The organism is Pseudomonas sp. TE24901 (genome assembly GCF_054058375.1).
On record NZ_JBSSAF010000020.1, the window covers coordinates 55,762 to 104,560 of the forward strand.

The 48,799-nt window shown below is 63.3% G+C and carries 46 protein-coding genes and 1 pseudogene (1 of these 47 cut by a window edge); 18 read left to right on the forward strand and 29 right to left on the reverse strand.

Annotation, left to right across the window (positions count from 1 at the left end; all coding sequences use genetic code 11):
* Window positions 1-15: the beginning of a DUF2231 domain-containing protein gene (locus ACVWVP_RS28665; protein ID WP_218172601.1), read on the reverse strand. Its footprint begins 399 nt before the window's first position; the window shows 15 of its 414 coding nt (coding positions 1-15); it begins with the start codon at window positions 13-15; its stop codon lies beyond the left edge, outside the window.
* Window positions 16-188: 173 nt separating this feature from the next.
* On the opposite strand from ACVWVP_RS28665, the gene ACVWVP_RS28670 reads away from it, so the two are divergent.
* Complete coding sequence (locus tag ACVWVP_RS28670) at window positions 189-1,217, forward strand: UV damage endonuclease UvsE (protein ID WP_457409380.1); 1,029 nt, start codon at window positions 189-191, stop codon at window positions 1,215-1,217.
* Window positions 1,218-1,223: 6 nt separating this feature from the next.
* Here ACVWVP_RS28670 and ACVWVP_RS28675 read toward each other — a convergent pair whose 3' ends face one another.
* Window positions 1,224-2,174, reverse strand: a complete 951-nt coding sequence (locus ACVWVP_RS28675) for a SphA family protein (RefSeq protein ID WP_178924827.1) — start codon at window positions 2,172-2,174, stop codon at window positions 1,224-1,226.
* 145 nt (window positions 2,175-2,319) lie between these two features.
* Here ACVWVP_RS28675 and ACVWVP_RS28680 point away from each other — a divergent pair, with 145 nt between their 5' ends.
* The 3 genes from ACVWVP_RS28680 (at window position 2,320) to ACVWVP_RS28690 (ending at window position 4,934) form a co-directional block, all read left to right on the forward strand.
* Entirely contained in the window at window positions 2,320-3,096 is a 777-nt protein-coding gene (locus tag ACVWVP_RS28680) for a nucleotidyltransferase domain-containing protein (RefSeq protein ID WP_178924829.1), read from the forward strand.
* Between the two features lie 55 nt (window positions 3,097-3,151).
* Complete coding sequence (locus ACVWVP_RS28685; protein WP_457409382.1) at window positions 3,152-4,054, forward strand: LysR family transcriptional regulator; 903 nt, start codon at window positions 3,152-3,154, stop codon at window positions 4,052-4,054.
* 79 nt (window positions 4,055-4,133) lie between these two features.
* Complete coding sequence (locus ACVWVP_RS28690; RefSeq protein WP_457409384.1) at window positions 4,134-4,934, forward strand: alpha/beta fold hydrolase; 801 nt, start codon at window positions 4,134-4,136, stop codon at window positions 4,932-4,934.
* A 12-nt stretch (window positions 4,935-4,946) separates the two neighbouring features.
* On the opposite strand, the gene ACVWVP_RS28695 is transcribed toward ACVWVP_RS28690, so the two are convergent.
* From ACVWVP_RS28695 to ACVWVP_RS28710, 4 genes and pseudogenes are all read right to left on the reverse strand, one after another.
* Complete coding sequence (locus tag ACVWVP_RS28695) at window positions 4,947-5,714, reverse strand: methyl-accepting chemotaxis protein (protein WP_371319343.1); 768 nt, start codon at window positions 5,712-5,714, stop codon at window positions 4,947-4,949.
* An 87-nt stretch (window positions 5,715-5,801) separates the two neighbouring features.
* Window positions 5,802-6,899: pseudogene (locus tag ACVWVP_RS28700) on the reverse strand (cache domain-containing protein); the annotation flags it as partial.
* Between the two features lie 137 nt (window positions 6,900-7,036).
* Complete coding sequence (locus ACVWVP_RS28705; RefSeq protein WP_457409386.1) at window positions 7,037-7,969, reverse strand: DMT family transporter; 933 nt, start codon at window positions 7,967-7,969, stop codon at window positions 7,037-7,039.
* Window positions 7,970-8,105: 136 nt separating this feature from the next.
* Window positions 8,106-8,588 (reverse strand): MarR family winged helix-turn-helix transcriptional regulator, encoded by a 483-nt coding sequence (locus ACVWVP_RS28710; RefSeq protein WP_372339947.1) that lies wholly within the window; start codon window positions 8,586-8,588, stop codon window positions 8,106-8,108.
* 64 nt (window positions 8,589-8,652) lie between these two features.
* On the opposite strand from ACVWVP_RS28710, the gene ACVWVP_RS28715 reads away from it, so the two are divergent.
* Window positions 8,653-10,158 carry an FAD-dependent oxidoreductase gene (locus ACVWVP_RS28715; protein WP_457409388.1) on the forward strand — a complete coding sequence of 502 codons (1,506 nt, stop codon included), beginning with the start codon at window positions 8,653-8,655 and terminating at the stop codon, window positions 10,156-10,158.
* On the opposite strand, the gene ACVWVP_RS28720 is transcribed toward ACVWVP_RS28715, so the two are convergent.
* From ACVWVP_RS28720 to ACVWVP_RS28775, 12 genes are all read right to left on the reverse strand, one after another.
* Window positions 10,136-10,624 carry an Lrp/AsnC family transcriptional regulator gene (locus tag ACVWVP_RS28720; RefSeq protein WP_178924843.1) on the reverse strand — a complete coding sequence of 163 codons (489 nt, stop codon included), beginning with the start codon at window positions 10,622-10,624 and terminating at the stop codon, window positions 10,136-10,138. The genes ACVWVP_RS28715 and ACVWVP_RS28720 overlap by 23 nt on opposite strands.
* 155 nt (window positions 10,625-10,779) lie before the next feature.
* On the reverse strand, window positions 10,780-12,165 hold the full coding sequence (locus tag ACVWVP_RS28725; RefSeq protein ID WP_457409390.1) for an aminotransferase: 1,386 nt from the start codon (window positions 12,163-12,165) through the stop codon (window positions 10,780-10,782).
* On the reverse strand, window positions 12,162-13,649 hold the full coding sequence (locus tag ACVWVP_RS28730; RefSeq protein WP_457409392.1) for an NAD-dependent succinate-semialdehyde dehydrogenase: 1,488 nt from the start codon (window positions 13,647-13,649) through the stop codon (window positions 12,162-12,164). The genes ACVWVP_RS28725 and ACVWVP_RS28730 overlap by 4 nt, the downstream gene beginning before the upstream one ends.
* A 234-nt stretch (window positions 13,650-13,883) precedes the next feature.
* Window positions 13,884-14,909 (reverse strand): glycine betaine/L-proline ABC transporter substrate-binding protein ProX, encoded by a 1,026-nt coding sequence (proX, locus tag ACVWVP_RS28735; RefSeq protein ID WP_176995867.1) that lies wholly within the window; start codon window positions 14,907-14,909, stop codon window positions 13,884-13,886.
* Between the two features lie 69 nt (window positions 14,910-14,978).
* Entirely contained in the window at window positions 14,979-15,875 is an 897-nt protein-coding gene (locus ACVWVP_RS28740) for an ABC transporter permease (protein ID WP_176995868.1), read from the reverse strand.
* Window positions 15,868-17,064, reverse strand: coding sequence for a quaternary amine ABC transporter ATP-binding protein (locus ACVWVP_RS28745; protein ID WP_457409395.1), 1,197 nt, complete (start codon window positions 17,062-17,064; stop codon window positions 15,868-15,870). The genes ACVWVP_RS28740 and ACVWVP_RS28745 overlap by 8 nt, the downstream gene beginning before the upstream one ends.
* A 175-nt stretch (window positions 17,065-17,239) precedes the next feature.
* Entirely contained in the window at window positions 17,240-17,635 is a 396-nt protein-coding gene (locus ACVWVP_RS28750; RefSeq protein WP_457409398.1) for a carboxymuconolactone decarboxylase family protein, read from the reverse strand.
* On the reverse strand, window positions 17,628-18,440 hold the full coding sequence (locus tag ACVWVP_RS28755; RefSeq protein WP_457409400.1) for an alpha/beta fold hydrolase: 813 nt from the start codon (window positions 18,438-18,440) through the stop codon (window positions 17,628-17,630). The genes ACVWVP_RS28750 and ACVWVP_RS28755 overlap by 8 nt, the downstream gene beginning before the upstream one ends.
* Before the next feature lie 3 nt (window positions 18,441-18,443).
* A complete protein-coding gene (locus ACVWVP_RS28760; RefSeq protein ID WP_259171574.1) occupies window positions 18,444-19,520 on the reverse strand; it encodes an LLM class flavin-dependent oxidoreductase in 1,077 nt (358 codons plus the stop codon).
* An 18-nt stretch (window positions 19,521-19,538) separates the two neighbouring features.
* Complete coding sequence (locus ACVWVP_RS28765) at window positions 19,539-21,050, reverse strand: aldehyde dehydrogenase (RefSeq protein ID WP_457409402.1); 1,512 nt, start codon at window positions 21,048-21,050, stop codon at window positions 19,539-19,541.
* Between the two features lie 22 nt (window positions 21,051-21,072).
* Window positions 21,073-22,011 (reverse strand): flavin reductase family protein, encoded by a 939-nt coding sequence (locus ACVWVP_RS28770; protein ID WP_259171572.1) that lies wholly within the window; start codon window positions 22,009-22,011, stop codon window positions 21,073-21,075.
* A 113-nt stretch (window positions 22,012-22,124) separates the two neighbouring features.
* Window positions 22,125-22,724: an amino acid synthesis family protein gene (locus tag ACVWVP_RS28775; protein ID WP_457409405.1), complete on the reverse strand. Its 600-nt coding sequence runs from the start codon at window positions 22,722-22,724 to the stop codon at window positions 22,125-22,127.
* Window positions 22,725-22,891: 167 nt separating this feature from the next.
* Here ACVWVP_RS28775 and ACVWVP_RS28780 point away from each other — a divergent pair, with 167 nt between their 5' ends.
* Window positions 22,892-24,673, forward strand: a complete 1,782-nt coding sequence (locus ACVWVP_RS28780) for a helix-turn-helix domain-containing protein (RefSeq protein WP_259171570.1) — start codon at window positions 22,892-22,894, stop codon at window positions 24,671-24,673.
* Here the strand turns inward: ACVWVP_RS28780 and ggt are convergent.
* Window positions 24,670-26,331: a gamma-glutamyltransferase gene (ggt, locus tag ACVWVP_RS28785; protein ID WP_457409407.1), complete on the reverse strand. Its 1,662-nt coding sequence runs from the start codon at window positions 26,329-26,331 to the stop codon at window positions 24,670-24,672. The two genes, ACVWVP_RS28780 and ggt, sit on opposite strands and share 4 nt — an antisense overlap.
* A gap of 60 nt (window positions 26,332-26,391) precedes the next feature.
* Complete coding sequence (locus ACVWVP_RS28790) at window positions 26,392-27,294, reverse strand: NmrA family NAD(P)-binding protein (protein ID WP_259171568.1); 903 nt, start codon at window positions 27,292-27,294, stop codon at window positions 26,392-26,394.
* 109 nt (window positions 27,295-27,403) lie between these two features.
* On the opposite strand from ACVWVP_RS28790, the gene ACVWVP_RS28795 reads away from it, so the two are divergent.
* Together ACVWVP_RS28795 and ACVWVP_RS28800 are read left to right on the forward strand one after the other, a co-directional pair.
* Window positions 27,404-28,354 carry a LysR family transcriptional regulator gene (locus ACVWVP_RS28795; RefSeq protein WP_457409409.1) on the forward strand — a complete coding sequence of 317 codons (951 nt, stop codon included), beginning with the start codon at window positions 27,404-27,406 and terminating at the stop codon, window positions 28,352-28,354.
* Window positions 28,351-29,142, forward strand: coding sequence for a helix-turn-helix domain-containing protein (locus ACVWVP_RS28800; protein WP_457409412.1), 792 nt, complete (start codon window positions 28,351-28,353; stop codon window positions 29,140-29,142). The genes ACVWVP_RS28795 and ACVWVP_RS28800 overlap by 4 nt, the downstream gene beginning before the upstream one ends.
* 4 nt (window positions 29,143-29,146) lie before the next feature.
* On the opposite strand, the gene ACVWVP_RS28805 is transcribed toward ACVWVP_RS28800, so the two are convergent.
* Window positions 29,147-29,791 carry an aspartate/glutamate racemase family protein gene (locus ACVWVP_RS28805; RefSeq protein ID WP_457409414.1) on the reverse strand — a complete coding sequence of 215 codons (645 nt, stop codon included), beginning with the start codon at window positions 29,789-29,791 and terminating at the stop codon, window positions 29,147-29,149.
* A 60-nt stretch (window positions 29,792-29,851) separates the two neighbouring features.
* Here ACVWVP_RS28805 and ACVWVP_RS28810 point away from each other — a divergent pair, with 60 nt between their 5' ends.
* Window positions 29,852-30,307 carry an HIT family protein gene (locus ACVWVP_RS28810; protein WP_457409416.1) on the forward strand — a complete coding sequence of 152 codons (456 nt, stop codon included), beginning with the start codon at window positions 29,852-29,854 and terminating at the stop codon, window positions 30,305-30,307.
* Window positions 30,304-30,735 carry a bleomycin resistance protein gene (locus ACVWVP_RS28815; RefSeq protein ID WP_457409418.1) on the forward strand — a complete coding sequence of 144 codons (432 nt, stop codon included), beginning with the start codon at window positions 30,304-30,306 and terminating at the stop codon, window positions 30,733-30,735. Before ACVWVP_RS28810 ends, ACVWVP_RS28815 begins: the two co-directional genes overlap by 4 nt.
* A 22-nt stretch (window positions 30,736-30,757) precedes the next feature.
* Here ACVWVP_RS28815 and ACVWVP_RS28820 read toward each other — a convergent pair whose 3' ends face one another.
* Complete coding sequence (locus ACVWVP_RS28820) at window positions 30,758-31,312, reverse strand: cysteine hydrolase family protein (protein WP_178925725.1); 555 nt, start codon at window positions 31,310-31,312, stop codon at window positions 30,758-30,760.
* 135 nt (window positions 31,313-31,447) lie between these two features.
* Between ACVWVP_RS28820 and ACVWVP_RS28825 the strand changes: the two genes are divergently transcribed.
* Window positions 31,448-31,954: a GNAT family N-acetyltransferase gene (locus tag ACVWVP_RS28825; protein ID WP_457409420.1), complete on the forward strand. Its 507-nt coding sequence runs from the start codon at window positions 31,448-31,450 to the stop codon at window positions 31,952-31,954.
* A gap of 6 nt (window positions 31,955-31,960) precedes the next feature.
* Here the strand turns inward: ACVWVP_RS28825 and ACVWVP_RS28830 are convergent, their stop codons facing one another.
* The 3 genes from ACVWVP_RS28830 to ACVWVP_RS28840 form a co-directional block, all read right to left on the reverse strand.
* Complete coding sequence (locus ACVWVP_RS28830; protein WP_457409422.1) at window positions 31,961-33,262, reverse strand: NAD(P)/FAD-dependent oxidoreductase; 1,302 nt, start codon at window positions 33,260-33,262, stop codon at window positions 31,961-31,963.
* 292 nt (window positions 33,263-33,554) lie between these two features.
* Window positions 33,555-34,550 carry an aldo/keto reductase gene (locus tag ACVWVP_RS28835; protein WP_259171559.1) on the reverse strand — a complete coding sequence of 332 codons (996 nt, stop codon included), beginning with the start codon at window positions 34,548-34,550 and terminating at the stop codon, window positions 33,555-33,557.
* A 22-nt stretch (window positions 34,551-34,572) separates the two neighbouring features.
* Window positions 34,573-34,866, reverse strand: coding sequence for a muconolactone Delta-isomerase family protein (locus ACVWVP_RS28840; RefSeq protein WP_259171558.1), 294 nt, complete (start codon window positions 34,864-34,866; stop codon window positions 34,573-34,575).
* A gap of 104 nt (window positions 34,867-34,970) precedes the next feature.
* Between ACVWVP_RS28840 and ACVWVP_RS28845 the strand changes: the two genes are divergently transcribed.
* On the forward strand, window positions 34,971-35,864 hold the full coding sequence (locus ACVWVP_RS28845) for a LysR family transcriptional regulator (protein ID WP_259171557.1): 894 nt from the start codon (window positions 34,971-34,973) through the stop codon (window positions 35,862-35,864).
* Here the strand turns inward: ACVWVP_RS28845 and ACVWVP_RS28850 are convergent.
* On the reverse strand, window positions 35,851-36,483 hold the full coding sequence (locus ACVWVP_RS28850; protein WP_457409424.1) for a TetR family transcriptional regulator: 633 nt from the start codon (window positions 36,481-36,483) through the stop codon (window positions 35,851-35,853). The genes ACVWVP_RS28845 and ACVWVP_RS28850 overlap by 14 nt on opposite strands.
* Window positions 36,484-36,595: 112 nt before the next feature.
* Between ACVWVP_RS28850 and ACVWVP_RS28855 the strand changes: the two genes are divergently transcribed.
* From ACVWVP_RS28855 to ACVWVP_RS28865, 3 genes are read left to right on the forward strand one after another with little or no spacing between them, the layout of a single operon-like run.
* Window positions 36,596-37,252, forward strand: coding sequence for an O-methyltransferase (locus ACVWVP_RS28855; RefSeq protein WP_457409426.1), 657 nt, complete (start codon window positions 36,596-36,598; stop codon window positions 37,250-37,252).
* 15 nt (window positions 37,253-37,267) lie between these two features.
* Window positions 37,268-38,134, forward strand: a complete 867-nt coding sequence (locus ACVWVP_RS28860; protein ID WP_259171554.1) for an SDR family oxidoreductase — start codon at window positions 37,268-37,270, stop codon at window positions 38,132-38,134.
* Window positions 38,135-38,147: 13 nt separating this feature from the next.
* The gene (locus ACVWVP_RS28865) at window positions 38,148-39,332 is read left to right on the forward strand and encodes an arabinose transporter (RefSeq protein ID WP_457409428.1); all 1,185 of its coding nucleotides are present in this window, start codon (window positions 38,148-38,150) and stop codon (window positions 39,330-39,332) included.
* Here the strand turns inward: ACVWVP_RS28865 and ACVWVP_RS28870 are convergent.
* Entirely contained in the window at window positions 39,319-39,939 is a 621-nt protein-coding gene (locus ACVWVP_RS28870) for a LysE family translocator (protein ID WP_259171552.1), read from the reverse strand. The genes ACVWVP_RS28865 and ACVWVP_RS28870 overlap by 14 nt on opposite strands.
* Window positions 39,940-40,072: 133 nt before the next feature.
* Here ACVWVP_RS28870 and ACVWVP_RS28875 point away from each other — a divergent pair, with 133 nt between their 5' ends.
* Window positions 40,073-42,271, forward strand: a complete 2,199-nt coding sequence (locus ACVWVP_RS28875) for an OsmC domain/YcaO domain-containing protein (RefSeq protein WP_457409430.1) — start codon at window positions 40,073-40,075, stop codon at window positions 42,269-42,271.
* Window positions 42,272-43,112: 841 nt separating this feature from the next.
* Here the strand turns inward: ACVWVP_RS28875 and ACVWVP_RS28880 are convergent.
* Entirely contained in the window at window positions 43,113-44,279 is a 1,167-nt protein-coding gene (locus tag ACVWVP_RS28880; RefSeq protein ID WP_178926103.1) for a cystathionine gamma-synthase, read from the reverse strand.
* Window positions 44,276-45,652: a pyridoxal-phosphate dependent enzyme gene (locus ACVWVP_RS28885; protein WP_457409431.1), complete on the reverse strand. Its 1,377-nt coding sequence runs from the start codon at window positions 45,650-45,652 to the stop codon at window positions 44,276-44,278. Before ACVWVP_RS28885 ends, ACVWVP_RS28880 begins: the two co-directional genes overlap by 4 nt.
* Before the next feature lie 266 nt (window positions 45,653-45,918).
* Between ACVWVP_RS28885 and atzF the strand changes: the two genes are divergently transcribed.
* Both atzF and ACVWVP_RS28895 read left to right on the forward strand, forming a co-directional pair.
* Entirely contained in the window at window positions 45,919-47,715 is a 1,797-nt protein-coding gene (atzF, locus tag ACVWVP_RS28890; RefSeq protein ID WP_457409433.1) for an allophanate hydrolase, read from the forward strand.
* A 2-nt stretch (window positions 47,716-47,717) separates the two neighbouring features.
* Window positions 47,718-48,404, forward strand: a complete 687-nt coding sequence (locus ACVWVP_RS28895) for a GntR family transcriptional regulator (RefSeq protein ID WP_457409435.1) — start codon at window positions 47,718-47,720, stop codon at window positions 48,402-48,404.
* Window positions 48,405-48,799 lie beyond the last annotated feature (395 nt).

Below are 48,799 nucleotides of genomic sequence, written 5' to 3' on the forward strand. Positions count from 1 at the left end.
GGGGAGGGTAGTCATGGTGATGGCGGCTCCTTGTTGTACAACGCCCCTGGACGGGGCAGCGCATAGGAAGTGAGCGCGCCACAGGTGAGAAAGTTCAGCGTGAAACGTTTCGAAATAGTGTGAACCCCCTGCGTATGCGCGAGCCTAACCCCGTATCATCGCGTCCTTACCTCGTACCAGGCCTCCTCATGACTCATCCTCGCATCGGCTTCCCCTGCCAGTACAAGCACCCCGAACGCCTGCTGTCGGCCAGTGCCTTGAAGTTGATTGAAGGCCCGCTCAACCCGCGCACCACCACCTTGCGCTGGATGGACAGCGTCACGCCGCAAGTGGCCCGCGACAAACTGGTCGAGGTGGTCACGCACAACCTGCAAGCCCAATTGCACCTGCTGGCTTACGTGGCCGGGTTGCCGCCGATGTTGCGCATGCTGCGCCTGAGCAGTGATCTGCTGCCGTTCTACAGCCACCCGAAAGTGGCGGATGTGTATAAAGACCCGGCGATCGAGCGGCAACTGGTCGAAGGGTTCGCCGCCATCGGCGACCTGGCGCGCGCCTCGGATATCCGCCTATCGTTCCACCCCGGCCAATATTGCGTGCTGGGCTCGGAAAACCCCGGCGTGGTGGAAAACAGCCTGGCCGAATTCGAATACCACGCCGACATGATCCGCATGATGGGCTACGGCCGCCAGTTCCAGGACCTCAAGTGCAACGTGCACATCGCCGGCCGCCTGGGTGTGGAGGGCACCCGGGCGGTGTGGTCGTGTTTGTCCGAGGTGGCGCGCAATTGCATCACCTTCGAGAACGACGAGAAGACCTACGGCCTCGACCACTGCCTGCAAGTCGCCGACCTGGCGCCGGTGGTGCTGGACATCCACCATTGCTGGATCAACGAAAACGAGTACATCGACCCCCATTCGCCCCGGGTGGCCCAAGTGATCGACAGCTGGCGCGGCGTGCGTCCAACCATGCATTACTCGCAGCCCCAGGAGAGCCTGCAGGAACTGGGCTTTGATGCCGAGCACAAGCTGGAAATGGAGGCGCTGCTGAAGGTGGTTTCCAAGCGCGACCTGTACGGCCATAGCGACCAGATGTGGAACCGCTGGACCAACGATTACGCGCTGCAGTTTCTCGACCGCTTCGACATCATGCTGGAGGCCAAGGGCAAGAACGTGGCGGCGCTGGCGTTTTACGAACACTGGCAGCGCCGCACCGCGTAAAACCGCTTACTGCTTGCCGTTCAAGGGAATCACCAGCGACACCCACATGTTCCAGCCCTCGGGGCGGTTCTTGGCGTCGAACTCGTAGTAGCCCTTGATATTGGCGTACCACAGCCCTTCGCCCACCTTGAAGAAGTGCCCGGCCTGGGGGCCGATCCCGGCGACCCGCGACTTGAAGTCCCCCAGTACCGCGCCGCTGCCGCTGTCCCCGGTGACTTGTTCGAAGTAGTAGCCCACCAGCCCGACCAGGGATTGCGAGGTGAGGAAGTGCGAGGCGCTCAGGTCGATATGAGCGTCAATACCGTTCTGGTAGTCGGTGTCGTTGTTCTTCCAGTTGTAGGTCATGCCGGCGACCGCAGAAAACTCGTTGGTCTTGTCAAAGTAGGTGTAGCCACCCCCGGCATCCAGGGCCGCGTGGCCCAGGCCGATGTTCACCAGGCGGTTGGGGTCGTAGGCACCAATGGGGATGTTGCCCATGGAGTAAGCCATGAAGTTGTGCACGCCGTGGTTCCACTTCAGGGTGCCGAGCAGGTAGAGGTCGCTGCCGCCCTTGAGGCTGTCATTTGTGCCACTGGAGAAAGACCGCCCACGCGGGCCGGTGAGGGTTGCATCCACGCTGGCTTCGGAGCGCGCCACCGCCGCTATCGCAGAAATGGCGGCCTGGGCGCCGCCGAGCACCGGCGTCTCGAAGGTGTAGGTGGGGCTGGCGAACAGCAGGTCTGCCTTGGCATCCAGCCCGACCACCGTGCGCCCGCCACGCGGCACCACGGCATTTTTGTTGTCACTGGCGTTCACGTGGTAGTAGATCAGCGGCAGGCTCCAGCCCGGCGTGACGGGGGCGGCAGCCAGTGCGCCGAACTGCCCTGGTACCCAGAAACTCAGGCCACCATCGTCGGCCTGTGCCAGGGCGATGGGTAGCAGGGCGAGTACGCCCAATACGCTCGTCTTTGTGGTCATAGGACTTCCTATCCAAAAGGCCATTTTGTGCGTGCGGTTGGGGCTGTGCTCCCCACGGCTGCTTGAGCATAGTCCAAGGATTGAAGGGCGTTGCGCCCGTGCGCGATGGCGGGCATGCTCCCTGGCCTGAAATAAGGAGCTACCCATGAGTACCGCACAACCTGCAGGTGTCGACGCGGACGGCTTTGTCCTGACCGTTGGCGATCATCCGGTCCAGCCTGAATTCGAACCGTTGATGGCGGACGTCTGCCAGACCCTTTCCCAGCCTGAATCAGGGCTGCACAGCCTCTATCTTTACGGCAGCGTCGCACGGGGCGAGGCCACCCCTGGGGTGTCCGACCTGGACCTGACGCTGGTATTGAACGAGCCACCCGACGCCCACGCGTTGGAGCAACTGGAACGCATTCGACAGACGCTGGAGCAACGGCACCCGGAAGTCACCAAGATCGACTTCGATATTGGCCACCGCGCCGAGGTGCTGGCACCCGAGCAGAACAACCGGTGGGGCTTCTGGCTCAAGCACTGTTGCTGCTGTGTCTGGGGCGATGACCTTGCGCCGCACTTTGAACGGTTCCGACCGTCGCGGGACATTGCGCAGGCGCTCAACGGGGACTTCCAACAGAGCTTGGCGGCGTATCGCGAGCGCATTGATCTGGCCAGTGACGCATCGGAGCGTCTGCGCCTGCAGCGCGAAGCGTCGCGCAAGTTGATCCGGTCGACGCAAACACTGCGCGAACAAGACGCGCCAGGCTGGCCGCGCACCCTGGAAGAGCACGTCGGTGGGTTCGTCCAGCAGTACCCCACGATGCGCGTTCAGGTGGCGTACTTTTTGTTTGAAGCCAGAAACCCCAGCGCCGAGCGCGAGCCGTTCTTGAGTCGCCTGGATGCCTTTGTGGCCTGGATGGTTTCACAACAGGGATAGATAGGTATATTGGCGTTCAACTTAACGTTGCATACGCCAAGCCTATGGACCTTTGATGATCAACTTCCGCCTGATTCGCCACCTCTGGCTGTTCCTCGCCGTTGCCGAAGAACAGAACTTCGGCCGCGCCGCCAAGCGCCTGGGCATGTCCCAACCACCGTTGAGCGAGCAGATCCAGGTGCTGGAGCAGGCGCTCAAGGTCACGCTGTTCGAGCGTTCGCGGCGCGGCGCCAAACTCACGCCGGTGGGCGCGGCGATCCTGCCTGCCGTGCGCAAATTCGCCGAGCAACTGGAACGCCTGGAGCTGGCGGTGGAGGAGGCGGTGGCGGGGCAGTCGGGCATGCTGACCATCGGCGCGATCTCCACGGCGATGTTCGATGTGCTGCCGGGCCTGATCGACCGGCTCAAGCAGCAGTACCCGCACCTCACTGTCTCCGTGCGCGAGATCGACAGCGTCGAGGCGGTGCCGGCACTGGAAGCGGGGGATATCGACCTGGCGTTTGCCCGCCTGGACGGTGACCTGGGCCCGGCCGTGCAGTCATTGCCGTTGCTGGAGGACCGCTTGATGGTGGCGCTGCCCAGCGATCATCCGTTGGCCGCCCGCACGCGCATCAGCCTGTCGAGCCTGGCGTCCGAGCCACTGGTGATGTTCTCGCGCAAGGTCAGCCCGGTGTACTTCGACAACCTGATCGCCACCTGCCGCGCCAGCGGGTTTTCGCCACGGGTGCTGCATGAGGTGCGTTCGGTGGCGTCGCAGATCGCGTTTGTCAGTTGCGGGCAGGGCATTGCGCTGGTGCCGGCGTCGTTGAAGAAGCTCGCACCGGACAACGTGGTGCTGCGGGCGTTGACGCAAAAACTCCATGTGGTGACCACCGCTGTGGCCTGGAACAGCGAGCGGTCGAACCCGTTGGTGGCGGAAGTGGTTGCGCAGTTTCAGGCTCATACGATTGGCGTATGAATACGTTCCGCAATCCGTTATTTACACCTCGATCAATTCACCCGACAGTGGCGGCTTTTCTGTTCCGGGAGCCCCTGTCATGTCGTTCGTCCACACCCACCTGCCGCTGACGGTAGACGGCGTCTCGCTGAACATTGCCGCCTTGCATCGCACGGGCGAACGTGCGCCCATCCTGTTTTTGCACGGCTTCGGGTCCACCAAGGAAGACTACGCCGATATCGTCCTGCACCCAGCGTTTGACGGGCATCCCTTCGTCGCTTACGACGCGCCCGGCTGTGGCGAAAGCGAATGTGCCGACCTGTCGAAGATCGGCATTCCTTTCTTGTTGGAAACAGCAGTGCAGGTGCTGGAGCATTTCGCGATCGAGCGCTTCCACCTGGTGGGCCATTCCATGGGCGGCTTGACCGCGCTGATGTTGGCGCACCGCTTTTCCGACCGGGTGCTGAGCTTTACCGATATCGAAGGCAACATCGCTCCCGAAGACTGCTTTCTCAGCCGCCAGATCGTCGACTTTCCCGCAGACGATCCCGAGGTGTTTTTCACGGCCTTTATCGAACGCACCCGCCAGGCGCCGGCCTACGCCAGCGCCCTCTATTCTGCGAGCCTGCGTCACAAGGTGCGGGCGGGCGCGGTGCGCGGGATCTTCCAGTCGATGGTCGAGCTGTCTGACCATGGCGACTTGATGGGCAAGTTCCTCGGGCTGCCTTGCCCGAAGATGTTCATGTACGGCGAGCAGAACGCCTCGCTGTCCTACCTGCCGCACATCCAGGCCCACGGCGTGCGCCTGGCGCCGATTGCCCAGTGCGGGCATTTCCCGATGTATTCCAACCCGGTTGCCATGTGGCAGCAGATTGCGCAATTCCACCGCCACAGTGGCTGATGACGGCGGGCGCTACGACTTGAAACGCCCCACCAACCCATTCAGCTCCGCCGACAGGTCAGCCAGCCGCCCCGAATCGTCTTGGGCCGAGTTGGCCAGGCTTTCCACCAGGCGCGCTTCGTCGTAGATCTGCTGGATATGCCGGTTGATCTCTTCGGCGACGCTGTGCTGTTCCTCGGCGGCGGCAGAGATCTGCAGGTTCTGGTCGCGGATCTCGTTGACCGACAGCTGGATGCCTTCAAAGCTGTCCCGTGCGTTTTCGATGGACGACACACTGGCGCGGGACAGGTCCAGGCAACTGCTCATCTTCTGGGTGACTTCTTCGGTCTTGCTGCCCAGGGTGCCGAGCAACTGCTCGATCTCGCCGGTGGAGTCGGAGGTGCGCTTGGCCAACGCCCGCACCTCGTCGGCCACCACCGCAAAACCCCGGCCCTGGTCGCCGGCGCGCGCGGCTTCGATGGCGGCGTTGAGCGCCAGCAGGTTGGTCTGTTCGGCGATGGCGCGGATGGTGCCGAGGATCTGGTTGATGCTGCGGCTGCCGGCTTCCAGCTCGACCATGGCCTGGGACGATTCGGTCAGGCGCCGGCCCAGGCGGTTGACGTTGTCGGTGGTCACTTCAATCTGCTGTTTGCCCTCGGCCACGCGGCGATGGCCGTTCTCGGCCGACTCCGCCGCGCCACTGCACGAGCGCGCCACTTCGTTGGCGGTGGCCACCATTTCGTTGAATGCGGTGGACACCAGTTCCACTGCCTCGCGCTGGCGCCCGGCCGCTTCGTTCATGTTGTGCGCCACTTCGCTGTTGACCTTGGACGCGTCCTGCAAATTGGTCGACGCCGCGCCGATGTGCTGGATCAACTGGCGGATCGCCGCGAGGAACTTGTTGAACCAGCCCGCCAGCTCGGCGGTTTCGTCCTTGCCCTGTACGTGCAACTCGTGGCGTAAATCGCCCTCGCCCTGGGCGATCGATTGCAAGCCGGTGCTCACCTGGCCGATGGGCTTGACGATCACCTTGGAAAACGCCGCCGCAATCAGCCCGAAGATCAGCACCAGCACGGCGACGATGACCGTGGTGAGGTAGGTCATGCGCGTGGCGGCAGCCATCACTTCGTTGTATTCGATCAGGCCGACATAGCGCCAGCCCAGGCCCGGCGAGGTCCAGACGTTGGCCATGTAGCGCACCCCGTCGATCACCACTTCGGTGGAGCCCTGGGGCGTTTCGGCCAGGTGCGCATACGGCGCGCCGAGGTCCTTGAGGGGCTTGAAGTTGTGCGCGGCATTGCGCGGGTCCACCAGCACCACGCCGTCTTCGATCAGCATCACGTAGCCGCTTTCGCCCAGCTTGATGCTCTTGAGCAACTCGGTGAGGTTTTTCAGCGACACGCTCACCACGAACACGCCCTTGGGTTTGCCGGCGTTATCCAGCAAGGCGCGGGCGGTGCCCACCAGGGCCACGTCGTCCTTGTCGTAATAATAAGCAGGGGTGCGCACCGTCTTGCCGGGGCTGGCCATGGCGGCCTTGTACCAGGGGCGGGTGCGCGGGTCGTACTTGGCCAGTTGTGGGTCATCCGGCCACTTGGAGTAAGTGCCGTCCTCCAGGCCGATGGACAAAATGGCGGCAGACGGGTGGGTTGCACCAAACCGTGCAAACTGGTCGATGACCTGCTGGGCCTGGGCTGGCATCGGCTGGCTGGCCGCGTTGGCAGGCTGGTAATCCTTTAGAGTGTTCACGGAAGTGTATACAGGATCAGCGGACATTTGATCGACGTTCTGCAGCGTGCCATCGAAGAACTGCCGGATGTTGCCATCGATCTGGCGTATTTCACGGGTGCTGCCATCAATGAATTGTTCGACCGCCTGGGTCCGTGTGTTCATGACGGAGATCACCGCGACCAGGCTGACCGGGATAAACGCGACGGATACGAAAGCAAGCACCAGCTTATTTTTTATTTTCATCGAGACGACCATCAGCGGGGAGGGCGGCCAAACCGTCGACTCCGGGCGAGAGGCGGCGATTTGCTATCACTGTCTGTTTCGGCTCGATGCGGGGAAATCTTTAGCGATATTTTGTGTACAACAACAATACTTTTTGTCCTGAATATTTTTCAGGTCGATAACCGTGCGACAGCTTTGTCCCCGTGCAACACATCATGCCCGCTGACCACCACGATGCCGACCAACACCAGGAGCGAGCCGAGCACAAACGTCGACTCCAGCGGCTCGCTCAACAGCCATACGCCGAACGCCACGCCAAACAACGGGGTGAGGAACGACAGCACGCCCAGCCGCGACCCCAAGTAACGGCTTAGCAACCAGAACCACACCAGCAGGCTCAGGAACGAGAACACCACGGTCTGAAATGCCAGGCTGGCAAACGCGATGCCGGAGAGGTGGAACCGGGTTTGCCCGGTGACCAGCGCCACCAGCCCGAGGATGATGCAAGCGCCGGCGAGTTGGTAGAACAGCGTCAAGGGTGCCGGCGCATCCGTCAGCCTTGAGCAGCGAATACTCAAGGTGGTCGCGCCCCAGGCGATGGCGCCGACCACGCCCAATGCATCCCCCATCCGCTGCGGCGTGACCCAGCCATCGCCCGGTTTGCCTGGCGTATAAAAGGCGATGGCGATACCGATAAAGGCGATCAGGATGCCCAGCCATTGCAGGCGGCTCAGGCGCTCACTGGCAAAGCGAAGATGCAGGCCGATGGCGGCAAATAGGGGCGCGGTGTAGAGGAAAATCACCATGTGCGCAGCCGAGGTGTAGCTCAGCCCCACCGACACCGCGATGTACTCGACGGCGAACAGAACCCCGACCACCACGCCGCCTCGCCAGGTCTGCCAGTGGCACTTTTCGCGGTAGCGACGCAAGGTCAGCAAGAGGCCCACCATCACCGCGGCAACCCCGGAGCGCAGGGCGATTTGCAGCATCGGCGAAACATCCTCGGCGGCCACTTTGATCGCCACTTGTTGTAGCCCCCAGATGGCACACACCACGACCATCATCACGGCGGCTGTTTTATCCAGTGTCTGGCGATTTTCCACGGTACGACTCCTCTGACCCAATGGCATCAGTCTGGGGTTGTCGTAATGGTGAGATATAGCGCAAAAGCGACAAACGATAGCGAGGAATCGTCATTCGCGCCGTGGCCCGAACCACGGCGCTGGCAGCCGCATCGACTCAGCCCATGTCCTGGGTGGCACGTGCAGAATCGTCCTTGAGCTCCTCGGCGAACTTGCGCATCAAGCGCACCAGGTTGTCAAAGTCGCCTTCGTCCCACGTGGAAAAGATCGACACGCCAATGCGTTCGCGCGCGGCGTCAACTCGGTCAGTCATGACTTTGCCTTTTTCGGTAATCACCGACTCGCGCAGGCGGCGGTCGAGCGCGCTTGCCTGGCGCTGGATCAAGTCGAGGCTTTCCAGCTTGGTCACTTGCCGGCTGACCGTGGTGTAGTCGCGACCGACGCGGTCGGCCAGTTCGACCACGCCGATAGGGCCCAGCCGTTCTACCAGCACCAGCAGGGGAAACAGCGCGCGGTCCAAGGAAATTCCGGCCTCGCGCACCATCGCTTCATCGCGCTGGGGGCGGTTCATCACCCCCACGATCTCAACCAACGACCCATGCAAATCACGCAGCTGAGCGCTCATATGTGCGTTTTGCACGCTTTTTCTTGACACTGTGTTTCTCCGTCTTAATATGTGCATATTGCACATATAGGTGGTCATTATGAACGAGCAATGCGCGGTCGATGTTCTGATTTGTGGTGCCGGTGCGGCCGGCTTGACCTTGGCGATAGACCTGGCCAGGCGCGGTATCCGCTTTCGTCTGATCGAGAAAAACCACCAGCCTTTCCACGGTTCCCGTGGCAAAGGCATCCAGCCCAGGTCGCAGGAAATCTTCGAAGACCTCGGCGTACTCGACCGCCTGTTCGCCATGGGTGGAGTCTATCCGACTGAGCGGCGCTACCGCGACGACGGCAGCACCCTCGACGCCGATCCCATCGAACACAGGGCCGCGACTTCGGCTGAGCCTTATCAGCAACCGCTGATGGTGCCGCAATTCCTGACCGAACAGGTGCTGCGCGAGCGGTTGCTCGAACTGGGCCACCGGCCAGTGTTTGGCTGTGAATTGACAGGGTTTGAGCAAGACGCGGACGGCGTGACCCTGCAGCTCAATGGCCGCGCAGGCCCGCAAACACTGCGTACGCGCTGGCTGGTGGGGGCCGACGGGGGGCGCAGCTTCGTGCGCCAGGCGTTGAATATCGGCTTCCCGGGCAAGACCCTCGGTATGCGTGCGCTGGTGGCGGACGTGCAGCTGTCAGGCCTGTCGTCGACGTATTGGCATCGTTTTGGCGAGGGCGACCCACAACGTCAGATTGCCATTTGCCCGCTGGCCGGCACGCAACTGTTCCAGATTCAAGGTCCGATTGCCCTGGACGCCGAGGTGGACCTCAGTGCTGAAGGCTTGACCGCGATGGTGGCCCAGCGCACCGGGCGCGATGACATTCAGGTGCACGCGGTGTCCTGGGCGTCGGCCTACAGCATGAATGCGCGGCTGGCCGATCAGTACCGTGTCGGCCAGGTGTTTCTGGTCGGGGACGCCGCGCACATCCATCCGCCGACCGGTGGCCAGGGGCTCAACACCAGTGTGCAGGATGCCTACAACCTCGGCTGGAAACTGGCGGCGGTGGCCAACGGCGCACCTGAAGCGTTGCTCGACAGCTACGAAGAAGAACGCCGGCCAGTAGCGGCCTCGGTACTGGGCTTATCCACCCAACTGCTCGATAACCTGCAACGTGGCGACGTGCGCCGGGGTCGGGAAGTGCATCAACTGGACATTGGTTACCCCCATTCCTCGCTGGCGGCGGGTCGGGCGGACCGCGCCGGTGCGCGTGCGCCGGATGCACGGCTGCGCGGCGCGGCAGGCCAATCGCTACGCCTGTTTGACCTCTACGCTGGCCCGCATTGGACGCTGCTGTGTGTGGCCGGCACGTCGGCCGACGTGGCACCAAGGCCAGGGTTGCGAATCCACCACGTTGGCCTGCAAGGGGAAGTGATTGATGACCAAGGGCAGATGCAACACGCTTACGGGCTGGCCGCAGGGGATCGGGTGCTGGTGCGCCCGGATGGCTATATCGGCGCGATCTTTTCGTCCGATGAGGGGGCGCGGTTGGAAGGCTACTTGTTGCAAGTCGGCCTGCCGAGTGTGATCAGTCCTGAGTCGTCGCGTTGACGGCTTGAGCGGGTAGCGCCCCTGGCGTCTTGATGGTCTTGGTCACGATGTAGGTGAAATAGCGCTCGATGGCCAGGTCTTCCAGCAGCAATTGGTCGATGAAACGCTGGTACGCGTCGATGTCGGCGGCGCGAATCATCGCGATGTAGTCCACGCCGCCGCCGGTGGCGTAGCAGAACTCCACCTCCGGTGCGTCGCCCATGCGGTGTTCGAAGCGGCGCATGTCCTGGGCGGTGTGGCGGGCCAGGGTGATTTCCACCAGCAACTGCTGGCTCTTGAACACCTGGTTCCAATCGATCACCGCGCGGTAGCCTTTGACCAGGCCCGCGTTCTCCAGCTTGCGCACCCGCTCCCAGGCCGGGGTGACCGACAGGTTGATCGCCTCGGCCAGGCTGGACTTGGTGATGCGCCCATCCTCGGAAAGGATGCGCAGGATGTTCAGGTCGTAACGGTCAAGCTTGTGCATTGCAGGCAAACTCTGGAACGGGCAAGTCAGTATCAGGCCACCAACTGCGGAAGCTGTCGAGCCCCGGCGAGGCTGCGAAGGCGGCGGCATGGGCGAAACCTTTATTGGCAGTGCCGCCGCTTTCGCAGGCAAGCCAGCTCCCACAGGGATGTGCGTCAGCCGAGGATTTCCCCCGCCACCTGGTCAATCGCACCCTGGGTGATGTCGACGATCAGGTCCGCGTCTTCCCGCGTGAGGATCAACGGCGGAGCAAAGCCAAGGATGTCGCCATGGGGCATGGCCCGGGCGATCATGCCGCGCTCCAGGCAGGCCGCCGAGACTTTCGGGCCGACTTTCAACCCGGCATCGAACGGCGTGCGTTGCTCGCGATCGGCCATGAACTCCACGGCGGCGAGCATGCCGTCGCCACGCACTTCGCCCACCAGCGGGTGGCCTTCGAGGGTTTCGCGCAGGCGGCGGTTGAGGTACGCGCCCACCTGCTCGGCATTTTCGGTGAGGTTTTCGCGCTCCAGAATGTCGAGGTTGGCCAGCGCCGCCGCCGCGCAGATCGGGTGCCCCGAATACGTCCAGCCGTGTCCCATGGCGCCGTCGGTGGTGGAGGCTTTTTCGATCACGTCCCACACTTTCTCGCCAATGATCACCGCCGACAACGGTGCATAGGCACTGGTCAGGCCCTTGGCCGTGGTGATCAGGTCCGGGCGCATGCCGTAACGCTGGCTGCCCATCTTCGACCCCAGGCGGCCAAATGCGCAGACCACTTCATCGGCAATCAACAGCACATCGTATTTGTGCAGCACCGCCTGGATCGCCGCCCAGTAACCGGCCGGTGGCACCACGATGCCGCCGGTGCCCATCACCGGTTCACCGATGAAGGCGGCCACGGTATCCGGGCCTTCGGCAAGGATCATCTTTTCCAGCTCATCGGCGCAGTACCGCACGAACGCGGCTTCATCCATGCCCGCCGGGGCCTTGCGGTACCAGTGCGGGCACACGGTGTGCTGGATGCCTTGCTCCGGCAGGTCAAAGTGCTGATGGAAGGCAGCAAGACCCGTGAGGCTGCCGGTCATGATGCCCGAGCCGTGGTAGCCACGGTCGCGGGAGATGATTTTCTTCTTCTGCGGACGGCCCAGCACGTTGTTGTAGTAGCGCACCAGCTTGATCTGGGTCTCGTTGGCGTCGGAGCCCGACAGGCCGTAGTAGACCTTCTTCATGCCTTCCGGCGCCCAGTCCATGATGCGACTCGACAGCTCGATAATCGCCTCCGTCGAATGGCCAACGTAGGTGTGGTAGTAGGCCAGCTCCTTGGCCTGCTTGTAGATCGCGTCCGCCACTTCGGTACGGCCGTAGCCGATGTTCACGCAATACAGCCCGGCAAACGCGTCGATGAAGTCACGCCCTTCATGGTCACGGATGCGGATGCCCGACGCGCTCTGGATGATACGGCCCTTGAGCGCGCCGCTGGCATGGTCGTGGGCGTGGGTGGACGGGTGCATGAAGTGTGCGCGGTCCTGTGCGAACAGGTGGTCGAGTTCGTGGTTCATAGCGAGTCTCCTTTGAATTGTCCTTGGTGGTGCAGGCAAAAGTATTTGGTTTCGACAAAGGCCTCGAAGCCCTCGGTGCCGCCTTCGCGGCCCAGGCCCGAGGCTTTCATGCCGCCGAACGGAATCGGGTGGCCAGTGAACTTCACACCGTTGACCGCGACCATGGCGTGGTCGAGGCGACGGATCAGTGGGTAGATCAGGTCCAGGCGGTTGGAACAAATGTAGGCGGCCAGGCCGTACTCGGTGTCGTTGGCCAGGGCAATCGCCTGCTCCAGGCTGTCGAAGGGCATTACCCCGGCAATCGGCGCAAAGTTTTCTTCGCGGTAGATGCGCATCTCGGGCGTGACATCCGCCAACACCGTGGGCTGGTAGAACAAGCCGCCCAGCGCATGGGCTTCACCGCCCACCAGGCGTTGCGCGCCCAGCTGCAAGGCGTCCTCCACCCGCGCGGCGGTCACATCGAACGCGGCCTGATGCATCAACGGGCCAACGTCCACGGCGTGTTCTTCGCCGCCTATCAGCGCAGGGCCCACGCGCAGTTCGCGCACGGCGGCGGCAAAGCGCTTGAGGAAGGCGGGGTAGATCGCGCGGTCGACGAGGATGCGGTTGGCGGCGCAGCAGTCCTGGCCGGAGGTCTGGAATTTGGCCTCCACCGCGACCTTCACCGCCAGGCCCAGGTCAGCGTCGGCACACACAATGAACGGCGCATTGCCGCCCAGTTCCAGGGCGACCTTCTTCACGTCCTGGGCGGCCGCTTGCAGCACCAGCTTGCCCACGCGGGTCGAGCCGGTGAAGCTCACCGAACGCACGCGGCTGTCTTGCACCAGGGTTTGCATGGCCATCTGCGGCTCGCCCAGCACCACGTTGAACACCCCGGCCGGAAAGCCGGCTTCCTCGGCGAGTTGCGCCAGGGCAAAGGCCGAGTAGGGCGTTTCATGGGCCGGCTTGACCACTACCGTGCAACCGGCCGCCAGGGCGGCAGCGGCTTTGCGCGTGATCATTGCCGAAGGGAAGTTCCACGGCGTCAGCAGCGCGCAAACGCCCACCGGCTCCTTGAGCGTGCCCAGGTGCGCACCGGGAATATGGCTGGGGATGTTCTGCCCGTACAGCCGCCGGGCTTCGTCGGCAAACCAGGGAATGAAACTGGCGGCATAGGCGATTTCGCCCCGGGACTCGGCCAGGGATTTGCCTTGTTCCAGGCTCAGGATGCGCGCCAGGTCTTCCTGATGTTCCAGGATCAGACTGGCCCAACGCTTGAGGACGGTTGCGCGGGCGTCAAGGCTCTGTTCGCGCCAAGCCGGGAAGGCGCGATGCGCGGCATCCACGGCGGCAGTTATCTGCGCTTGTTCAAGCATCGGCACATGGCCGATCACGTCCTGGGTCGCCGGGTTGTGCACGGCGAGGGTGCTGGCGCTGTCACTGTGGACCCAATGGCCGTCGACATAGCACAGCGCCTTGAACAGCAGTGGGTGTTTGTAAGTCATGGTGGTGGCTCCCAATCGTCTGAGTGCAGTCATGCTAGGGCAGGGCAGCGCAAGAAAAGGCGGGTTTGGCGGGGGTGGGGCAGTGGGTTTTTTCTGATTGCAGGGGCCATTTCCGGTGATTTCTGTGGGAGCCGGGCTTGCCCGCGATGCAGGCGCCTCGGTGCAACTGCTATACCGAGGTGATGCCATCGCGGGCAAGCCCGGCTCCCACAGGAGAACGGGTTACATGCCGGGTTATTTGGCGGCTTTGGCGGTGGCGACCCAGCCGTCGAAGGTGGCTTTGTTTTCACTCATCCAATCATCGGCCAGCTTGCGAATGTTGCGTTCGCTGGAGCCGTCCTGGCTGATGGTTTTTTCCCAGTAGCTCCAGGTCGACTGCGGGAATGTCATCTGTTCCACCAGCGCCTTCACCGCCGGGTTGGCTGCGATGAACTGCTTGTTGCCAATCGCGTACCAGTTCCACGCGGCCATCGCCATGCGGCACGGGTCGGCGCCGCCTGCACACCCTTCCACGCCTGGGGTGAGGGCGCTGGTGGTGCTCGGCACGTTGCCCGGCAAGGCATCAAACGGCGTCGGCAACCACACCACGTCCTTGCCGGGGACCATGGTGTTGGTCATCCACGACGGCGCCCAGGCATAGAAAAACACCGGCTCGCCGCGCTTGAGGCGCGCAACGTTTTCGAACATCAGCGCTTCATACTTGCCACGCACCGGGTTCACAGTGGCCTTGAGGCCGAACTTGTCGAGCTGGTAATCCACCACATCGCCACAGCCCCAACCCGGGTCGCAGCTGATCAGGTCGGCCTTGCCGTTCTTGCCGAACAGCGCGGCGATCTTCGGGTCTTTCAACTGCTCAAGGCTGGTGATGTGGTACGCGTCGGCGGTTTTCTTGTCGATCATGTAGCCGTTGTAGCCGGCACCGGTGATGGAGCCGCCGCCGACTACTTCGGTGCGGTCCTTGACCTTGTCGAAGCTGGGTTGCAGCTGCGGCAGGGTCACGTCCATCGACAGGTCCAGGTCACCCTGGGCGGCGGCCGGGAAGAACAGCGTGGTGTTGACGGTACTCAGCTTGCTCCCGTAGCCGAGGCGCTTGGCGGCCTCGATGGCGATCTTGGTGATGACGTAGTTGCCACCGGTACTTTCCGACTGCACGAAACGGATGGTCTTGCCGTTGCCGGGCAGGTCTTCGGCCATGACCGAAGTGCTCCCCAGGTACAGCACGGCTGCAAATCCGAGCAAGGCGTTGAATGGACGCATCATGATTTCCTCTTTGTTTTTCTCGTTATGGTTAAGGGATGGCAGTCAAAAAACGACGTTCATGATTTCTTGTTATGCGCTGACCGCCCGCAGGGTGAACAGCCGCTTGAACAGCGATTTGCGCTTGCCCGGTGTGGGCTGCGCGAGGTTCTGGGTGATGCGGTCGAGCATCATCGCCAGCAACACAATGGCGATCCCGCCGACCGCAGCGCGGCCTACATCCATGCGTCCCAGGCCTTGCAGCACCACCAGGCCGAGGCCTTCGGCGCCGATCATGGCGACAACGACGGACATCACCATGGCGGTGAGCACCGTCTGGTTGAGGCCGCCAAGGATGGTCGGCACGGCCAGGGGCAACTGGATTTCCCAGAGCAACTGCTTGCGGTCGGCGCCGAACGCCAGGCCGGCTTCCACCAGCTCGGTTTCCACCATGCGGATGCCCAGGTAGGTAAAGCGAATCAGCGGCGGGCATGCCGAGATCACCACCGCCACTTCACCCGACACGGTGCCCACGCCAAACAGCATCACCACTGGCACCAGGTACACGAAGGTCGGCGTGGTTTGCATGATGTCGAGGATCGGTCGCATCACCGCCCACACCCGTTCACTGCGCGCGCACCAGATACCCACCGGGATGCCCACCACCATGCAGATCACAATCGCGGTAGTGATCAGCGACAGCGTGGTCATGGCTTCGTCCCACACGCCCAAGGCGGCAATCACCACCAGCGCGGCGGCACTGAAAATGGCCACGCCCAGGGTGGCGGCGCGGTAGGCGATGAGGAACATCAGCACCACCATCACCGGGAACGGAATGGCGTGGATCAGCGTGTCGCTGAACCCCAGCAAGTGTTCCACCGGCCAACGGATGGCCTGGAAGATCGGGCGCAAGTGGATGCCGATCCATTCAACGCCCCCGCTGATCCACTGGTCCACGGGAAAAACAGCGAGGTCTTCTGACTTAAGCATGGTGTGCAACCTCCGAAACGGCAGGGCGAGGGGGCGGGACGCTGGCGATGCAATCGAGGATATGGGCGCTGTTCAAGGTGCCGATAAACACCCCGTCGGCGTCGGCGACCGCCACCGGATGGCCCGGTTTGAGCAGGCGCGCCACTTCCACCAGCTTGGCACTGGCCGGCACGCTGACGAACTGCGGCGACAAGCGCTGCAAGGCATCACCGCCTGCGCCCACCGCCAGCAACGCGCCGGCATCCAGAACGCCCACGGCCTTGCCGGCCGCGTTGAGTACAAAGGCATTGGCGCTGTCATTGCCGACCACGCGAGTGTCGCCCTGTACCAGCAGGGTGCTGGCCGGCTGCATGATCGAGCGCGCATCGAACAGCCGCGAGCGGTCCACTTCCCGGGTAAACCCGGCCACATAATCGCTGCCCGGGTCGGCGACGATTTCCTGGGGCGTGCCTTCGCGCACCACTTGGCCGTCGGCCATGATCGCGATGCGCGTGCCCAGCTTCAGGGCTTCCTGGAAGTCGTGGGTGATGAACAGGATGGTTTTTTTCAAGGTGCGCTGCAGGCGCAGCAACTCGTCCTGCATCTCGGTGCGGATCAGCGGGTCGAGGGCGCTGAACGCCTCGTCCATGATCAACACGTCGGCGTCGGTGGTCAGCGCCCGCGCCAGCCCCACGCGCTGGCGCATGCCGCCCGACAGCTCGTGAGGGTGGTGGTCGGCCCACTTGGCCAGGCCGACCACCCCGAGCACCTCCAGGGCACGCTTGCGCCGTTCGGCAAGGGGCACGCCGCGCAGCTTGAGGCCGAACTCGGTGTTTTCGATCACGGTCTTGTTCGGCAGCAGCGCGAAGTGCTGGAACACCATGGAAATCCGCGTGCGGCGCACGTCGCGCAACTCGTTTTCGTTGAGGGTGACCAGGTCCCGGCCGTCCAGCAGGATCTTGCCCGCCGTCGGCTCGTTGAGGCGGTTGATGCACCGCGCCAGGGTGGATTTGCCCGAGCCGGACAAGCCCATGATCATGTAGATCGCGCCGCTGGGGATCGACAGCGATACGTTGTTGAGGCCGACCACCGTGGCGGTCTCCGCCAGGATCCGGTCTTTACTGGCGCCAGCGGTCAAGAGCTGCATGGCTCGGTCGGGCGCCGAAGAGAACACCTTATACAGGTTCTCGATCTTTAGTCGTTCGCTCACCAATTGCCTCCAATTGTTGTTTTGCTATCTGCGGAAATTTCATCAAGAGAAATTTTTGGGCTACTGGCAGTCAAAGGTCCGTCGGTGGTGCAGTCGCAAGGGGCAACGCAAAAATTTCTTGTTGTTCGACAAAGCAGTTACAGCATGAGCGTGGGGCGGGTGCAAGGGGTGGGCGTCAGCCGGTAGGCGATTCCATCGGGGCCATGCCTTCCCGGGCCTTGCGCGCTACGCGGAAGGCTTCGACGCCCGCCGGAATGCCGCAATACACCGCGATTTGCACCAGGGCTGCGCGCAATTCCTCATCGGTCAAACCGTTGCGCAGGGCACCGCAAAAATGCACCCCGAACTCCTCCATGCGCCCCAGCGCCGCGAGCATGCCCAGGTTGAGCAGGCTGCGTTGCTTGAGGTCCAGGGCGTCGTCGGTCCAGACCATGCCCCAGCAATATTCATTCAACACGTCCTGGAACGGCCGCGAGAAATCGTCGGCCCGGCCCAGGGCCTGCTCGACGTAGGCGTCTCCCAGCACGTGGCGGCGTACGCGCTCGCCACTGACTTGCAATGACTTATCCATGGTGGGTCTCCGAATCGGTTAAAAAGTCGCGCATCAGCGCCGCCACTTGCTGCGGCGCCTCTATCAGGATGCAGTGGCGCAGCCCCGGCAGAATCCGCAGGGTCGAGCCTTGGATTTGCGCGTGCATGAACGCCGCCATGCGCGGGTTGGAGCCGAGGTCATCGGCGCCGGTGGCAATGAGTGTCGGGCAGTGGATCTGCCCCAGTTGCGCGCCGAAATCCGATTCGGCCAGCACCCGGTACGCTGCGGCGTAACACCCTGGGTCATTGGCGGCATTCATTTGCCGTAAGCGCAGCACGGCATCCGGGTTCTGTGCCTGGAACGCCTCGGTCAACCAGCGCGCCAACGAGGCTTCGTAATGCGCCACAGGCTCACCGGCTTGCAGCGCGACCAGGCGTGCTTTGACCCGCTCGCGTTCTTCGGCATTACGCCCGGCCACGGTCGACAACAGCACCAGCCGACGTACCCGCTCAGGATGGGTAAGCACGAGCCGTTGGGCGATCAGGCCCCCCAGCGAAAACCCCGCCAGGTCGAACTGCCCGAAACCCACGTGTTCGGCCAGCGCCAGGGTTTCACCGACCAGATGGTCGATCTCATAGCGCCCTGGCGTGCGCGACGACTGCCCGTGGCCGCGCAGGTCGAAGGTCAGCACCGTGAAGTCGTCCTTCAAGCCCTGCACCACCTCGGCCCAGGCGTCCAGGCTGGAACCCACGCCGTGGATGCACACCAGCGGCCGAGGCCCGTGCCCATCGAGGCGGTAGTTGAGCGTGACATTCGCCACGCTGAGTTGTTGTGCGTCGCCCATGGCTTACCCCGCCACCGTTTCGCGACGTTTGACGCGCTCGCGCTCGGCGAACACTGGCATCACCTCGTCGATGAACAGGCGCAGGGTCTGCTTCTGCAATTCGAACGGCAGGTTGAAGGTCAGGCCCAGGCAATATTGATCGACGCCGGCCGCTTCATAGTCGAGCAGCTTGGCGATGATTTCGTCCGGGGTGCCGAACATCAGGTTGCGGCGGATGTTGTCCGGGTTGTAGTTCTCCTTGCCGCGTACCGCCTCAAACGGCACCGGCTCGGGGAAACCGTTGTGCACGGTGCCGACGTTCTGCATCAGGTTCTCGAACGCACGGCCAAAGTCCATGCTGTGCTGCACCGGTACTTGCCAGTCTTGCGGGTTGGCGTAGACGCAGGTGCGCCGCTGCATCATGAAGCGCGGGCGCGGCACGTGGGGGTTGTCGGCCACGGCCTTGTTGAATTTCTCGCCCAGTACGGCGATTTCCGCCGCGGGCAAGGAGAGCGGGGTGGAGAGAATGTTCGCGCCGATGCCCACCGCCCAGTCGAAGGTGCCCGGGTCACGCGCGGCCACCCAGATACGCGGGTGGTCCTTTTGCAAGGGTTTGGGCACTGCAGCGGTCAACGGGAATTTCCAGTAGTGGCCGTCGTGGGCGTAGTCGCCGGCCCAGAGTTTCTGAACCGCCGGCACCAGCTCCTTCATGTAGCCGACGCCTTCCTGCTGTTGCAGGCCGGGGGTCATGCGGTCGAATTCGTACTGGTAGGAACCCCGGGCGATACCGAATTCCAGGCGGCCTTTGGTCAAGTGATCGCACAGCGCCGCTTCACCGGCCAGCCGGATCGGGTGCCAGTAGGCGGCCGCGATGGTCGCGGTGCCCAGGCGGATGCGCTCGGTGTGCTGGCCGAGCCAGGTCAGGGTCTGGAACGGGTTGGGCGCGATGGTGCATTCCAGGGTGTGGTGCTCGGACGTCCACAGGGTTTCGAAGCCGCCTTCGTCGGCGATCTTCGCCAGCTCCAGCAGGTTGGCCATGACGGTCTGCATCGGCACGTCCGGGGAGAAACGTTCCATGCTCAGGGATACGGCAAATTTCATGTGAGGCTCCTTGAATAATCAGCGCAGGCGAATCACGAACGGGTCCTGCATCTCGCCGGAGTAGTCGATGATCACGTTCTTGGCGCGGGAGAACTCGCGCATCACATCAAAGCCGCCGCGTCGCCCGTAGCCGCTCTGTTTGAAGCCACCATTGGCCGACATGTAGGCCGAACTGCGGTAGGTGTTGATCCACACCGTGCCGGCGTCGATGCGGTTGGCAAAGCGCAGGGCGCGATCGATGTTCTGGGTCCAGATGCCCGAGGCCAGGCCGTAGGAGGTGTCGTTGGCCAGGCTGATCATCTGTTCTTCGGAACTGAACGGCATCACGCCCACCACCGGCCCGAACAGCTCGTCGCGCATGAAGGGCATGTTGTTATTGGCGTTGGCCATCACCGTCGGTTCGAAGTACCAGCCTTCGCTCAGGTGTGCCGCGCTCGGGCGCTTGCCACCGATGGCGGCCTGGGCGCCTTGCTGCAGGCCGCTGGCGATATAGCCTTCAATCTTTTGCAGTTGGGCTTGCAACGCCAAGGGGCCGATATCGGTATTGGCTTCCATCGGATGGCCCACGGTGATTTTTTGCGTGCGCGCCACCAGTGCTTCCACAAACTGGTCGTAGATCGACGCCTCGACAAAACAACGCGAACCGGCCACGCAGCTTTGCCCGGCCGCGGCGAAAATCCCCGAGACCACGCCGTTGACGGCTTTCTCGATGTCGACGTCGGCGAACACCACGTGAGGTGATTTGCCGCCCAACTCCATCTGGCACGGCACCAGGTTGTTCGCCGCGTTGCCAGCAATACGGCGGCCGGTGTCGGTGCTGCCGGTAAACACGTACTTGGCGATGTCCGGGTGGCGGGTCAAGGCATCGCCGGTGATCGCGCCGTTGCCGGTGACCACGTTGACCACGCCAGCCGGGAAGCCCGCCTGGATGATCAATTCGGCCAGGGCCAGGGTCGAGGCGCTGGCGTGTTCCGACGGCTTGATCACTACGGTATTGCCGATCGCCAGGCACGGCGCCAGGGTGCCAGTGAGCAGCATCAGCGGCGAGTTCCACGGGGTGATCATGCCGACCACGCCCAGGGGCTCGCGGCTGCTGTAGTTGAGCTGATTGAGCTTGTTGACCGGGATCACCTCGCCTTGCAGCTTGTCGGCCATGCCGGCGAAGTAGGTGTAGGCGTCGGGCAGGGCGCTCATTTGCGCGCTCATCTCGCGCAGCAGCTTGCCGTTGTCGCGGGTTTCCAGCAGGGCCAGTTCCTCGGCGTGTTCGGCCACCAGTTGCGCCAGGCGATAGAGCAGCTTGCCCCGTGCGGTGGGCGTGATGTCGCGCCATTGCGGGTCGTGGAAGGCGCGCTTGGCCGATGCCACCGCGCGAGCGACATCGCTGGCGTCGCCCTGGGCGAACTGGTACCAGGCCTGGCCGGTGGTGGGGTCGAAGCTGTCGACATAGGTGCCGCTGGCCGGCTCGACGAAGCGGCCGTCGATAAACAGGTTGAGACGATTGCCCTCAAGGGCGCTGACCGTGGTTTTCATGCAAGTGTCCTGTGTGTGCGGTTCAAAGCGGGGCGTTTTCGAGCATCGCGATGCGCCCGCTGGCGGCGGAGCCGGTGTAGATGCCGAATTGCTGGTTCTCGCGTTCGCGGGCGTAGCGCCGCACCACCGAGCGCAGTTCGTTGACCGGCATCAGGTCGATGGGCAGGTCGTCCAGCGGGAAGAAGCGCAGGGTGTCGGGCAGTTCGGCGGCCAACGCGCCAAGCTGGGCGCGGTAGATCAGGAAGCCCGGGTCGGTGTCATCCACGTCGAACACCGAATACAAGAAGGTCGATTCCAGTTCCACCGGCAAAGCGCTGCTGCCGGCATCGATAAAGCCCTTGCGCTTGCCCGCCACGGGCAGGGTCCAGCCGCCCTGGCCGTCGGCGCGGAACAGAATTGCGCCGTCGGTTTCGATCAGGTAGCCGATGATCATCTTGTGCGAGTCCAGCCAGCTGGCCGGCAGCGGGTCCTGGATATTCGCGTAGCGTCCCCGGCAGAAACACAGGGGCAACTTGGGGCTGGTGCCGAAGGCGCGCACCTGGCCGATCAGCACCAGGTGGTCGCCGGCGTCGATGCGCTGGTGCACGCTGCAGTCGAACCAGGTCAGGCTGTCGGTGAGGATGGGCGCACCGGTGTGCACGGTGTCGTGGTTGACGGTGTGGAACTTGTCCGGCGACTTGGAGGCGAAGGTGCCGGAGACATCCACTTGCCCTTCATGCAGCAGGTTGACGGCAAAGTGTTCGCTGGCCGCAAACGCGCCGTGGCTGGCGGCGGATTTCCCGACGCACACCAGCAGCAGCGGTGGGTCGAGGGAAACCGAGGTAAACGAGTTGGCGGTCATGCCCCGAGGGTTACCGTCGGCGTCATGGGTGGTGATCACGGTCACGCCGGTCACAAAGGTGCCGAAGGCCTGGCGCAAGGCGCCCGGGTCGACGGCTGCAACGTTGTCGGTACTCGGCATCGGAGTGCTCCTGTTGTTGGGGTGTCAAGCAAGCCTACGGGCGGTTCTTACCCCAGGCTTGCGACGACCACGGGTAAAACCCTGGAAAGTTTTGCGCGGTTTCAGCGCAGGGCTCAGTCCCTGGGCTGCTCGGCTTCCATCTCCGCCATGTCCTGATAACGGTCGGCAATCCGCGGGTGAGCACGGGAGCCGTCGGACGCACCAATGGCGATCAGCACCTCATCCGGCCCCGGGGCATCAGCCACCTGGAAGTTAGCGGTGAGGAAGTGCGAGCGCTTGCCGGTTTCGCTCTTGTGCACCATCGGCAAGGCGAGCAGGGCGCCCGGGGCGTTGCGGGTGTTGGTGAAGCTCAGGTAGGCGGTGCCTTCCACGGCTTCGCGGAACAGGTTGCCAAAGCGCAGGGTGTGGATCAGGCCCGAGGCGTGCTCGATCTCACCGTTGACGCCCACGGCGGCGGCCTTGCCAAAGGCTTCGACTTTGCCTCCCGGCATCAGCGCAATCAGGCGGCGGGTCATTTCGTGGCCCAGGCCGGGGGCCAGGCGCAGGATCTCGGGGCGCAGGTTTTCGACGAAGCCCTGGCCGGCCCAGGGGTTTTTCAAGATGGCGGCCACCACGATCAGCGTGATGGGTTTGCCGGCGTCCTTGCCCCCTTCGATAAAGGTTTCTTCGATGAAGGTGCAGTATTTCCTGACGCCCAGATTGTCCAGATTCATGATGAGGTGTCGCCCTTGTGGCTGTTGGTTTGACCCAAGGCTATGGGCAAAGGCAAAACCCGTCTTCCGTCGTTTCGCTGCATAAAAGCAGTAGACATTGCTACGAAGTGGAGCAAGTATCAGGCGGGCCGGGCAGGCACCTTGGCTGCCATGTTCCACCCGTTCAGGTGAGCGCCTTGAATCGAGAAATGCAGATACTGTCGCTGCGCGACGTGGCCAGCCAGATCAACTCCGGCGGCGACTTGCAGTCGATGCTGCACCAACTGGTGTATGCCAGCTGCCGCCACACCCACTGGACCATGAGTTCGATCATGGCCATCGACATGGAGGCGGGGTTCGGCCATGTGATCGCCCGTCACGACCCCACTCTCGTGCAGCGCCCGCTGGTGGACAGTTGGGAGCTGTCCTCCAGCCCGGTGATGACCGCGTTGCAGCGCAACGAACCGGTGTTTATCCGTGATGTGCGTGATTGCGAGTACCCGGGCTATCGCCGCGAATCGGTGGAGCGCGACTACCGCACGGTGATGGTGATGCCGATGAATTGCACCGACTTCGACGGCCGGCCCATGGTGCTCAGCGTGATTTCCCGCACCTTGATGGACGTGTCCGAAGAAGACCGGGTGTTCCTCGGCATGATCATCCACCTGGGCGCCATCGCCGTGGAACGCCAGCGCCAGCTGGAAGCCGAACGCCGCGCTGCCGAACGCATGCAGCAGGCGCTGCATGTGCACACCTCGATGCTGGAGCACGTGCTGGGTGGCGGTTCGGTGGGGTCGCTGTCGCTGATGGTGGGCAACCAGTTGCCCAACCCGGTGATCGCGGTGGACTTCACCGCCAACCAGGTGGTGGCGGGGCGCTCACCGGACACCGCGCTGTTCGACGACAGCAGCTGGCAGGCGGCTGCGGCCGGCGTGCTCAGTGTGCAGATCACCAAAACCGCCCAGGACAGCCTGCGCAGTGCCCTGCGGAACACCGTCAACCTGTTTCTCGACGACGGCCAGCGCCAGTTCACCCTGCGGGCGCAGATCGAACCGCTGATGGTCGACCATGAACTGGTGGGGGCGCTGGTGCTGTTCCCGGTGGCGGCGCCGGTCAATGAACTGGATTTGCTGATGCTCGAAAGCGCCAAGTTCGCCCTCAGCGTGCAGATGATGCGCAGCTTTATCCGCTTCCGTTTCGAGACCCGCACCCAGACCGAACTGCTGTTCGAAGTGCTCGAAGGCCGTTGGCGCGATGCCGATGACATCCAGCAACGCGCCCAGCGCCTGGGCATCCAGTTCAACCAGGCGCAACAGATGATCATCATCGACTACGGCGCCAAGGCCCGTGAAGCCAAGAACCTGCACCACAACGTCGCGCGCATCCTGGCCCGCGCAGCGATCCCGGCCACCGTCATCAGTGTCGATAACGGCCTGGTGTGCCTGGTGCCCGCCGAAGGCGAGAAGGGCCGCGAGCGCCGGGCCAAGGTCAAGCGACAGATCGCCGAAGACCTGGCCCACTACCTGGGCGGCGAGCCGCTCTTGCTGGCCAGCGGCGTCTGCCACGCCCTGACCGATTACCCCGGCGCCTGGGAACGTTGCCGCCGCCTGATCGACATCGCCCGCTCGTTTGGCCGCAGCGGGCCGATCTCCGACCAGGACTTCGGGCCCATCCCGATCTTCGTGGCTGCGGTGGGCGGCGAAGACATCCGTACCTTCGTCAATGAGAGCGTCGGCGCCATGCTGGAACACGACCGCAAGCACCAGACGCCCTACCTGGAAACCCTCACCGCCTACCTGCGCGAAAGCTGCCGCAGCCAGGCCTGCGCCGATGCGATGGGCGTGCACGTGACCACGCTGCGCTATCGCCTGGCGCGGATCCAGGAGTTGTTCGGTATTGATGTGGAGACCCCGGAGCGCCGGTTTGCCACGGAGCTGGCGATCCATTTGCAGCGGGTGATCGACAGTTAAGGCCGTACCACCAACCCCACGCCACGGCCCCGTGGGTCCGAAGCGGTCTGCACGGTGCGGCCGTTGACCTGGATCGCCTGGATATCGCCCATCAACCAGCCCTGGTCCTTGAGCACGTAGCCCATGCGCTGCAGTTGCTGGGCAACCTCGCCGGTCAGCGGCGCATACGCGTCATAGAAGAGCGTGTCCTTGGGCAGCAACTGGTGATGCACGCGCTGCGCGGCCACGGCTTTGTCGAGCGGCAGGTGGAAGTCGTAGACGTTGTTCAGCACCTGGAAGATCGACGTGAAGATGCGCGAACCGCCTGGCGTGCCCAGCACCAGGCTGACCTTGCCGTCACGGGTGACGATGCTCGGGCTCATGGAGGAGAGCATGCGCTTGCCCGGGGCGATGGCGTTGGCATCGTTGCCGACCACGCCAAAGGCATTGGCGACGCCCGGTTTGGCGCTGAAGTCGTCCATTTCGTCGTTGAGCAGGAAGCCCGCACCCTTGACCACCACGCCACTGCCGAAGTCCCAGTTCAGGGTGTAGGTGTTGCTGACGGCGTTGCCCTCGGCATCGATGATCGAGAAGTGCGTGGTCTGGTGGGACTCAAGGCCGGGGCGCACCTGCTCGGTGGGCGAGAGGGCATCCGGGTTGATCTGGGCCGCGCGCTGCGCGATGTAGGCAGGGTCAGTCAGGCGCTGCGCGGGCACTTCGGAAAAGTCCGGGTCGCCGAGGTAATCGGCGCGGTCGGCAAACACGCGTTTTTCGATCTCTGCCAGCAGGTGCAGGTAACGCGCAGAGTTGAGTGGCACGCCTGCAAAATCCGCTTTGCGCTGCTCCTTCATGCCCAGCAACTGCGCCAGCGCGATGCCGCCGGAACTGGGCAAAGGTGCGGTGTACAGGCGGTTGCCTTGCCAGTCGATGCCCATGGGCTCGCGCCACAGGGCGCGGTAGTCCGCCAGGTCTTGATGGGTGATCAGGCCACCGTCACGCTGCATCTGCGCCACCAGCAGGTTGGCGGTCTGGCCTTTATAAAATTCATCTGGGCCGTTGGCGGCGATGCGTTGCAGGGTGTTGGCCAGCTCTGGCTGCCGAAAGGTGGCCCCTGGTTTCATCGCGCCGAAATAGTCGCCAAAGTTGGTTTTGCCGTTGAATAGGGCAATCGCGTTCTGACGATACTGGAACTGCTGGCCGGCCACCTTGAAGCCCTGGCTGGCATAGCCGATAGCCGGCGCTACGAGTTCGCGCCAGGGCAGCTTGCCGAAGCGTCGATGGGCTTCCCACAAGCCCATCACCGTGCCGGGCACGCCGGCGGCGCGGGTGCCGATCAGGCTGAGGTTTTCGATGACTTCGCCATTGGCGTCCAGGTACAGGGTCTTGGTCGCGGCTTTGGGGGCTGTTTCCCGGTAGTCGAGGAAGTAGGGCTTGCCGTGCATGTAGAGGGTCATGAAGCCGCCCCCGCCGATGTTGCCGGCCTCGGGGTAGGTGACGGCCAGGGTAAAGGCGGTGGCAATCGCGGCGTCCACCGCATTGCCTCCGGCCTTGAGCACCTGGGCTGCGACCTGTGCGCCATATTCGTCGGGCGCCGCGACGGCGCCGCCTTCCAGTGGCGCGGCCAGGGCGTGGTTGAGTGTGAGGGCCAGGGTAAAGGTGGTTGAGGCAAGAAGGCGCATGGCAGGGTCCATTTTCTTATTGTTGGAAAAGCCGGCTCCCGCACCCGGGAGCCCGGGCGGTCAAGCGAACAGGTGTTTGTTGGCGAGCAGGTAGTCACGCAAGGTCGTGGTGGCACGGCCGGTCAGTCGTTGCACGGTGTCGGTCACCGGTACGTCCTTGTAGGCCTCGACTTCGTGACGGTAATAGGTCATGACCGGCTCGAAATAATCACCGAGGATTTCGCGCAAGGTGCTGTCACTGTCGACGTAGGTCACGGGTTCGCCGATCACTTCGCTGAGCAAGGCGCTGATTTGGCGGTAGTCGAGGCGTTCGGTGCCGGTGATCAGGTAATCCTGGCCCACGTGCTCTGCGGCAGGGTCGGCGATGATGCGCGCCGCGACGGCGGCGATGTCCAGTTCCGACAGGTGCAGGCGTGGCGCGTCGCTCACGGACGGCATGATGAACTGGCGTTTGGTTTTTACGTCGTTGGCCACGAACCACGGCAGGTTGAACATGATCCAGCACGCCGCGTTGATGTAGGTCACCGGCAAGCGGCTGGCGTCGAGCAGTGGCTTGGCCAAGGTATGCAGGTTGGCGCCGCAGCGGGTCGCGAGAAACTCCGGCGCCAGGTCGTGCGCGGTGAGCCCGGGTGGAATCGCGATGAAGCGAATCACCTGGGACGTGCCGCCCGCGCGCTTGATGGCGTTGATGATGTTGGGGGTGACTTGCAGTTCATCGGTGACAAAATCCGGGGTCACGATAAACACCTTGTCGGTGCCTTCGACGGCCTTGAGCAGGCTGGCCGGGTCATACCAGTCGGCCTGCACGGCCTGCGCCGCGGGGAAGGCCGCTTGCAGTTTGGCCACGCCTTCGGGGCGGCTGCTGGCCAGGCGCAAGCGCACGTCAGGGAAGTGGTCGGTGAGTGCGCGCGCCGTCGCGGTGCCCAGGTTGCCTGTGGCGCCGAGTATCAATACGTGGGTCATGTGCTGGCCTTTGCTCCGTGAGCGTTCTTCGAGGCGGGCCAATCTATCAGCGGCATTCACTCATGATTAGACGGTATGATGGGAATGGACCTATAACCCAGAGGTATCAATGGTGCTCGACGGCGTGAATGACCTGATAGCCTTCCTGACCGTCGCCCGCGAGCGCAGCTTTACCAAAGCCGCCGCGCAAATGGGCGTGTCGCAACCGGCGCTCAGCCGTACCTTGCGCAAGCTGGAGGCGCGCCTGGGCGTGCAATTGCTGACACGCAGCACCCGCAGTGTGGCGCCCACTGACGCGGGCGAACGCTTGCTCGAGAGCCTCGGCCCGCATTTCGACGGCATTGAGGCGGGCCTGGCCGAGCTGTCGGAACTGAGTGGCAAACCGGCCGGCAGCCTGCGCATCACCTCGCTGGAACATGCTTCTGCCACGCTGCTGACGCCCGCGGTGTGTGGGTTGATGCAGGACTACCCGCAGATCAGCGTGGAAATCAGCGACGACTACGCCATGGTGGACATCGTTGCCGAGCGCTTCGACGCCGGTGTTCGTTGGGGGGAATCAGTGGCCAAGGACATGATCAGCGTGCGTATTGGCCCGGACTTTCGTATGGCTGTGGTGGGCTCGCCGGCCTACTTCGAGCGCCGTCCCAAACCCCTGACGCCCCATGACCTGGTGGCGCATACCGGGATCAACCTGCGCCTGCCGACCTCGGGTGGGTTGTGGAGTTGGCCGTTCAGGAAAGGCAAACGTGAACTCAAGGTACGCCCGGAAGGGCAGGTGGTGGGCAACAGCGTGGCACTGATCCTGGATTTTGCCTTGGGCGGTATCGGCTTGGCGCATCTGCCCGAAGACGTCGTCACCGAATCCGTCGCCGAGGGCAAGCTGGTGCGGGTGCTGGAGGACTGGTGCACGACGGTCACCGGCTATCACTTGTATTACCCCAGTCGCCGACAGCCCAAGCCGGCGTTTCGTTTGCTGCTCGAACGCCTGCGTGCCCAGGCTGCGCAAACGGGGATCGCGCATACTGAGCACGTCAACGCCGCCCGGAAGCCTCGCCCATGAACACGCCCGCCGAACACCTGATCCTCGCGCCGTTCACCGATGAGTTGCCCGCACCGATCTATTTCCGTGCGGCGCGCATGCCCGCGTCGGCGGCGTACCCCTGGCACCGTCATCCGTGGGGGGAGTTCGTGTATTCGTTCAGTGGCGTCATGGAGCTCAAGCTCGACGGCGTGCACTTCATCGCGCCGCCGCAATACGGCGTGTGGCTGCCGCCGAACGTGGAGCACAACGCAATGAACCACCAGGAGGCCTGTCACTGTTCGCTCTATATCGCGCCAGCCTTGTGCGAGCGCCTGCCCCGAGAGGCCTGCGCGCTGACCATCACCCCGCTGATCCGCGAATTGCTGGAGGAGCTGCACGCGGCGCCACCCGGGCCGGTGCAGACGGACGAGGAGGGCCGGTTGTTGACGGTGTTGCTCGACCGTTTGAACCGCACCTCGCGGGTGGGCAGCTACCTGCCGGGTTCCATCGACCCGGTGCTGGCGCCGATTCTTGAGGCTCTGGAGCAGAACCCGGCGGACAGCCGTTCGCTGGCGCAATGGGCGCAGTTGGTCAATGCCACCGAACGCACGCTGTTGCGGCGTTGCCAGCGGGATTTGGGCATGTCGTTGGCGCAGTGGAAGCAGCGGTTGAAGGTCACGGCGTCGCTGGTCAGGCTCAAGGCGGGCGACTCGGTAGAGACGGTGGCTTTTGACCTGGGCTATAGCAGTTCATCGGCGTTTATCAGTATGTTCCGTAAGCTCACCGGGGAAACGCCGGATGAGTATCGGCGTAAACGGTTGAGTTGAAGGCTCAGCCCCTTATCGCGTTCAACGCAGCCTTCAGGCCGGCCGATGCGCTGGCAAGCGCTGGCGGCCCGGCGCTGACAAGCCTCGCGGCGCCCCCCATGGAGGCCTGGCCCAGCGCGACGATGGAGGCCCCGTCCAGATAGGCGCGGTCGGCGGCCTTTGCGATCGAGCAAAGGTAGCCCTGCAGATCGCCTGCTTTGAACAGGTCCCAAGCCCCCGCGACCAGTTGCACGTCGACCGTCGCGCCCGTTCGTTGCGCGACCCTGTGAAACAGGGTCGAGGTCGGTGCCAGGGTGGTCGCGACGGCACACAGCACTACGACCCTCGCGCCGGCCTGGGCCGCTTCGACCGCCAATGCCTCATCTGCTCTGAGGATGGGCGCCGGGATAGGGTGAGGGATGGTGTCTAGCGAAGGGCCGAGGGTGGAGCATGTGAGCACCACGGCATCGGCGTGTCGGGCCAGCGCAAGCAGTACCTCGGCCGTGGTGCCAGCAACGTCGTCACTCAAGTAACCGAGGTGTTCTGCGGCTGCCAACAGGTCCGGGCGTACTTCGTGGTGCAGCACTCCCGGCGCAATCCCCAGGGCGGTTGCGGCCGCTTCAAAGACATCGATGTTACTGGCAGCGGTATGAAGGCAAGTGATTCGCATGGGACGCTCGCGGCGTGGGCGGGTAAGATGCCGTCCACATTACTTCATCAGGGACGATGCATGCCGCTCATCATGGAACGCGTAGAACTGGCCCGCAACGGCGCCAACGAGAAAGTCATCTGCCGCATGGCCTCCGGCTGGGCGGTAATGGGGGATGTGCAGTTCCTGCCGGGTTACTGTCTGCTGCTGCCCGACCCGGTGGTGGCCAGCCTGAATGACCTGGGTCCAGAAGACCGTGCCGTCTACCTGCTCGACATGGCCCGCCTGGGCGACGCGGTGCTGCAAGCCACCGGCGCGCTGCGCATGAACTACGAGATTTTGGGCAATTCCGAACCGGAGTTGCACTGCCACCTCTTTCCTCGCTACGCCGATGAGCCGGATGACAAACGCAAGATGCCCGTGTGGTTCTACGACTGGAAAACCGCCACGCCCTATGCAGAAGACCAGCACGGTGAGTTGCGCGAGAAGATCGCGCAGTTGTTGAGCCTCACGGGTGCGCCTGGAGCCCATGCATGATGCAAAGAAACAGATCAGTGCCCGAGCTGATGGTGACGGATCTGGGTAAAAGCCTGGAATTCTGGGCGTTATGCCTGGGATTTACGGTGGCTTACCAGCGGCTGGAAGAGGGCTTTGCCTACCTCGACCTGGACGGTGCCCAGGTGATGCTGGAGCAGGTCGATCCCCTCGCCAATCAGTGGCAGACCGGTGAGTTGCAACGCCCTTTCGGGCGCGGCTTCAACCTGCAGATTGATGTGGCGGCGGTGCAACCGGTGTTGCAACGGCTTGAACAAGCAGCGTACCCGCTGTTCAAGGCGTGCGCGGATGTCTGGTACCGCGCCGGTGAAGTCGAGGTGGGGCAACGCGAGTTCCTGGTGCAGGACCCGGACGGGTATCTGGTGCGGTTGGTGGAGCGACTTGGGGAGAGGGCTTGCAGCGTACCCTGACCGAGCCGCTCCTTGCGCCGGTTCAACCGAGAATTTCGACCGTGCTCATCACCCTGGCGTAATCCATCGCCAGGTTGCTCAGCGACAGCGCATGCACATCTTCCGCAGGCCAGACCCGCCCGGACAGATCAGTCTGATCAAATGTATAGCAAGCATCCGCCGCCACGATTACATCAAAACCCAGGTTGCCGCCTGAGCGCGCGGTGGACTCCACCGAGTTGTTGGTGATGACGCCCACGATCACCAACTTCTGGATCGAGCGTGTGCGCAACCAGCGCTCCAGGCCTGTCGCCGCGAAGGCGTCCGGGACGTTTTTTTCAACGACGTGCTCGTGGGCGAGGGGCTGCAGCGCCGGCTGGAATTCGCAGCCAGGCTGGCCGGGCCAGAACACCGAGCCTGGAGTGCGGGAGATATGGCGGATGTGCACGATGGGGCGTTGAGCCTGCCGCCATGCCGTCAGCAAGGCGTGCATGTGCTGTTCGGCGTCGGGGTTGTTACGTCGACCGAGATCAGGACGGTTCATGCCCTGTTGCATGTCGATGATCAGCAATGCGGTGTTTGCGTCTAACGGTGCCATGGCCTGTCCTTGGGCGTATGAGTTGCAAAACATAACAGCCATTGCGTGAGCCTACACAGTGATTTGTTCCAATCCCTGGCCCGTTTGCCTTTACACTGCGGCCCCGAATTTCAGCCTTGATTGACTGGAGATCCCATGCCTGCACACCTTCGACCGGCTCAACCCGATGACGCGCCTTTCCTGCCGGGCGTTGAACACGCCGCTGCCCAGGTATTCCGCGAGATCGAAGGCCTGGCGTGGTTGGCAGATACCGTCACCTTGAGCGTAGAGCGCCATCAACAGCTGATCGCGTTGTCGACGTGCTGGGTGGTCGTCGATGCACAGGGAACGCCGCAAGGTTTCCTGAGTGCAGAACGCCAGGGTGACGCTTTGCATATCGTTGAAGTGTCGGTCGCACAGGCGGTGCAAGGCCAAGGATGGGGGCGCAAGCTGGTTGAAGTCGCGATGGAGCATGCGCGATCAAACGGGCTGGAGTCGGTGACGCTGACGACATTCAAGCACGTACCGTGGAATGCGCCGTTCTACCGGCGCCTGGGGTTTGAGCCGGCAACGAGCCCGCACCTGGCAGAGATGCTGGCGGCCGAATATGCCCACGGTTTTGAGCAGGGCAGCCGCTGCGCCATGGTATGGCGGCTGCCCTGATGCCTGTCAGCGCAGCTTTTCAAGCATCTGGTAGTACCACATCCCCACTGCCAACATGGGGTTGCCGAACACATCCCCCAGCGGCACCTTGATGTGCTTGCACCCGGCAAAGGTGTCGAACTTGGCCAGCGTGCCGGTCAAGGCCTCGGCCATGATCTCGCCCATGATATGGCTGGTGGCGATGCCATGCCCCGAGTAGCCCTGGCAGTACCATACGTTGTCCGACAGCTTGCCCAGTTGCGGGATGCGGTTCATCACGATGCCCATGGCGCAGCTCCACTGAAACGCGATGTCCACGCCTTTGAGGGCCGGGAAGGTGCGCTCGATGCAGGGCCGCAGTTCGGCGGCGATGTCCCGTGAGTCGCGCCCGGAGTAGTTGGCGCCACCGCCGAAGAGCAATCGCCCGTCGCCCGTGAGGCGGTAGTAATCGAGTACAAAGCGACAATCGTAGACCGCCAGGTCATAGGGGTTGAGGGTGCGTGCCAGCTCGCCCAACGGCGCGGTGGTGACGATGCCGCCCATGGCCGGGAAGATCTTGCCCTTGAGTTGGCCGGGTTCGAGCTTGTGGTAGACGTCGCCGGCCAGCAGCACCTGGCGCGCATCGATACGACCTTGAGCGGTAATCACCGCAGGGCGCTCGCCATGCACGATCTGCAGCACCTCGGAATTCTCGAAAATCAACGCCCCCAGGCTGTGGGCTGCACGGGCTTCACCGAGGCACAGGTTGAGCGGGTGCAGGTGCAGGTTGCGGGTGTTTTTCAGCGCGCCCAGGTACAGCTCGCTGTCCAGGTGTTCGCGGACGCCGGCCCTGTCGAGCAGGCTGACCTGATCGCCCATGCCACGCCGCTGGGCTTCGTCATGAAACGCGCGCAGTTCGTGCAGGTGCGAGGGCTTCATGGCGGCGTGCAGGTGGCCGTGCTTGAGGTCACAGGCAATCGCGTACTTGTTGACGCGTTGCTCGATGATTTGATGGCCGTGCCAGCGCAGGTGCCAGATGAAGTCATCCACTTCATCGCCAAGGCGCTTGCGCATCTGTTGGCGCATGGCCTCGTCGCCCGACAGGCTGCCGGTGACTTGCCCGCCGTTGCGCCCGCTGGCACCCCAGCCGATGCGGTGGGTTTCGACAATCGCGACCTTCAGCCCGCGCTCGGCCAGTTCAACGGCGCTGGCCACGCCTGTGAAACCGCCGCCGATGATCACTACATCGACACTGACCTGGCCTTGCAAGGTCGGATACTGGGTGGGGTCGTTGAGGCTGGCGGTGTAATAGGAGGCGCTGCGCTCGGCAGTACGTAGGGCGGCGGGCATGGGGTGATCCTTCTGATAAATGAATGCCGGTGGGGCAGGTTCGACTTGATCAGAGGAGGGCGTCGGGCGGACGTGCATGGCGGCAATGCCACAGCGCCCAGAAGGCCAGGATGATATGGAACAACGGGTTTTCGCAGGGACGCGCCTGCGCCTTCGGCAGCGAAGCGGGCAGGTGGCAACGGAGGGGGCGCAAGAGCGAAATCATGGTCGCCGATGCTCCCAAAGCGCGCAGGCACGTTCAATCAGGGTTTGTGAACCTTCAGGTATGGGTTTGTTAAACAATCCCCGCCGCTCAACTGAAACCCGTGACGGCATGCGGCGTGTAGTTGGCCTCCAGGCGCTCTATTTCGGCGGCGGTCAACTGAATGTCCAGCGCCGCGACGGCATCGTCCAACTGGGCCGCCCGGGACGCGCCCACAATGGGCGAGGTCACCCCGCGATGGGCCAGCACCCAGGCCAGTGCGATTTGCGCCATGGGCACGCCACGCTCTTTGGCCAGTTGTTCCACCGCGTTGATGACCGGGCCGTCAATGGCGTCGGTGGCATCCAATACGTGCTTGCCGAATTCGTCGGTTTTACTGCGCTCGGTCTGCTGCCCGTGGGGGCGGGTCAAGCGCCCGCGTGCCATGGGGCTCCAGGGCATCAAGGCGACGCCCTGGTCGATGCACAGCGGGATCATCTCGCGCTCTTCTTCACGGTAAATCAGGTTGAGGTAATTCTGCATCGAGACGAAGGGCGACCAGCGATTGGCCTTGGCCACTTCCTGGGCCTTGGCGAACTGCCAGGCGAACATCGACGAGGCGCCGAGGTAGCGCGCCTTGCCGGCCTTGACCACGTCATGCAGCGCTTCCATGGTTTCTTCAATGGGCGTGGTGTAATCCCAGCGATGCACCTGATACAGGTCTACGTAGTCCAGGCCCAGTCGGGTGAGGCTGGCGTCGATGTTGGCCAAGATAGCCTTGCGCGAGAGGCCTTTTTCGTTCGGCCGGGCCGTACCCTGGCCCATGCCGGCGGGGTAGAACACTTTGGTGGCGACGACCGTCTCATCGCGACGCGTGAACGCTTTGAGCATTTTGCCAAGGATGATTTCCGAGGTGCCCGCCGAGTAGCTGTTTGCCGTGTCAAAAAAGTTGATGCCGTGTTCGACGGCCTGTTTGAAGATAGGGCGGCTGGCGTGCTCGTCGAGTGTCCATGGGTGAGTGCCGGCTTCGGGTTGGCCGAAGGTCATGCCGCCCAGGCAAAGGCGCGACACCTCCAAACCGGTTTGACCTAACTTGACGTAGTGCATGGAGGTTCTCCTGTTTGAGGGGTTATTCGGTTCGAGGACCAAAACCGGCATAGGGTTTCAATGGCACGATGGCGGTCACTTCGAGCATGCCGTTGTTCACCAGCGGCAGCGTCGCGAGTTGTTCGCGCACGCCGGCCTCACTGTCGGCTTCGACCAGCAGGCAAGCGCCGCCCATGTCGCCACGGTGCCAGAGAGTGCGGATGAAACCTTCCAGGTAAAGCGCTCTGGCGCGTTGGGCCTCGGCGTCGAGAAACGGTGCAAAATCCGCATCGGAAAATCGTTCCGAAACGCGGCGTGATAACGTGATGAACTGCATGGGCTTCCTCGCTTGAGCGCGTGTTTTTAAACTGCCCAGTGATGATTTCAAACAATACGGTGTGGGTCCAAGACGGGTTCTGCACCACCTGAGACCGGATTTGCATGACCCTCGATCTTCGTTTACTGGTTGCCTTTATCGCCGTCGCTGAAACCGAAAATGTAGGACAGGCGGCGCTGCGCCTGCACATCTCGCAGTCGCCGCTGAGCCGGCAAATCATTCAGTTGGAAGACCAGTTGGGGTTGCAGCTGTTTGAGCGTACGCGCCAACGCATGCGCCTGACGGATGAAGGGCGGTTGTTCCTGAGCGAGGCACGCAGCCTGGTGGAGCACGCGTCGAGCGTGGCAGCGGCAGCGCGCACGATTGCCCAGGGGCAAACCGGCCATATCGCTGTGGGCTATGTGGAGGGGGCGATGCATTCCAATTTGCTGCCCAACGCTTTGGCCGACCTGCAGGCGAGGCATCCCTCGGCGACCTTCGATATTCATCCGATGAACTCGGCCCGACAGGTCGAGGCGTTACGCGGCAGGGCCATCGACCTTGGGCTGGTTTACACCGTTGCCGAAAGTCCCGATATCGCGAGCATGCCGGTCAGCAGCGAAGCGTTGTTGCTGGTACTCGCCAAGGACCATCCGTTAGCGACCCAAGCTCATATTTCTGCTGAAGCACTCAACGGCCAGCGCTGGGTCTCGCTGGCTCAACCGCTCAATCCGGCGGCCCGCCGGCATTTTCTGGAGCACTGTGCGGCGAGCGGTTTTGCTCCTGATATTCAGGCAGAGGCAAATGATTTGTTGGGGGTGATGCGGCTGGTGGCGGCGGGCCTGGGCATCACAGTGATCCAGGCCAGCCTTCGCGATTGCATGTCGGGCAAGGTGGTGTTTCGCGAACTGCCCTGGTTCCCGGTGCGCATCGATATCCATGCGATATGGCGCAAGGACGATCCCAAGCCGTTGATTAACCATTTCCGGGAGGCGCTGGCGCGTTTCACCTTGTGTTGAGCGCGGTCAGGTAGGCGCTGAACATGTCGGCCATGCCGCCGGCGTAAACCGCGATGGCCTCGGGTGTGCGCGGGGTTGAGGAGAAATCCTTGCCCGCGCAACTGAGGGTGGACTGGATCAGATCGTGGGCCAGCTGGCGGGTCGCGTCCGATGCATCGGGGAGCAGTTCCCGCATGAAGTCGCGGAATATCTGACGTCCCGCCTCGCGAACTTCCAACGCTTCGGGGGCGTTGCGATACAGCGGCGCGGCGTCGTCCAGCGCGCCGCGCATCAGCGCTTCCTCGCACTCCGAATGAATGAACGCCTGCACCAGGGTGCGCAAGCGCTGCAAAGGCGCGAACTGCCGGTCTTCCAGAATCTGGCGCAGCATGCGGGTGGTCTGTTGCCATTCATCGCTCTGCAAGCGGAACAGGATCGCGGCCTTGTTGGGGAAGTACTGATACACCGAACCCACACTCACGCCGGCCTTCTCGGCGACCCGCGCCGTGGTGAAACGGGTGGCGCCTTCCTTGGCCAAAACCTGAATAGCCGCCTCCAGAATCGCCGCCACCAACTCGGTGGAACGGGCCTGTTGTGGCTGTTTGCGCGAGGCAATACGCGGGGTCTGGCGGGTGGACATGGGTGGCTCCAGCGGGTCGGGGGAACGCGAATAGCGAATGCGACGAATCACTCGCATACTTTCAATGCGACGAATTAGTCGCATCTTAGTCCAGACCTCACGGAAATCAATGATGAATACCCTGACGACTGCGCCACTGGCGCCCCTGATCGAACGTCTCTACGCCCAGGCAGAGGCCGCCACCAGCCCGGACCTGGCCAACGTGCCCGATGCGGAGCGTAACCGCCTGATGCACAGCAAAACCGAATACCTGGCGCTTTACACCCTGCTCAAGGACCTGTGGCTGCCGGTCTCGCGGGACACCGGCACGCTGCTCTACATGCTTGCGCGCAGCACCCAGGCGCGGGCCATCGTCGAGTTCGGCACCTCGTTCGGCTTGTCTACGCTGTTCCTGGCCGCCGCCCTGCGTGACAACGGTGGCGGTGTGTTGATCGGCAGCGAATTCGAGCCGTCGAAGATCGCCCTGGCGCGTGAGCATTTCACCGAAGGCGGTGTGAGCGACCTGATCGAAATCCGCGAAGGCGACGCACTGGTGACCCTGGCCTCAGGCCTGCCGCCATCGGTTGACCTGCTGCTGCTCGACGGCGCCAAGGCACTGTATGGCGACGTGCTTGGCCTGGTGGAAAAACACCTGCGCCCGGGCGCCCTGGTGGTGGCCGACAACACCAACTACTGCCCGGAATACCTGGCGCACGTGCGCTCGCCGCACAACGGTTACCTGTCGGTGCCGTTTGCCGATGACATCGAGCTGTCCATTCGTTTGGTTTAATTGAGGAGTCACCCTATGCACGTATTTGTCACAGGCGCCACCGGCTGGGTCGGCTCCGAAGTGGTCAAGGACCTGATCGGTGCCGGCCACCTGGTTACCGGGCTGGCCCGTAGCGATGACAAGGCCAAAACCCTTGCAGCAACGGGCGCGAAGGTACTGCGCGCGTCCCTGGATGACCTGGATGCAATTCGTCGCGCGGCCTGGACCGCCGACGCGGTGATCCATACCGCGTTCAATCATGACTTTTCGCGGTTTGTCGAAAACTGCGAGCAGGACCGGCGCGTGATCGAGGCCCTGGACAGTGTCCTGAGAGGTTCGGACACGCCGCTGCTGGTCACCTCGGGGTTGTCCGGGCTGGCCCGTGGCGCCACCGAGGCGGACCTGCCCAACGGCGCGTCGCCGCGCAAATCCGAATTCGCCGCCAGGGCCTTGGCCGAGCGTGGTGTGCGTGCCGCCACGGTACGCTTGGCGCCGTCGGTGCATGGGCTGGGCGACCATGGTTTCTTGCCGATCCTGATCCGCCTGGCACGTGAGACCGGCGTGTCGGCTTACCTCGATGAGGGACTCAACTGCTGGTCGGGCGTGTATCGCACCGATGCAGCGCGGGTCTATCGCCTGGCGCTGGAGGAGGGCGTTACCCAGGCCGTGTATCACGCCGTGGCGGACGAGGCGGTGCCGTTCAAAGCCATCGCCGAAGTCATCGGGCGTCGCCTGGGTGTGCCGGTGGAATCGCGGCCGCGTGAACATTTTGGCTGGTTCGCCAACATGGCCGGCGCCGAGATGGCGGTGTCCAGCGCGCAGACCCGGGATCGCCTGGGGTGGGTGCCGACAGGTCCGGACCTGCTGAGCGACTTGGATCAAGCGGGCTATTTCAGTCTCTGACAGGAGCGTTCCCATGACACAACACGGTACGTCTTCGGTGCTGTTGAAACTGCTGCCGATCACCCTGGCAGTGTTCGTCGCATTTCTGATTATCGGCCTGCAACTGCCGGTCCTGCCGCTGCACCTGAACCACACGCTGGGCATGAGCACCCTGGTGGTGGGCGTGGTGGTCGGTGCGCAGTTTGCCGCCGCGCTGCTGTCGCGGGCCTGGGCCGGCAACTTTGCCGATATGCGTGGGCCCAAGCGCGCAATGCTGATCGGCATGCTGGTGGCGGCCGGCTCCGGGCTGTTGTACCTGGCGTCGCTCGGGTTTGTGGAAACCCCGGTGCTGTCGGTGTGGGTCTTGCTGGCGGGGCGTGTGGTGCTGGCCCTGGGTGAAAGCCTGATCATCACCGGTTCCATGGGCTGGGGCATGGGCCTGGTGGGGCCGCAGAACGCCGGCAAGGTCATGGCCTGGATCGGCATCGCCATCTACGCAGCGTTTGCGCTCGGGGCGCCTTTGGGCGTGGCGCTCAACGCCCAATGGGGCTTCAGTGGCGTGTGTGTGGCCACGCTGATCTTGCCGCTGTTTGCGCTGGCCATCGTCGTGGGGGCCAAGGGCGTTGCGCCCACCAGCCAGCGGCGCACGTCGTTCTACACAGTGCTGGGCGCCGTCTGGTTGCCCGGGTTGGGGCTGGCGTTTTCGAGCATCGGGTTTGGTGTGATTACCGCTTTTATCGCGCTGTTGTTTGCCGCCAAGGACTGGGGCAATGCCTCGTTCGCCTTCACCGCCTTTGGCTTGGCGTTCATCGGTGCGCGGCTGTTCTTCGGGCACCTGCCGGACAAGCTGGGCGGCGCCAAGGTGGCGCTGGTCTGCGTGCTGATCGAGGCGCTGGGGCAATTGCTGATCTGGGGTGCGGGCTCGCCGGTGATGGCCTACGTGGGGGCAGCCTTGACCGGCTTCGGCTATTCGTTGGCCTTCCCCGGGTTTGGTGTAGAAGCGATCAAGCGGGCGCCACCGCAAACCCGTGGTCTGGCCATGGGCGCCTACGTGGCGTTCCTGGATATCGCGCTGGGCATCAGCAGCCCATTGGCCGGCGCCCTGGCGGGGTCGGCGGGGGTGGCGTCGGTGTACCTCGCCGGCGCCGTGGCGGTGATGCTGGCGGTGGCGGTGGCAGGGTCGCTGCTGGTCAGGAAACCCGCGCTCAGCGCTTGCTGAACGCCAGGCGCGCCGCGAACAGCACAAAGATCATTCCCGTGGTGCGGTCCATCCAGCGAATGACGCTTTCGCGGCGCAGGAAGCCGGACAGTGGCCGCGTGGCGCCAATCAACACCAGCGACCACACCAGGCCCAGCACCACATGGATGCTGACCAGGCCGAAGGTCCAGGCGATCAGCGAATGGCCCTGGGGGATGAACTGGGGCAGGAACGACACGTAGAAGATCCCGACCTTGGGGTTCAGCACGTTGCCCAGCATGCCCTTGAGGAACCAGTTGCTGCCGGGCTTGCCGTCGGCTTCGGCCGGCGACAATGAACGGCGCGGGCGCAACAGCATGTTCAAACCCAGCCAGGCCAGGTAGGCCGCGCCGCAGTATTTCAATACGTTGAAGGCCACCTCCGACACCGCGATCAACGCGCCCAGGCCAAAAGCAACCGCGGCGCCCCAGAGCAGGCAGCCGGCATTGATCCCCAGGGTGGCCTGCAGCGCCTGGCGCTTGCCTTCCACCGTGGCGGTGCGCAGCACCAATGCCGTGTCGAGCCCCGGGGTGAGGGTCAGCAGGGTGGCGGCGAAGGTGAAGGCGAGGAGGTTATCGGCAATGGACATGGAGCGCAGGCCTCAAGGTGGATAGGGCACACGTTAACCGATCGGCAGCCAACGCGGAAAACCCCGGGACTTCCCGGCAAAAAACTTCATAATAGCGGCCATTTTGTTTAGCCCGTTATTCTGGTGTGCCCGCATGGAAATTAAGGTCAACTTTCTCGACAACCTACGACTTGAAGCCAAGTTCGACGATTTCACGGTGATTGCCGACCAGCCGATCCGCTACAAAGGCGACGGTTCGGCCCCGGGTCCGTTCGACTATTTCCTGGCGTCGTCGGCGTTGTGTGCGGCGTACTTTGTGAAGTTGTATTGCCAGACGCGCAACATCCCCACCGAGAACATCCGCCTGTCGCAGAACAATATCGTCGACCCGGAAAACCGCTACAACCAGATCTTCAAGATCCAGGTCGAGCTGCCGGCCGACATCTCCGACAAGGACCGCCAGGGCATCCTGCGTTCCATCGACCGCTGCACCGTGAAGAAAGTCGTGCAGGCCGGCCCCGAGTTCGTGATCGAGGAAGTGGAAAACCTCGACGCCGATGCCCAGGCTTTGCTGATGCCCAACTCGACCTCCGACGGCGGGACCTACATTGCGGGCAAGGACCTGCCGCTGGAGCAGACCATCGCCAACATGTCCGGCATTTTGGCGGGCCTGGGCATGAAGATCGAAATTGCCTCGTGGCGCAATATCGTGCCCAACGTGTGGTCGCTGCACATTCGCGACGCGCACTCGCCGATGTGTTTCACCAACGGCAAGGGCGCCACCAAGGAAGGCGCACTGGCGTCGGCCCTGGGCGAGTTCATCGAGCGGCTCAACTGCAACTTCTTCTACAACGACCAATTCTGGGGCGAGGAACTGGCCAACGCGCCGTTCGTGCATTACCCGGATGAGCGCTGGTTCCAGCCGGGCCCCAACGACGAGCTGCCCAGCGAAATTCTCGACGCCTACTGCCGCAAGGTCTACGACCGCGAGGGCGAATTGCGCGGTTCGCACCTGTTCGACACCAACTCGGGCAATGAGGCACGCGGCATTGTCTCGCTGCCGTTCGTGCGCCAGTCGGACGGTGAAGTGGTGTATTTCCCGTCCAACCTGATCGAAAACCTCTACCTCAGCAACGGCATGAGCGCCGGCAACACCCTGGCTGAAGCGCAGGTGCAGTGCCTGTCGGAGATCTTCGAACGGGCGGTGAAACGCGAAATCATCGAAGGTGAATTTGCCTTGCCGGACGTGCCTGCCGAGGTGTTGGCCAAGTACCCGGGCATCCTGGCCGGCATCCAGGGCCTGGAAGCGCAAGGGTTCCCGGTGCTGGTCAAGGATGCGTCCCTGGGCGGTGAGTTCCCGGTGATGTGCGTGACCCTGATGAACCCGCGTACTGGTGGCGTGTTTGCCTCGTTCGGCGCGCACCCGAGCCTGGAAGTGGCGCTGGAGCGCAGCCTCACTGAGCTGCTGCAAGGCCGCAGCTTCGAAGGCCTGAACGACTTGCCGGCGCCGACCTTCGAAGCCCAGGCGGTGACCGAGCCGAACAACTTTGTCGAGCACTTCATCGACTCCAGCGGCGTGGTGTCGTGGCGCTTCTTCAGTGCTCAGTCGGATTACGAGTTTGTCGAGTGGGACTTCACCGGCCAGGGCGAAGACTCCAACGTCCAGGAAGCCGCAACCTTGTTCGGCATTCTCGAAGGCATGGGCAAGGAGTCGTACATGGCCGTGTACGAACACCTCGGCGCCACCGCCTGCCGCATCCTCGTGCCGGACTACTCGGAAATCTATCCGGTGGATGACCTGATCTGGGACAACACCAACAAGGCGCTGTTCTTCCGGGCCGACATCCTCAACCTGCACAGCCTCGACGACGATGAGTTGCAAGCGTTGCTTGAGCGCCTGATCGAAAGCGAGCTGGACGACTACACCGACATCACCACGCTGATCGGCATCGAATTCGACGACAACACCGCGTGGGGGCAGTTGACCATCCTGGAGTTGAAGCTGCTGATCTTCCTGGCCTTGAAACAATATGAAGAGGCCAAGGAGTGCGTGGAGATGTTCCTGCAGTACAACGACAACACCGTCGAACGTGGCCTGTTTTACCAGGCGATGAATGTGGTGCTGGAGATGGAACTGGACGACGATCTTGAGTTGGACGACTACGAAGCCAACTTCCGCCGCATGTTTGGCAATGAGCGTATGGACGCGGTGATTGGCTCGGTCAATGGTGATGTGCGCTTCTATGGCCTGACGCCGACCAGCCTGAAGCTCGAAGGTTTGGACCGCCATCAGCGCCTGATCGAGAGCTACAAGAAGCTGCACGCCGCGCGGGCCAACATCACCTCGGCCTGACACAAGGTCCCCTGTGGGAGTTGTCGAGCTTTAGCGAGGCTGCGAAGGCGGTGGTTCAGGTGACATCACTGTTGACTGTGCCGCCGCCATCGCAGGCAAGCCAGCTCCCACAGTTGACCGAGTACACCCGCTGACCTGTAGGAGCCTGCTTGCCGGCGATAGCGATCCATCAGCCGGCAGCGTTGCAGCTGACCCACCGCCATCGCTGGCAAGCCAGCTCCTATAGTAGATCTTCGTGGTTGCACAGATACCTGTGGGAGCTGTCGAGCTTCAGCGAGGCTGCGAAGGCGGTGGTTCAGGTGACATCACTGTTGACTGTGCCGCCGCTTTCGCTGGCAAGCCAGCGCCTACAGTAGATCTACGTGGTTGCACAGATCCCTGTGGGAGCTGTCGAGCTTCAGCGAGGCTGCGAAGGCGGTGGGTCAGGCGACATCTCTATTGGCTGTGCCGCCGCTTTCGCAGGCAAGCCAGCTCCCACAGTTGACCGAGTACACGGGCTGACCTGTAGGCGCCGGCTTACCGGCGATAGCGATCCATCAGCCGGCAGAGTTGCAACTGACCCACCGCCATCGCTGGCAAGCCAGCGCCTACAGTAGATCTTCGTGGTTGCACAGACCCCTGTGGGAGCTGTCGAGCTTCAGCGAGGCTGCGAAGGCGGTGGTTCAGGCGACATCTCTATTGGCTGTGCCGCCGCTTTCGCAGGCAAGCCAGCTCCCACAGTTGACCGAGTACACCGGCTGACCTGTAGGAGCCGACTTGCCGGCGATAGCGATCCATCAGCCGGCAGAGTTGCAGCTGACCCACCGCCATCGCTGGCAAGCCAGCGCCTACAGGGGGGCTTTCAGATGCGGGCCAACGCCTGGGCCAGGTCTGCCCGCAGGTCTTCCACATCTTCAACCCCCACCGACAACCGCACCAACCCGTCACCAATGCCCAACTGCGCGCGCGTGGCGGCCGGGATGCTGGCGTGGGTCATGATGGCGGGGTGTTCGATCAGGCTTTCCACACCACCGAGGCTTTCGGCCAGGGCGAAGATCTTCACGTTTTCCAGGAAACGCGTGGCGCCCGCCAGGTCGCTGTTGAGGTCCACCGAAATCATCCCGCCGAACCCACGCATCTGCCGGCGCGCCAGCTCATGCTGCGGGTGCGAGGCCAGGCCGGGGTAGTAGACGCGCGACACCTGCGGTTGTTTCTCCAGCCAGGTCGCCAGGTCCAGGGCATTGCTGCAATGACGCTCCATGCGCAATGCCAGGGTTTTTACCCCACGCAGCGTGAGGAAGGCGTCGAACGGCCCGGCAATGGCGCCCACCGAGTTCTGCAGAAAGCCCAGGCGCTCAGCCAACTCCGCGTTGTGGCCGACAATGGCAATCCCGCCGATGACATCCGAGTGGCCATTGAGGTACTTGGTGGTGGAATGCACGACGATGTCGAAGCCCAACTCCAGCGGGCGCTGGATCCACGGGCTGGCGAAGGTATTGTCGGCCACGCAGATGATGCCGCGCGCCTTGCAGATGCGCGCGATGGCGCTCAGGTCGGTGAGGCTCAACAGCGGGTTGCTCGGGGTCTCGACCCAGACCATGCGCGTGTCGTCCTGTAAGCTCGCCTCGAATGCCGACAAGTCGCTCAAGTCGACAAAGCTGAAACGGTGCCCGGCACTGCGCTGGCGCACCTTGTCGAACAGGCGGAAGGTGCCGCCGTACAAGTCGTTGCCGGAGACGATATGTGCACCGGCGTCCAACAATTCCAGCACCGTTGAGATCGCCGCCAACCCGGACGCAAAGGCGAACGCCTGGCTGCCGCCCTCCAGGTCGGCCACGCAGCGTTCCAGGGCAAAGCGCGTCGGGTTGTGGGAGCGGCCGTAGTCAAAGCCTTTGTGCACGCCGGGGCTGTCTTGCAGGTAGGTGGAGTTGGCGTAGATCGGCGGCATCAGCGCGCCCGTGGTCGGGTCGGGGGACTGCCCGGCATGGATCACACGGGTGGCAAACGCGCTTTTATCGGACTGACTCATGCAAGGGATCTCCGTAGGTGGTTGAGCAGGTCGACGCGGGTGATCAGGCCATGAAAGCCCGACGCGTCGGCAATGATGGCGACCAGGCCGCGGTCCAGTTCCGCCTGCAATTCAGCCAGGCTGGCGCTGGGGGCCAGGGTTTGCAAGGTGTCGGTCATGGCGCTGTCGACGGTCATGGAGAAATGCGCCGCGTCGTGGTGCAGGCCCAGCAGGATGTCGGACTCGTCGATCACGCCTACCAGCTTCTGGCCGTCCACCAGTACCGGCAACTGCGAGACGTCGGCCAGGCGCATGCGCTGGAAGGCGGTCAGCAGGGTGTCGTCGGGGCTCACGCTGATCACGCGGCCGTCTTCGAAACGGCGGGCGATCAGGTCGCGCAGGTCGCCGTAATGCTTGTATTGCAGCAGGCCCGCGTCTTTCATCCATTGGTCGTTGTAGACCTTCGACAGGTAGCGCGTACCGGTGTCGCACACGAACGTGACCACGCGCTTGGGCTCGGTCTGTTCGCGGCAATAACGCAAGGCGGCGGCGAGCAGGGTGCCAGTGGACGAACCGCCGAGGATGCCTTCGGCGCGCAGCAGTTGGCGGGCATGGTCGAAGCTTTCTTCATCGCTGATGGAGTAGGCGTGGCGCACGCTGGAGAGGTCGGCGATCGACGGAATGAAATCCTCGCCGATGCCTTCCACGGCCCAGGAACCGGGGGTTTCCATCTTGCCGCTGCGGCTGTACTCGGCCATCACCGAGCCAACCGGGTCGGCCAGTACCATTTCCAGCTCAGGCTGCACGCGCTTGAAAAAACGGGTCAGGCCGGTGAGGGTGCCGGCCGAGCCGACGCCCACCACAATGGCGTCCACGTCATGCTGGGTCTGGGCCCAGATCTCCGGTGCGGTGCTGGTTTCGTGGGCCAGCGGGTTGGCCGGGTTGTTGAACTGGTCGGCGAAGAATGAACCGGGAATGTCCTTGGCCAAGCGTGCTGCGACATCCTGGTAATACTCGGGATGGCCCTTGCCCACGTCCGAGCGGGTGATATGCACCTCGGCGCCCATGGCCTTGAGGTGCAGCACCTTTTCGGTGGACATCTTGTCGGGCACCACCAGCACCACCCGGTAGCCTTTGGCCCGGCCCACCAGTGCCAGGCCCAGGCCGGTGTTGCCGGCGGTGGCCTCGATGATGGTGCCACCTGGGCGCAGGCGGCCATCGCGCTCGGCGGCGTCGATCATGGCCAGGCCGATGCGGTCCTTGATGGAGCCTCCAGGGTTCTGGGATTCGAGCTTGAGAAACAGCGTGCACGGGCCGGTATCGAAACGGCTGACCCGAACCAGCGGCGTATTGCCGATCAGTTCGAGGACGGCGGGGCGGGAAAGCGTGGGCATGTCGTCACCTGGGTACGGGAAGGGCGTAGGGAGGGGGACAGCAAATTAAAACGCATGGCTTGGAACATAGGCCGCTATCGGGCGGGTCGCAACCGGGCGGTCCGATGAATGTCTTTTTTTGGCGCATGGGCGATGCCCGTGTGCGCCATCAGTGGGCAGGGTTGAACCAGGGTAAAGCGGGCGCAAGCCCGTAAACAGTGGCTTTTGGTGGATGGCCCGGGCTTTGCTAAAGGAAATCCAAACTTGGATACAAGATGGGATTCCCTATGCAAACCGTTTTTGGCTGGACCCTTGGCGAATGGCAGTCGGCTTACCGCAACGGCGCAATCACGCCGGATATCGTGCTGGACCTGATCGATGCCTACCCGGCCGATGACAACGCCTGGATCGCCCGCGCCCGTCCATCGCAACTGCAGGCGCAATTGGACGAACTCGGCGAACGCTTGGCGGCCCTGGGCGGCGACATGGCTCAGTTGCCACTGTATGGCGTGCCGTTTGCGATCAAGGACAACATCGATGCGGCAGGGTGGGACACCACGGCGGCTTGTCCTGAATTTGCCTACGCACCTGAATCAGATGCGTCTGTCGTCTCCAAGCTACGCGCGGCGGGCGCGATCCTGGTGGGCAAGACCAATCTCGATCAGTTCGCCACCGGCCTGGTGGGCACACGTTCGCCTTATGGTGCGGTGGGCAACAGCTTCGACCCGGCCTACGTCAGCGGCGGTTCCAGCTCCGGCTCGGCCTCGGTGGTGGCCCGTGGGCTGGTGCCGTTCGCCTTGGGCACCGACACCGCAGGCTCGGGCCGCGTGCCGGCAGGCTTCAACAATATTGTGGGTTTGAAGCCGACGAAGGGGCGGCTGTCCAACACCGGCCTGGTGCCCGCCTGCCGCACAGTGGATTGCATCTCGGTGTTCGCCCTGACCGTGGCCGATGCCGAACGCGTGGCGCAGGTGGCTGCTGGCTACGACGCCAGCGACGCGTATTCCCGGGCAAATCCCAACACAGCGCCGGTGGCGGTGGGGGCGCAGATCAAGTTGGCGATCCCGGCTGAGCTGGAGTTCTTCGGCGATAGCCAGAATCAAGCGGTGTTTGAGCAGGCCGTCGAGCACTTCAAGGCGTTGGGCGCAGTGATCAGCCCGGTGGATTTCACGCCGTTCAAGGCCCTGGCCGATCAGCTGTATTTCGGGCCGTGGGTGGCCGAACGCACGGTGGCGTTGGAAGGCATGCTTGAGCATCAGCCCCAGGCGATCAGCCCCGTGGTGCGCGGTATCGTTGAAAACGGTCGCCAGTACACGGCGTGTGATGCTTACAAAGCCGAATACCTGCGCGCCGAATTGAGCCGGCGTATCAACGACAGCCTGGCAGGTTTTGATGCCTTGCTGGTGCCTACGTCACCGACCCTTCGCACCTTGGCTGAAATGGCCGAGGAGCCGGTGCGCTACAACTCGCAATTTGGCTATTACACCAACTTCACCAACCTGGCGGACCTCTCGGCCCTCGCGCTCCCCGCCGGGTTGCGTGCCGATGGTTTGCCCAGTGGCATTACCTTATTGGCACCGGCCTGGCATGACACGGCGCTGGCTGATCTGGGCAAGCGTTGGCAGGCCAATCTCGGCCTTAATCTGGGCGCGACCGGGCGTTCTCTGCCCGCACCCGACGTGCCCGTGCAGGCGCCGGGGTCTGTGCGTGTGGCCGTGGTGGGCGCGCACCTGACTGGCATGCCGCTGAATTTCCAGCTGACCAAGCGCAATGCGGTGCTGGTGGAGCAAACCCACACCGCTGACAGCTACCGCCTGTACGCATTGCCGGGCACCGTGCCGCCCAAGCCGGGGCTGGCCAGGGCCGACAGTGGGCGCTCGATCATCGTAGAGCTTTGGGACATGCCCCTTGCACGCTTTGGCGAGTTCGTCGCAGAAATCCCCGCGCCCCTGGGGATTGGCAACGTGGTGCTGGCGGACGGGCGTAGCGTCAAAGGCTTTATCTGTGAACCCTGGGCGTTGGCCGACGCGCTGGACATCACCGAGTTCGGCGGCTGGCGCGCGTTTATTGCGAGCCGAGGGTGAACATGCCGCGCCCTGACAACCTCGCCGAGCAGGTGTACACGCAACTCAAGGCGGATATTTTCGACTTCCGCCTGCTGCCGGGGGATCGCTTCAGCGAAGGCGATGTGGCAGGGCGCATGGACGTCAGCCGAACGCCGGTGCGCCAGGCGCTGTATCGCCTGGAGAAGGAAGGCTATGTGGAGGTGTATTTCCGCAGCGGCTGGCAGGTTAAGGCGTTCGATTTTGCCTATTTTGAAGAACTGTATGACGTGCGCATCGTGCTGGAACTGGCGGCGGTCAGCCGGCTATGCCGGATGGAGGCATCCGACAATTCGGTGTTGAACGCGCTGAAGGGTATCTGGCTGGTGGCGGAAGATGAACGGTTGCAAGACCCTCAGGAGGTGTCCGCGCTGGATGAGCGTTTTCATTGCGCGCTGGTGGAAGCCACCGGCAACCGTGAAATGGCGCGCATGCACTACGCGATTACCGAGCAGATCCGCATCATTCGCCGGCTCGACTTTACCCAGGCCGAGCGCATTGCGGCGACCTATCAGGAGCATGCACATATCCTGGAGGCCATCTTGCAACGGCGCAGTGACGTGGCCCAGCAACTGCTCACGCGACATATCGAGTTGAGCAAACAAGCCGTGCGCGAGATCACGTTGCACCGGTTGCAGATGGCACGGCAAGCGGGCCCCAGGCCCGTGTAGGAACCGGCTTGCCGGCGATGCAGGCGCCTCGGTGTGCTCAGGTACACCGCGTGGATGCCATCGCAGGCAAGCCAGCTCCCACAGTGGATCTTCGTCGTTGCACAAATCCCTGTGGGAGCTGTCGAGCTTTAGCGAGGCTGCGAAGGCGGCGGTTCAGGCGACATCACTGTTGATTGTGCCGCCGCCATCGCCGGCGAGCCAGCTCCCACAGTGGATCTTCGTCGTTGCACAGCCCCCTGTGGGAGCTGTCGAGCTTCAGCGAGGCTGCGAAGGCGGCGGTTCAGGCGACATCACTGTTGACTGTGCCGCCGCTATCGCAGGCAAGCCAGCTCCCACAGGGGATCTTCATCGTTGCACAAATCCCTGTGGGAGCTGTCGAGCTTTAGCGAGGCTGC

What these genes read in the sequence shown, in the direction of transcription:
- ACVWVP_RS28685 (WP_457409382.1), top strand. Translation starts at nt 3,152, where the DNA reads ATGATCAACTTCCGCCTGATTCGCCACCTCTGGCTGTTCCTCGCCGTT.
- ACVWVP_RS28865 (WP_457409428.1), top strand. Translation starts at nt 38,148, where the DNA reads ATGACACAACACGGTACGTCTTCGGTGCTGTTGAAACTGCTGCCGATC.
- ACVWVP_RS28815 (WP_457409418.1), top strand. Translation starts at nt 30,304, where the DNA reads ATGATGCAAAGAAACAGATCAGTGCCCGAGCTGATGGTGACGGATCTG.
- ACVWVP_RS28870 (WP_259171552.1), bottom strand. Translation starts at nt 39,939, where the DNA reads ATGTCCATTGCCGATAACCTCCTCGCCTTCACCTTCGCCGCCACCCTG.
- ACVWVP_RS28805 (WP_457409414.1), bottom strand. Translation starts at nt 29,791, where the DNA reads ATGCGAATCACTTGCCTTCATACCGCTGCCAGTAACATCGATGTCTTT.
- ACVWVP_RS28760 (WP_259171574.1), bottom strand. Translation starts at nt 19,520, where the DNA reads ATGAAATTTGCCGTATCCCTGAGCATGGAACGTTTCTCCCCGGACGTG.
- ACVWVP_RS28895 (WP_457409435.1), top strand. Translation starts at nt 47,718, where the DNA reads ATGCCGCGCCCTGACAACCTCGCCGAGCAGGTGTACACGCAACTCAAG.
- ACVWVP_RS28675 (WP_178924827.1), bottom strand. Translation starts at nt 2,174, where the DNA reads ATGACCACAAAGACGAGCGTATTGGGCGTACTCGCCCTGCTACCCATC.
- ACVWVP_RS28740 (WP_176995868.1), bottom strand. Translation starts at nt 15,875, where the DNA reads ATGCTTAAGTCAGAAGACCTCGCTGTTTTTCCCGTGGACCAGTGGATC.
- ACVWVP_RS28825 (WP_457409420.1), top strand. Translation starts at nt 31,448, where the DNA reads ATGCCTGCACACCTTCGACCGGCTCAACCCGATGACGCGCCTTTCCTG.
- ACVWVP_RS28790 (WP_259171568.1), bottom strand. Translation starts at nt 27,294, where the DNA reads ATGACCCACGTATTGATACTCGGCGCCACAGGCAACCTGGGCACCGCG.
- ACVWVP_RS28880 (WP_178926103.1), bottom strand. Translation starts at nt 44,279, where the DNA reads ATGAGTCAGTCCGATAAAAGCGCGTTTGCCACCCGTGTGATCCATGCC.
- ACVWVP_RS28670 (WP_457409380.1), top strand. Translation starts at nt 189, where the DNA reads ATGACTCATCCTCGCATCGGCTTCCCCTGCCAGTACAAGCACCCCGAA.
- ACVWVP_RS28690 (WP_457409384.1), top strand. Translation starts at nt 4,134, where the DNA reads ATGTCGTTCGTCCACACCCACCTGCCGCTGACGGTAGACGGCGTCTCG.
- ACVWVP_RS28770 (WP_259171572.1), bottom strand. Translation starts at nt 22,011, where the DNA reads ATGCCGAGTACCGACAACGTTGCAGCCGTCGACCCGGGCGCCTTGCGC.
- ACVWVP_RS28755 (WP_457409400.1), bottom strand. Translation starts at nt 18,440, where the DNA reads ATGGGCGACGCACAACAACTCAGCGTGGCGAATGTCACGCTCAACTAC.
- ACVWVP_RS28850 (WP_457409424.1), bottom strand. Translation starts at nt 36,483, where the DNA reads ATGTCCACCCGCCAGACCCCGCGTATTGCCTCGCGCAAACAGCCACAA.
- atzF (WP_457409433.1), top strand. Translation starts at nt 45,919, where the DNA reads ATGCAAACCGTTTTTGGCTGGACCCTTGGCGAATGGCAGTCGGCTTAC.
- ACVWVP_RS28820 (WP_178925725.1), bottom strand. Translation starts at nt 31,312, where the DNA reads ATGGCACCGTTAGACGCAAACACCGCATTGCTGATCATCGACATGCAA.
- ggt (WP_457409407.1), bottom strand. Translation starts at nt 26,331, where the DNA reads ATGCGCCTTCTTGCCTCAACCACCTTTACCCTGGCCCTCACACTCAAC.
- ACVWVP_RS28720 (WP_178924843.1), bottom strand. Translation starts at nt 10,624, where the DNA reads ATGCACAAGCTTGACCGTTACGACCTGAACATCCTGCGCATCCTTTCC.
- ACVWVP_RS28845 (WP_259171557.1), top strand. Translation starts at nt 34,971, where the DNA reads ATGACCCTCGATCTTCGTTTACTGGTTGCCTTTATCGCCGTCGCTGAA.
- ACVWVP_RS28800 (WP_457409412.1), top strand. Translation starts at nt 28,351, where the DNA reads ATGAACACGCCCGCCGAACACCTGATCCTCGCGCCGTTCACCGATGAG.
- ACVWVP_RS28695 (WP_371319343.1), bottom strand. Translation starts at nt 5,714, where the DNA reads ATGAACGAAGCGGCCGGGCGCCAGCGCGAGGCAGTGGAACTGGTGTCC.
- ACVWVP_RS28840 (WP_259171558.1), bottom strand. Translation starts at nt 34,866, where the DNA reads ATGCAGTTCATCACGTTATCACGCCGCGTTTCGGAACGATTTTCCGAT.
- ACVWVP_RS28750 (WP_457409398.1), bottom strand. Translation starts at nt 17,635, where the DNA reads ATGGATAAGTCATTGCAAGTCAGTGGCGAGCGCGTACGCCGCCACGTG.
- ACVWVP_RS28765 (WP_457409402.1), bottom strand. Translation starts at nt 21,050, where the DNA reads ATGAAAACCACGGTCAGCGCCCTTGAGGGCAATCGTCTCAACCTGTTT.
- ACVWVP_RS28680 (WP_178924829.1), top strand. Translation starts at nt 2,320, where the DNA reads ATGAGTACCGCACAACCTGCAGGTGTCGACGCGGACGGCTTTGTCCTG.
- ACVWVP_RS28885 (WP_457409431.1), bottom strand. Translation starts at nt 45,652, where the DNA reads ATGCCCACGCTTTCCCGCCCCGCCGTCCTCGAACTGATCGGCAATACG.
- ACVWVP_RS28830 (WP_457409422.1), bottom strand. Translation starts at nt 33,262, where the DNA reads ATGCCCGCCGCCCTACGTACTGCCGAGCGCAGCGCCTCCTATTACACC.
- ACVWVP_RS28795 (WP_457409409.1), top strand. Translation starts at nt 27,404, where the DNA reads ATGGTGCTCGACGGCGTGAATGACCTGATAGCCTTCCTGACCGTCGCC.
- ACVWVP_RS28855 (WP_457409426.1), top strand. Translation starts at nt 36,596, where the DNA reads ATGAATACCCTGACGACTGCGCCACTGGCGCCCCTGATCGAACGTCTC.
- ACVWVP_RS28730 (WP_457409392.1), bottom strand. Translation starts at nt 13,649, where the DNA reads ATGACTTACAAACACCCACTGCTGTTCAAGGCGCTGTGCTATGTCGAC.
- ACVWVP_RS28725 (WP_457409390.1), bottom strand. Translation starts at nt 12,165, where the DNA reads ATGAACCACGAACTCGACCACCTGTTCGCACAGGACCGCGCACACTTC.
- proX (WP_176995867.1), bottom strand. Translation starts at nt 14,909, where the DNA reads ATGATGCGTCCATTCAACGCCTTGCTCGGATTTGCAGCCGTGCTGTAC.
- ACVWVP_RS28810 (WP_457409416.1), top strand. Translation starts at nt 29,852, where the DNA reads ATGCCGCTCATCATGGAACGCGTAGAACTGGCCCGCAACGGCGCCAAC.
- ACVWVP_RS28775 (WP_457409405.1), bottom strand. Translation starts at nt 22,724, where the DNA reads ATGAATCTGGACAATCTGGGCGTCAGGAAATACTGCACCTTCATCGAA.
- ACVWVP_RS28875 (WP_457409430.1), top strand. Translation starts at nt 40,073, where the DNA reads ATGGAAATTAAGGTCAACTTTCTCGACAACCTACGACTTGAAGCCAAG.
- ACVWVP_RS28715 (WP_457409388.1), top strand. Translation starts at nt 8,653, where the DNA reads ATGAACGAGCAATGCGCGGTCGATGTTCTGATTTGTGGTGCCGGTGCG.
- ACVWVP_RS28860 (WP_259171554.1), top strand. Translation starts at nt 37,268, where the DNA reads ATGCACGTATTTGTCACAGGCGCCACCGGCTGGGTCGGCTCCGAAGTG.
- ACVWVP_RS28835 (WP_259171559.1), bottom strand. Translation starts at nt 34,550, where the DNA reads ATGCACTACGTCAAGTTAGGTCAAACCGGTTTGGAGGTGTCGCGCCTT.